We start from the raw sequence: 55,709 nt of genomic DNA on the forward strand, positions 1-55,709 counted from the left end.
ACCGTGCTGCTGCGCGACTTCAAGCCGGTGCTGGCGCGGCTGGACCGGCGCCTGGGCCGCCTGATCGGCGGCGCCGAGCTGGATGCCGACCACAACCCGGTCAGCCCCGAACACCTGGGCGTGGCCATCCACGAGGCCTTTGCCGGCTGCGAGCTGGCGCCGGAAGTGCACCTGGTGCTGATCAAGCTGTGCGAGCGCGACCTGCGCGCGCCGGTGGGCCGCATCTACGAGAAGCTGGACGAGCAGCTGGCCGCCGCTGGCGTGATGTCGCAGGTGGGGGCCCCGCGGCGTCCATTGTCGGCCGCGCCCGACCCGCGCATGGCGGCGGGGGCGGATGATCTGGTCGAGCCGCGCCACGCGGCGGGCTTGGAATCCGAGTTCAGCGATGATGAGCAGGCCGCGCCGGCTTGGGCGCAGCGCTTCGCCGCGCGCTGGTCCGAGCGCCGTGGCCACATGCAGCAGCATCTCGGGGGCGACGATGCCGGCAACGGCGAGGCGTATGCCGGCCAGCAGGGCATGCTGCTGGAGGCCCTGCATGAGCTGCTGCAGCAGACCCGTCACGTTCGCGAGGATGCCACCTCGGCCGCGCAGGTCGCGGTCGGCCAGCATCGCCCGTTGAGCCAGCGCGAGATGATGTCGGTGCTGTCACTGCTGCAGGCCACGCCCAGCGCCACCCTGCGCGCGGCCATCGGCGAGGACGGCGAATCCCTGGCGCAGCGGTTGAAGAGTGAAGTACTGTCCAGCGCGACCCGGCTGGGCGTCGATCCGGGCCAGACCCGGCTGGACCCGCAGGACGAGGATGCGATCGACCTGGTGGGCATGCTGTTCGACGTGATGCTGGACGAGCGCGAACTGGAAGGCCGCTCGCGCGAGCTGATCGGCCGCCTGGTGGTGCCCTTCGTCAAGGTGGCGATGCTCGACCGCCGGATGTTCGTGCAGAAGACCCATCCGGCGCGCAAGCTGCTCAACTCGCTGGCGGAGGCCTGCGAGGGCAACACCGGCGAGAGCCAGGCCGAGCGCATGCTGATGGCCAAAGTCGAGGAGATCATCGAACGGCTGGTGGCCGAGTTCAACGAGAACCTGGCGATCTTCCTGACCCTGGAAGAGGAATTCCGCGAGTTCCTCGTGCAGCACCGCCGCCGCGTGGAAATCGCCGAGCGGCGCGCCGCCGAAACGCAGCGTGGCCAGGAAAAGCTGGAAATGGCCCGCAGCCGGGCAGGTGCCGAACTGGACCGTCGCATCGGCGATGCCTCCCTGCCGCCGGCCATCGCCGAGTTCCTGCGCCAGCCGTGGCAGCACCACCTGACCCTGGCCCTGCTGCGCGAGGGCGAGGAGGGCGCGTCGGTGGCCGAGGCACTGAGCCTGGCCGACGGCCTGCTGGAGGAAGTGGCCGAGGCGCGCCGCCAGATCGTCGGCAAGCCATGGCTGCAGGCCTGGCAGCCGGCGCTGGCCAAGGTGTTCGGCAGCGTTGGCGTGCACGGTGATGCCGCCACCGGCGCCATTGATGCACTGCATGACACCTTGCAGGGCATTGCCGAATCGCGGCCGGAGCTGCAGCGCGCGCTGCCGGAGCTGCCGCAGGTCGCGTTGCCGGTACCGCCGGTGGCTGAATCGCCAGCGGTCGAGCTCGGCGGGCAGATCGACGCCGACGATTTCGACAACGCCGATGCCGACCGCTTCCGCCGCATGGAAATCGGCAACTGGCTGGATTTCGTCGACAAGGACGGCAAGGTCCAGGCCGGCAAGCTGTCCTGGGTCAGCCCGATTTCCTCGCGCCTGTTGTTCGTCAACCGTCGTGGCGTGCGCTTCTGCGTGGCCTCGCCGGAAGAACTGGCGGTGATGGTGCGGCTGGGCCGCCTGCGTGCCCACGTTGACGATGGCGCCTTCGACAGCGCGATGCAGGGTGTGATCGATCGGCTGGACCCGGGCAGCGCAACGCTGCACTGAGCCGTGGCCGCCTGCTAGGATCGGGAAAACTCACCGATCAGCGGGGACCTGCATGGCCGTGGCGTTGCTGGGGATCAAGGAGACCGCGCCGGGCGAAAGGCGCGTGGCGCTGACGCCGGAAACCGCGCGCAAGCTCGGGGCCATGGGCATTGCCGTCTGGTATGAGGCGGGCGCGGGTTTGGCCGCTGGTTTCACCGACGCCGCCTATGACGATGCCGGTGCACGCGTCTTCGACGCGGGCCGCTGGGCCGAGATCGACATTCTGCTGTGCGTGCAGGCCCCCCCTGCGGCGGTGCTGGAACAGCTCAAGCCCGGCGCCAGCGTGGTCGGCCTGCTGGCCCCGTCCAGCGATCCGGCGCTGGCCGCGCTGGCGACCGATGGTCGCCTGCAGCTGTTCCCGCTGCAGCAGCTGCCGCGCACCACCCGTGCGCAGGCGATGGATGTACTCAGTTCGCAGGCCGGCATGGCCGGCTACAAGGCGGCGCTGATCGCTGCAGAACGTGCACCGCGTTTCTTCCCGATGCTGACCACCGCCGCCGGCACTGTGCGCCCGGCCAAGGTGCTGGTGATCGGTGCCGGCGTGGCGGGCCTGCAGGCCATTGCCACCGCGCGCCGCCTCGGTGCACAGGTGGAAGGCTTCGACGTGCGCCCGGAAACCCGCGAGCAGATCCAGTCACTGGGTGCACGCTTCCTCGATCTTGGCGTGAGTGCGGCCGGCGAGGGCGGTTATGCGCGCGCACTGAGTGATGAGGAGCGCGCCGAGCAGCAGCGCCGGCTGGCCGACCACCTGCGCAGCGTGGATGTGGTGATCTGCACCGCAGCGGTGCCGGGGCGACCGGCGCCGACGATCGTGACTGCGGCAATGGTGGAGGGCATGGCTGCTGGCAGCGTGATCGTGGATCTGGCTGCCGAGAGCGGTGGCAACTGCGCTCTGACCCAGCCGGGGCAGTGCATCGAACACCAGGGCGTGACCATTGATGGCCCACTGGGCCTGGCCAGCCGCGGCGCGACCCAGGCCAGCGAGATGTATGCGCGCAACCTGCTCAACTTCGTCGCGCTGTTCGTGCGCGAAGGGCAGCTCGGTTTCGACTGGGAAGACGAGTTGCTGGCCAAGACGCGCTGGCAGGCGTGACCTGACCTGCATGCTGTAGAGCCGAGCCCATGCTCGGCTTGCGCAGACGCGATGAAGCAGCCGGGCGTGGGCTCGGCGCTACAGAGGATTGAATCTGGCCTTACCGGGGCTTCGCCGGCGGCGGGTTGTCGCGCACCCAGTCCTTGCGCTGTTCCGGCGTCATCTGTGACCAGCGCTCGCGCAGGGCATCGCGCTGCGCGGGGGGCAGCCCCCGCATCTGGCCGAACAGGGCGCGGGCCTGCTCGCGCTGTTCCGGGCTCATGTGCTCGAAGCGGCGCAGGCCGCGGCGGGCCTTGTCGCGCTCTTCCGGACTCATCGATTGCCAGCGCTGGCCGTGCGAGAGCATGCGCTGGCGCTGGCCGGCATCGGCGCTGTTCCAGCGGTCGCGTAGCGGCGCCAGCAGGGACTCCCGCTGCGCTTCACTCAACTGTTCCCAGGCCGGCAGCGGTGCGGCCGGCGCAGGGCCTGCGGCAGGGGCGGGCGCGGCGCTCTGCGCCACCGCCGGGACGGCCGGCAGCAGCAACAGGGTCATCAGCAGGGGCAGGGTGTGCAGTCGGGGCATGATTCACTCCATCGCCAGGTCGGTATCGCCCAGCCACAGGTACAGATCGGGATTTTCGTCGTAGAGCGCGCTGTTGTCTTCCACCGCGGCAAGCACAGGTGCCGGCGCAGGGCCCGTCAGCGTGCCATGGCCGGTGAACTGCAGGCCTATCCCCAGCGCCACCACCAGCGAGCATGCACTGGCCAGCCACCAGCGCCAGCGCCCCCGGTGGGCGGCCGTGGCGCCGTGGCGAGCGTGGCGCAGCCGGGCCAACGTTGCAGGCGACAGCGCCTGCAGCGACTGCGCATGCAGGCTGCGCAGGGTGTCGTCGGAAGGCAGGGAGCGTTTCACGGGTGGATCTCCAGATAATCCTGCAGCGCCTGCCGGGCGCGTGCCAGATGGGTTTTTACCGCGCCTTCGCTGCAGCCCATGGCGCGGGCAGTGGTGGCCCCGTCCAGGTCCTGCAGCACGCGCAGGGTGAAGGCCTCGCGCTGGCGGGCGGGCAGGCGGCGCAACGCGTCCACCAGCTGCTGGTACTGCTGGCGCTGTTCATGCGCCTGTGCCGGGTCGGGGCCGGGATCGGCCCAGTCGATCCCGCCGCCTTCCGCGTCCTGGTTGTCGCGCCAGAACGGCAGGCGGAAGCGGCGCCGGCGCTGCACGTCGATCACGCGCCGGCGCAGGATGCTCCAGAACAGCGGCGCCCATTCGGCCGCCGGCTTGTCGGCGTAGTCCAGCATGCGCATCAGCGCGTCCTGCACCGCATCCATGGCGTCTTCGCGCTGGCGCAGGCCGGCCTCGGCGAAGCGGAACGCACGCGGGCCGACGCTGGCCAGGAACGCCTCCAGCGATGCCGGCGGGGCATCGGTCTCGGCGCTCGGGGGGACGGGGCTGCTCACCAGCACAGGGTACGGTTCCTCGCTCGGGGTCACCATCGACAACGCGTGAGCGCCGCTTCGGTTGACGCCGGGTGCACGCGGGGTTCAGCCCATGGTTATGATGGGACGACGAAGACAGAGCAGGAGCGTTGCCAGTGAGTGACGGGTTCGTGGCGCTGTACATCTTCATGCTGGCGGCCATCGCCGGCCACGTGATCATTTCGCGGGTGCCGGTGATCCTGCATACCCCGCTGATGTCGGGCTCCAACTTCATCCACGGCATCGTGCTGATCGGCGCGATGGTGGTGCTGGGGCATGCGCAGACGCCGCTGGAGAAAGCCCTGGGCTTCCTCGCCGTGGTGCTCGGTGCCGGCAACGCCGCCGGTGGCTACGTGGTCACCGCGCGCATGCTGGAAATGTTCAAGCCGAGCGCGCCCAAGGGGGGCCAGGACGAACCGAAGGAGCCGCAGGCTTGAACATCAGCACCGTCGAACTGCTCGATTGGCTGGTCAAGGCCAGTTACCTCGCTGCCGCCACGCTGTTCCTTCTGGGCCTTCAGCGCATGGCCTCGCCGCTGACCGCGCGCAGCGGCATCCGCTGGGCAGGGCTGGGCATGCTGCTGGCCACGGTGGCGACCTTCTTGCTCCCCGAACTGCACAACGTGCCGCTGATCCTGGTGGCGCTGCTGCTCGGCGCCGGCCTTGCCTGGTGGTCGGCCGGCAAGGTCGCCATCACCGACATGCCGCAGATGGTGGCGCTGTACAACGGCATGGGCGGTGGCTCGGCGGCGGCGATCGGTGCGGTGGAACTGCTGCGCTACGCCTTCCTGGCCCATCGCGATACCCGCCACTGGAGCGCGCAGGCGCTGGCCGACCTGGCCGCGCGCCAGCCGTCGGGCACGGTGCTGCTGCTGGCGGTGGTCGGCGCGGCGATCGGTGCCGTGTCGCTGTCCGGTTCGGTGATTGCCTGGGCCAAGCTGGATGGGCGCCTGGACAAGCGCGTGACCTGGCCCGGCCAGCAGGTGATGAACCTGCTGGTGGCGCTGGCCGTGGTGGTGCTGGCGATCATCGCCGCCAGCACGCTCAGCACCTGGGCGATCGTCGCCTTCTTCGTACTGGCGCTGGCGCTGGGCGTGCTGATGACGCTGCCTATCGGTGGCGCCGACATGCCGGTGGTGATCTCGCTGTACAACGCGTTCACCGGCCTGGCGGTGTCGTTCGAAGGCTACGTGCTGGGCAACGAGGCATTGATCATCGCGGGCATGATGGTCGGCGCCGCCGGCATCCTGCTGACCCGGCTGATGGCCAAGGCGATGAACCGGCCGATCCGCAATGTGTTGTTCTCCAACTTCGGTGGTGGCGCCGGCGGGGAAGCGCAGGCGATCAGCGGTGCGCAGAAGCCGATTGAAGCGTCGGATGTCGCGGCGATGATGGCCTACGCAGAACGCGTGGTGATCGTGCCTGGTTACGGCATGGCCGTGGCGCAGGCCCAGCACAAGATCTGGGAGCTGGCGCAGCGGCTGGGCCAGCGCGGGGTGAAGGTGAAGTTCGCCATCCATCCGGTGGCCGGGCGCATGCCCGGGCACATGAACGTGCTGCTGGCCGAAGCGGGTGTGCCCTACGACCTGATCGCCGACATGGACGACATCAACCCGGAGTTCGCCAACACCGACGTGGTGCTGGTGATTGGTGCCAACGACGTGGTCAATCCGGTGGCACGCACCGACCCGGCCAGCCCGATCTACGGCATGCCGGTGCTGGACGTGGTCAATGCGCGCAACGTGGTGGTGATCAAGCGCGGCAAGGGCACCGGTTTTGCGGGCATCGAGAATGCGCTGTTCTACGCCGACAACGCCCGCATGCTGTACGGCGATGGTGCCGAAGCGGCAGCCTCGCTGGTCAGCGAGTTGAAGGCGCTCGACGGCGGGCATTGAGGCCCGGCTGCATCCGTGGGTGCGGACCTTGGTCCGCACGATTCTGCCGGCCAGCGGCCGGCACTACCATCCCATCCACGCATGGCGTGGATCTACCTGCATATCCCCGGCGGACGTGGCAACCGGCGTGCTCAGCGCGCCAGCCAGGCGCCCACGGCCACGCCCAGCGCCAGCCACAGCCATTCCACCGCGCCATTGGCGAGGGCGATCAGGGTCCAGGCCAGGTGCGGGCCCATCCGCAGGGTCGCGTCCCACAGGTCCAGCCCGATCGAGCCGCCCATCCAGGCGCTGGCGATGGTCCAGTTGGCGACGGCGGTCACCAGCAGGGTGCCCAGCACGACCAGTGCAATGCGCAGCCGGCCCGGGCCCAGCGTACCCATGCGCAGCATGAACACCAGTTCCAGGGCGGTCACGACCGCCATCCAGCCGACCTGCCGGCCGGTCATCAGCGCCAGCACCATCCAGGCGAGGGGAGCAACAAGCAGGCCCAGCAACAGCATGATGGGCCAGAGCCAGGTCACGGTCCTGGCACGCGCGGCATTGGAGGACATCGAAGCTCCCTGAAGATCACCCACAGGATACTGTGGTTTGCCGCAGTGCACCGGCGGCGGCAGGGCGGCTGGGCTAGAATGCCGTCTTGCGTGGCCCCGGCCACGGCCCCATATCGGTCCCCATGTATTCCCGTAGCAGCGAACCTGTCCACTTCGAACGCGATTGCGAGGCCGTGATGGTCCCGCAGGGCGACACCGTGACCCTGCCCGCCGGCAGCTATGGGTACATCACCCAGGCGCTGGGCGGCAGTTATTCGGTGTTCGTCGAGGGCAACCTGTTCCGCATCGCCGGCAAGGACGGCGACGCCATCGGCAAGGAAGCGCCGGCACCGCTGGAACTGCCGGCCGACGCCACCGATGAACAGGTGGAACAGCTGGTATGGCAGCAGCTGCGCACCTGCTTCGACCCCGAAATTCCGGTGAACATCGTCGAACTGGGCCTGGTCTACGAGGTCGAGATCAAGCACCTGGACGAAGGCAAGCGCGAGATCGATGTGAAGATGACCCTGACCGCACCGGGTTGCGGCATGGGCGAGATCCTGGTCGACGACGTGCGCAGCAAACTCGAAATGATCCCGACGGTGGCCGAGGCCGACGTCGACCTGGTGTTCGACCCGCCGTGGAACCAGCACATGATGTCCGAGGCGGCCCGGCTCGAGACCGGCATGCTTTGACCCACGGCCCGCAGTGACGCGGGCCCGGCAATACCCGCAACCAGAACAGGAAATCTCCGGTGTCCCAGTCCATTCCCAGCTTCGCCGTCACCCGTTCGGACCACCCGCGCAGCGCTGAAGAGCGCGCCAAGATCCTGGAGAAGCCGGGCTTCGGCCTGCACTTCACCGACCACATGGTGGAAGTACGCTGGGACAAGGACACCGGCTGGCACAACGCCAGCGTGCGTGCCTACGGTCCGCTGCAGCTGGACCCGGCCGCGGCCGTGCTGCACTACGGCCAGGAGATCTTCGAAGGCATCAAGGCCTACCGCCATGCTGACGGCTCGATCTGGACCTTCCGCCCGGATGCCAACGGCCGTCGCCTGCAGCGTTCGGCGCAGCGCCTGGCGCTGCCGGAACTGCCGGTGGAGATCTTTGTCGAATCGCTGAAGCAGCTGATCGCCGTCGACAGCGACTGGGTGCCGTCGGCCGACGAGTCGAGCCTGTACTTCCGCCCGTTCATGATCGGCGATGAAGCCTTCCTCGGCGTGCGCGGTGCGCACAAGGCCGGCTACTACGTCATCGCCAGCCCGGCCGGCCCGTACTTCGCCAAGGGTGTTGCCCCGGTGTCGATCTGGCTGTCCACCGAATACGCGCGTGCGGCCAAGGGCGGCACCGGTGCTGCCAAGTGCGGTGGCAACTACGCCGCCTCGCTGCTGCCTCAGCAGAAGGCGCAGGCGCAGGGTTGCTCGCAGGTGCTGTTCCTCGACCCGGTCGAGGGCAAGTACCTGGAAGAACTGGGCGGCATGAACGTGTTCCTGGTCTACAAGGACGGCACGCTGGTCACTCCGGAACTGTCCGGCAGCATCCTCGAGGGCATCACCCGCGAGAGCATCCTGCAGCTGGCCCGCGACCGCGGCATGAAGGTCGAAGAACGCAAGGTCAGCATCGACGAGTGGAAGGACGGCGTCGCCTCCGGTGCGATCAGCGAAGTGTTTGCCTGTGGCACCGCCGCGGTGGTCACCCCGATCGGCCAGCTGAAGGGCGAGGGCTTCTCGGTGGGCGACATCAACGCCCCGGCCGGCGAGGTGACCATGTCGCTGCGCAAGGAACTGACCGACATCCAGTACGGCCGCCTGCCGGACCGCCACAACTGGCTGGTCAAGCTGGGCTGATCGCCCACATCGAATCGTAGAGCCGGGCCCGCGCCCGGCTGCGCTTCTGGAAAGCCCGTCCCCGCGACGGGCTTTCTGCATTTCAGGCCAAGGGGGTCAGATCCCTTTCCGCGTGAAAAAGGATTTGACTCCGGATCGGCGGACGCCGATGTCGGCAAAGTCATTCCGGGACATGTGATGGCCCAGTCAGGTCTGTGCAGGACGCGAGAAAGTTCCTTCACCTTCACAAACCCTTGACCCGAAAAGTCTCAGAACGAACATTTCATCTAGCTGAAAAGACGCTGAAAATCTTGTGGTGTCCGGTTTCGGCCATTAGCGTCATCTGCACGGCGGATCGTTAGGGGGATCCGCTGGCTCGCCGGACTTCGAACCTCGCCAATGCAAGCCAGCCCAGGGTTCGGGCCGGTGCTTCTGCCGATTCCGGCATTCACACCACAAGAAAGGGAAATACGATGTCCCAGGTAACGCAACCGCGTGTGCGTCGAGTGTGGGTGGTCCTTGGTGCGTCCGTTCTGTCATCGCTGCTGCTGGCCACGCCTGCGCTGGCCGGCGATGTCCAGCTCAGCGGCCTGCAGTCCGCGCCGACCCACCAGCGTTTCATCGTGAAGTACCGCGACGGCAGTGCGCCGGTGGCCAACACCACCGCACTGGCCTCTTCACTGAAGAATGCCGCCGCCGGCCTGGCCAGCAGCCAGGGCCGCGCACTGGGCCTGCAGCAGGTCCGCAAGCTGGCCGTCGGCCCGACCCTGGTCAGGACCGATCGCCCGCTCGACCAGGCTGAATCCGAGCTGCTGATGCGCAAGCTGGCCGCCGATCCGAACGTGGAGTACGTCGAAGTCGACCAGATCATGCGCGCGACGCTGACCCCGAACGACACCCGCTTCAGCGAACAGTGGGGCTTCGGTACCTCCAATGCGTCGATCAACGTGCAGCCGGCCTGGGACAAGTCGACCGGCACCGGCGTGGTCGTGGCGGTGATCGACACCGGCATCACCAACCACCCCGATCTCAACGCCAACATCCTGCCCGGCTACGACTTCATCAGCGACGCCGCGATGGCGCGCGATGGTGGCGGTCGCGACAACAACCCGAACGATGAAGGCGACTGGTACGGCGCCAACGAGTGCGGCTCGGGCATCCCGGCCTCCAACTCCAGCTGGCACGGTACCCACGTCGCCGGCACCGTGGCGGCAGTGACCAACAACAGCACCGGCGTGGCCGGTACCGCGTTCAACGCCAAGGTTGTGCCGGTGCGCGTGCTCGGCAAGTGCGGCGGTTACACCTCCGACATCGCCGACGCGATCGTATGGGCCTCCGGCGGCACCGTCAGTGGCGTGCCGGCCAATGCCAACCCGGCTGAAGTCATCAACCTCTCGCTGGGTGGTGGCGGCAGTTGCTCCACCACCTACCAGAATGCGATCAATGGCGCTGTCGGCCGTGGCACCACCGTGGTGGTCGCCGCCGGCAACAGCAACACCAACGTGTCCTCGTCGGTGCCGGCCAACTGCCCGAACGTGATTGCCGTGGCGGCCACAACCTCGGCCGGTGCGCGTGCCAGCTTCTCCAACTACGGCACCGGCATCGACATCTCGGCACCGGGCCAGAGCATCCTGTCCACGCTCAACACCGGCACCACCACGCCGGGCAGCGCCAGCTACGCGTCGTACAACGGCACCTCGATGGCGGCGCCGCATGTGGCCGGCGTGGTTGCGCTGATGCAATCGGTCGCGCCAAGCCCGCTTAGCCCGGCGCAGGTCGAGAGCATCATCAAGAGCACCGCACGCCCGCTGCCGGGGTCATGCTCGGGTGGCTGCGGTGCCGGCATCATCGACGCCAACGCCGCAGTGTCCGCGGCCATCAACGGGGGCGGCACTCCGAATCCGGGCGGCAACGTCCTGCAGAACAATGTGCCGGTCACCGGCCTGTCGGCCAGCAGTGGTTCATCGCTCAGCTACACCGTCAATGTCCCGGCCGGCAGCAGCCAGCTGCGCGTGGCGATCAGCGGCGGCACCGGTGACGCCGACCTCTACATCCGCCAGGGCAGCGCGCCGACCGACACGGTGTACACCTGCCGTCCGTACCTGAGCGGCAACAGCGAGACCTGCACGGTGAACAGTCCGGCCGCCGGTACCTGGTATGTGCGGGTGAAGGCGTACAGCACTTTCTCGGGCGTGACCCTCAACGCCCAGTACTGAGCCCAAGTCCCTCTCCATGGGCACGCCCCGGCCCAGGCCGGGGCGTTCTTGCATGGGGCCGGCGGTGGTACGTGCCGCCGCGCCATGGTGGGTGCCGACCTTGGTCGGCACGCTGTTCCTCAGACCGATTCGAAGCGGTTCGCGGCCACGTTCTTGCGCACGTGCTGCGGGTCGAAGATCCGCCCGTTCATCGCGATGTACACGCCGCTCGGCAGCGACTGCACCGCACCGATCGCACAGCCGATGTTGAACTCCGCATCCGAGCCGCGGAAGCGTGCCGGGCTCAGTGCACCGGTCATCACGATGGTCTTGTCCGGGATCGTCGCCAGCACCTTGCCGGTCTGCACCATCGAGTCGGTGCCGTGGGTCACCAGCACGTGCCGGGTCGGCTGCGCGGCGATGGTGGCGCGGATCAGCTCGCGGTCCTCATCGTTGATGTGCAGCGAATCCTTGCGCAGGATCGGAATCACGTTGAAGCGGAACGTCACGCCCAGCTCGCGCAGGATCATGCCGATCTGCGGATCGCCGATCTGGTAGTCCGACTTGTCGTCGAAGTAGATCTTGTCGATCGTGCCACCGGTGGTGACGACCAGGAGCTCTTCCATCATGTGCATGCGCGAAACCAGGACAGTTGCAGCGGCGCGGGGCCGGGAGCACAGATGATACGGCCCGGCGGGCGCAGCGTCAGCGTCGCTTGCCGAAGCGGGCGCGCAGCCCTGGCAGGCTGGCGCTGAAGATCACCAGCAGGGCCAGTGTGATTTCGATCAGCGCCAGCCAGCGCGTCTGCGGGTGGCTCCAGGCGCTCATCACGCCGTGGCTGAACCAGCCCAGGGCCAGCACCGAGGCCCAGAAACCCGTCCTGCGCCAGCCCAGGCGCAGCGCAATGGCCAGCGCGAGCGGTGGCGCGGTAAACACCAGCTGGGTGGCCAGCCAGTGCTTGTCATTGATGAACCAGCCGGCGAACAGCGCAGCCAGCCCCATCAGGGCCAGCAGCAGGACCGTGCGCTGCCCGGTGCTCATCGGGCCAACCGCTGCGCGATGTCGGCCACCCGGCGGCCAAGCGCGCGCGCAAGCACGGCTTCATCGTCGGTCGGCTGCGGGTCGTCGGCGGCACCGGCCACGTGGCTGGCGCCATACGGCGTGCCGCCACTGGTGGTGTGGCTCAGCGCCGGCTCGGTGAACGGGATGCCGACGATCACGCAGCCATGGTGCAGCAGTGGTACCTGCATCGACAGCAGGGTCGATTCCTGGCCGCCATGCATCGAAGCAGTCGAGGTGAACACCCCGGCCGGCTTGCCCGACAGGGTGCCGTTGACCCATTCGGCGCCGAGCCCGTCGAGGAAATGCTTCACCGGCGCGGCCATGTTGCCGAAGCGGGTCGGGCTGCCGAGCAGCAGGCCCTGGCATTCGGCCAGGTCCTGCACGCTCACGTAGGGGGCGCCATCGTCGGGCACCGGCGGCTGCGCGGTCTGGGTCACTGCGGCCACCGGCGGCACCGTGCGCAGGCGCGCGCTCATGCCAGGCACTTCGCCGACGCCCCGCGCGATCTGGCGCGCCAGCCGTGCCACCGAACCGCCCCGGCTGTAGTACAGCACCAGAATCTCGCCCATCGTGCCCGCTTCTCCTCGTCGTGTGGCCACCAGTATGGCTATCCTGCCAGCATTCCGCATCGGGTACCCTTTCGCCGATGGAACCTTTGGATACGCTCAACCTGTGGATGGAGCGCGCGCGGGATCGCGCACGGGCCATCAGTTTCGGCCGCTTCCTGTGGCATCGCTTCCTCGACGACCGCCTGTTCCAGGCAGCGGCGGCGCTGGCCTATACCACGGTGTTCGCGCTGGTGCCGCTGGCCATCGTGGTGTTCGGCGTGCTCTCGGCCTTCCCCGTTTTCGACCGCTGGAGCGACCAGCTCAGCGACTACGTCTTCTCCAACTTCGTGCCCAACGCCGCGCGCGCGGCCGAGGGCTACCTGCGGCAGTTCTCGGCCAGCGCCGGCCAGCTCACCGCCGCCGGCTTCATCGCGCTGGTGGTATCGCTGCTGATCACCCTCAACAGCGTGGAAGAGACCTTCAACCAGATCTGGCGGGTTGGCTCCACCCGGCCCAAGCTGACCCGCTTCCTGGTCTACTGGACCGTGCTGACCCTGGGCGCGATGCTCGCCGCTGCGTCGCTGGCGGTGTCGGCGCGGGTGTTCGCGTTGCCGTTGTTCGGTACCCAGGAGGGCCGTTGGCTGGCCGAACTGGCCCTGCGGCTGGCGCCGATCCTGATCGAGTTCGTCTGCATCACGCTGATGTTCCGGGTGGTGCCGCACCACACCGTGAAGTGGCGGCACGCGATACCCGGCGCGATTCTGGCGGCGGTGATCCTGGAGCTGGTGAAGTGGGGCATCGGGGCCTATCTGGGCAGCTTCCAGTCCTACCAGAAGCTGTATGGCACGGTGGCCTTCGTGCCGATCCTGCTGCTGTGGATCTACCTGTGCTGGGTGGCGGTGCTGCTGGGCGCATCATTGTCTTCGTCGATGGCGGCCTTCCGCTACCAGCCGGTGGAACTGCGCCTGCCGCAGGGGTATGAGTTCTATGGACTGCTTCGCCTGCTCGGCCGCTTCCAGCATGCACGGGCGAAGGGCAAGGGCATGGCCGATGACGAGATCCTGCGGCTGGAGCCGATGCTGACCGATTCACTGCTGCAGGACCTGATCTGCAATCTGCAGGACATCGACCTGCTGCGCCGCGATGAGCGCGGCGAGTGGCTGCTGTCGCGCGATCTGGACCAGGTCAGCCTGGCCGATCTTTACGAATGCACCCAGCTGCGCATCCCGGTGGCCGAGCAGCACCTGCCGTATCGTGATGACAGCCTGGGACGTGCCGCATTGGCGGCGCTGGACGATCTGCGACTGCCCTTGCGTGAACGCCTGAAGCGCAAGGTCAGCGATATCTACACCGATTCCGGAGACATGCCATGACCCGCAAGACCCCGTTGCTGCTGCCGCTGGCACTGTTGCTGGCGCTGTCGGCCTGCAAGCCGGCCCAGGAGCCCACCCCCGCCAGCAGCCAGCCACCGGCACAGGCACCGACCCCGGCCACCCCCGCAGCGGTGGAGGAGACCCCGGCCGAACGTACCACCGCCGAGTTCCCGACGCTGAAGATGAAGGCGGTGGACGGCAGCGACTACGACCTGGCCGCGCATCGCGGCAAGTGGGTGGTGGTGAACTTCTGGGCGACCTGGTGTGCCCCGTGCCGCAAGGAGATGCCCGAGCTGTCGGCGCTGCATGCGATGCGCAGCAACATCGAAGTGGTCGGCCTGGCCTATGAGGACATCGAGGTGCCGGAGATGCAGTCGTTCCTGACCAAGCATCCGGTGACCTATCCGATCGTGATCGTGGACCCGTTCGATCCGCCGGCGGACTTCGCCACGCCACGCGGCTTGCCGTTGACGCACCTGCTGGATCCGCAGGGCAAGCTGGCGCACACGTTCCTTGGCCCGGTGACCGCCGCCGACATCGAAAAGCAGATCGCGGCTGCCAGGTAATGGGGTTGGGCGGCAGGGCCTGCGGCCCTGCACCCGCGGTAGTGCCGGCCGCTGGCCGGCAGCAACAGCAACAGCCGAAGCAACAGCAACAGCCCAAGCGGGGTTTCCTGTGGGTAGGCGGGGTGGGTCCGGTGGCGGGGGGCGCTGCAAGTACGTCCATGTAAGCTCGGTCGCCGCATCCATGCGGCTCACGCCCCCGCCACCGGACCCACCCCGCCTTCGACAGTTCTCCGCGAACTGTCGGAATGCATGGCCTGCTCTTGGTGGGTGTCGACCTTGGTCGACACGTAGATCCACGCCATGCGTGGATGCTCTTCGTTCAATTGTCGAAATAATCGATTTCAATGGAGATTCATCCACGCATGGCGTGGATCTACCAGATCGCCGGAATCTGTCAGAGGTGGGGCGGTGTCGGAGTGCGGGGTGTCAGCCGCATGGATGCGGCTGCCAAGCCTACAAGGACGTACTTGCGGCGTCCCCGCACTCCGACACCGCCCCGCCATTCCACGGAAATCCCGCTCTGGCTGTTGCTGTTGCCGTTGCTTGAGCAGGTGCAGGGCCGCAGGCCCTGCCGACCCACCCTATTCCTCGACCGGGAAGTTCTCGATCGGCTTCAGGACATCGTAGTGCTCGCGATGCAGCTTGCCCTTCAGCTTCGGCAGCTCGGGCAACGGTGCATCCACCCGCGTATCGGGCAACCGGTCCAGCAGGTTGCGTACCAGCGTCAGCCGGCCCAGCCGCTGGTCGTTGAAATCCACCAGCGTCCACGGCGCCGCCTCGCGATGCGTCGCGCGCAGCATCGCCTCGCGGGCTTCGGTATAGGCGCTGTACTTGCTGCGCGATTTCAGGTCCACCGGGGAGAGCTTCCAGCCCTTCAGCGGATCGAGGTGGCGCTCGGCGAAGCGCTTCTCCTGCTGCTCCTGGTCCACGCACAGCCAGTACTTGAACAGCAGGATGCCGTCATCCACCAGCAGCTGTTCGAACACCGGCGCCTGGCGCAGGAACTGCTGGTACTCGGTCTCGCTGCAGTAGCCCATCACCCGTTCGACGCCTGCGCGGTTGTACCAGCTGCGGTCCATCAGCACGATCTCGCCGGCGGCGGGCAAGTGCGAGGCGTAGCGCTGGAAGTACCACTGCGTGGCTTCGCGGTCGGTGGGCTTGGGCAGTGCCACCACGCGGCACTGGCGCGGGTTGAGGTGCTGGCTGATGGCCTGGATCGCGCCGCCCTTGCCCGCCGTGTCGCGCCCTTCAAACAGCACCAGCAGGCGTTGCCCGCTGTGCTGCACCCAGCGCGCCATGGCGGTCAGTTCCAGCTGCAAAGGCAGCAGCAGTTCGTCGTAGTCCTTGCGCTTGAGCTTGGCCATCGTCACACCCGCGGGGAGGAAGCACGAGCGTAGCGCAGGGGCTGCCCAGGCGATGTCGACGCTACCTGGTCGCGCTTACCCTGCTGCGCCCGTCCAGCCGTTCTCACGTGCCAGTTGCTGCACCAACGCTGACAGATCGCGGGCAAACCCGCCCATGTCGAACAGCCCGCTGCGCTCGCGCGCCTGTGCCAGTTCAGCGCGCAACGCGGCCAGCGCCGCCGGGTCATTGCCCAGCGCGCTGGCGGTGGTGATGAACGCCGCATCGTCGGGGACATTCATCCGCGCCAGCCCCAGATGGTGGTTGAGGCTGCCGGCCACGCGCGCGGCGAACGTGTCGCCGGGGCAGGTCAGCACCGGGCAGCCGGCCCACAGCGCGTCGGACGCGGTGGTGTGGGCGTTGTACGGATGCGTGTCGAGGAACAGGTCGGCCAGCTGATAGCGGGCCAGATACTGCGGATGCGGCAGTTTGGCCATGAACACCAGCCGCGTTGGGTCCAGGCCAGCGGCCTGTGCGGCGCTGCGCAGGCGGGCGTCGGCGTGGCCGGGGCCGGACAGCAGCCACAGCACGCTGCCGGGCACCGCCTGCAGTACTGCGAAGACGCGGCCCATGCTGCGCGGGTTGAGCTTGTAGCTGTTGTTGAAGCAGCAGAACACGACGCCGTTTCCGGGCAACCCGCACTCGGCGCGGGACGGTGCCGGCTCCAGCATGCGGGTGTTGTCCGAGGGCTGGAAGGCACGCGGCAGGCGCAGCACCCGTTCGCTGTAGTGCGGCTCCAGTGAAACTGGCAAAACGAAGCTGTCGCCGATCACGGCATCCATCCACGGCGCCCCGGACGTGCCGGGGTAAGCCAGCCAGTTCAACTGCAGCGGGGCAGGGCGCATCGCCAGCACTTCCGGCGTGCCGCCGCCGCCCCAGCCGCGCAGGTCGAACAACAGGTCGATGCCCTGTGCGCGGATGCGTGCGGCAGTGTCTGCATGGCGCAGGCCAGCCACATCATGCAGCTGTGTGGCCGTCTGCAGGCGCTGGCGGATGCGGCTGCCGTCGTCGCGGTTCAACGCGAACAGATGCAGCTGCAACGCCGGGTCATGACGCAGCTGCTCGAACAGGGCCACGGTCAGCAGCCCGGTGGGATGGGCGCCAAAACCATTGGACAGGAAACCGACGCGCAGGGGGCCGTGCGCGCGCACCTTCACGGCAGGAAGGGGACGTACCCCCGAAGCAACCACTGCGGCGCGTGCACGCGCGCAGGCCAGCTGTTCGGCTGCGGTGGCATCCTCGCTGAGGAACGCGAACGGTTCGACCACACCTTGGCCGCTGGCCAGTGCGCCACGCACTTGTGTGGCCAGTGCGTCCACGTCCTGCCAGTCGCACAGGCGGCGCTGCCAGGCCAGGCGCTGGGCGGCGATATAGGGTTCGCCCGGCATCAGCGCATGCGCGCGGCGATAGGCCGTCGCCGCCCCTTCGGCATCATCGGCATCTTCCAGCGCATGGCCCAGCCACAACGCGATGCCCGGGTGCTGCGGGGCCAGTGCCGAAGCCTGGCCCAGCAGCTTCGCTGCATCGCCATGTGCGCCGGCCATCCAGGCCACGCGGCCCAGCCGCGCCAGCGCTTCGGGGTGGTTGGGGCGCAGTTGCAGTGCGCGTCGTGCGGCCTGCTCGCCGGCAGCGATGTCGCCGGCTTCCAGTTCCAGGTCGGCCAGCATCACCCAGGCCACGAAGTCGCCGGGCTGGCGCGCGATCGCCTGCTGCAGGTGCTGTCGCTGCTGCCAGGCCGTCATCGTGATCAGTCCGCCGACAACTGCGCCAGGGCGTCGACCTGGTGTTCGTGGCTGAGTCGCTGCAGCAGCGGGTCGAGGTCGCCGGCCAGGATGTTGGGCAGGTCGTACAGGGTCAGGCCTTCCACGCGGTGGTCGGTGATCCGGCCCTGCGGGAAGTTGTACGTGCGGATGCGCTGGCTGCGGTCGCCGCTGCCGACCTGCAGGCGCCGCGATTCGGCCTGCGCCGCGTCCTGGCGCTGGCGTTCGGCATCGAGCAGCTGCGCCTTCAGGCGCTTCATCGCCTTGTCGCGATTGGCGTGCTGGCTGCGTTCGGTCTGACATTCCACCACTACGCCGGTCGGCAGGTGGGTGATGCGGATCGCCGACTCGGTCTTGTTGACGTGCTGGCCACCGGCGCCGGACGAGCGGAACGTATCCACCTTCAGGTCGGCAGGGTTGATGACGATGTCATCGACTTCGTCGGCCTCGGGAATGATCGCTACGGTGGCCGCCGAGGTGTGGATGCGGCCCTGAGATTCGGTGGCTGGCACGCGCTGCACGCGATGCGTACCCGATTCGAACTTCAGGCGCGAGAACGCTCCACGGCCGACCACGCGCGCCACCACTTCCTTGTAGCCGCCGTGCTCGCCCGGACTGTCCGATTCGATCTCGACCTTCCAGCCCTGGCGTTCGGCGTAGCGGGCGTACATGCGGAACAGGTCGCCGGCAAAGATCGCTGCCTCGTCGCCGCCGGTACCCGCGCGCACTTCCAGGAACAGGTTGCCTTCGTCGCGCGGGTCGCGTGGCACCAGCAGCAATGCGAGCTCCTGCTCCAGCGCCTGCAGGCGCGCCTGCGCGGCGGCGATCTCCTCGTCGGCCAGCTCGCGCAGATCGGGATCGGCGCGCATGCCTTCGGCGGCGGCCAGGTCGGCCTTGGCACGGGCTTCATCGGCCAGTGCAGTGGCAACCGGTTCAAGTTGGGCGAATTCGCGCGAAAGGTCGCGGAAACGGGTGTTGTCGGCGACCACATCGGGTTCGGCGAGCAGGCGTTCCAGTTCTTCGCGGCGCTCGGCCAGCGCTTCCAGCTTACGGCGCAGGGTCGGCGTCATCGGGTCTCACGGGTGGGTGGCGGTAACCCGGCGTGGCCGGGAACAGGCGCTCGGCGGCGCGGGTCAGGTCGGCATCGCCACTCAGCGCGGCGGCGCGCAGTGCGGCGGTCGGCGGGTGCAGCAGGCGGTTGGTCAGGCCGTGGGCCAGCAGTTCCAGCACTTCGTCGGCGGGCTTGCCGTTGGCCAGCTGCTGGCGCGCGCGCTCCAGCAGCTCGGCACGGGTGGCTTCGCCGAACGCGCGCAGCTGCCGCAGTGGTGCCTGGTGGGCGCTGGCCTGCTGGGTCTCGATGAAGCGCGATACCTGCAGGTCGATGATTGCCTCGGCCTCGGCAGCGGCCTCGCGGCGGCCACGACGGTTGTCTTCCACCGCGCGTTCCAGGTCATCGACGGTGTAGAGGAAGGCGTCGTTGAGCGTGCCGACCTCGGCTTCGATGTCGCGCGGCACGGCCAGGTCGAACAGCAGCATCGGCTTGTGCCGGCGTGCACGCAGGGCCTTGGCCACCATCTCGCGATGGATCACCGGCTCGCGCGCGGCGGTGGCCGAGAACACCACGTCGGCCTCGCCCAGGTGGCGGTCCAGTTCGGTCAGCGGCAGGGCCACGCCGCCATGGCGGCTGGCCAGTTCCTGCGCGTGGGCCAGGGTGCGATTGGCGATCAGCAGCCGCCGCACCTTGCCTTCACTCAGGTGCCGTGCAGCCAGTTCGATGGTCTCGCCGGCACCGACCAGCAGCACGGTGGAATCGTCCAGACGGGCGAACGCGTTCTGTGCCAGGCGCACGGCCGCCGAGGCCACCGACACCGGGTTGGTGCCGATCTGGGTATCGGTCCGCGCACGCTTGGCCACCGAGAAGGTCTGCTGGAACAGGCGGTCCAGGCGCTGGCCGAGCAGGCCATGGTCGCGCGCGGTCGACCAGGCGTCCTTCACCTGGCCGAGGATCTGCGGTTCGCCCAGCACCATCGAGTCCAGCCCGGTGGCGACCCGGAACAGGTGGCGCACAGCTTCGGCATCGGCATGCTGGTACAGATAGCCCTGCAGGTCACCGGCCTGGCTGCGCAGCCACTGGTCCAGCGCCTGTGCCGACTCGGCCACGGCGTACAGTTCGGTGCGGTTGCAGGTGGACAGCAGCACCGCCTCGGCAATCTGCGGGGTATCGCGCAGCGAACCGAGCGCGCGCGGCAACGCCTCACCGGCGAAGGCCGCGCGCTCGCGCAGCTCCACCGGTGCGGTCTGGTGATTCAGTCCGAGCACCCACAGGGTCATTGTTCAGTTGCTTGCGATAAGCTGCTGGCCATTGGACGACATTTTAAGGCCCCGATGCCGACGATGCCCGCATTGATTCGCATCCCCAGTGTTCTGCTGCTGTCCCTGGCCTGCAGCCAGGCCCTGGCGGCGGTGCCGGCCAAGGCCCCTGTAAGGGCCCCGGCCACTGAGGAACTGGCGCTGGAACCGGTGATGGCCGGTGAGTTCGCGCTGCAGGCCGGCAAGCTGGCCGAGGCGGCGCGCTGGTACCTGCAGGCGGCCCAGCAGACCGACGGCGACGCCGGCCTGGCCGAGCGCGCGACCCGTATCTCCATGCTGGCCAACGATGATGCCAGCGCCGCCAAGGGCCTGGCCCTGTGGCAGCAGCGCGCCCCGCGCTCGTTGACCATGCGCAGCGCCGCCGGTGCGCTGGCCATGCGCCAGGGCGATGTGAAGGCTGCCCGCACCGAGCTGCAGGCGCTGCTGGCCGACCCCGACGAGCGCGGCTGGAAGTTCGCCCTGGCCGCGCTGATCGGCGGTGGCCGCGACCCGGCGGTGCCGGCGCAGGTGCTCGGCGAGCTGGTCGATGCCAATGCGATTCCGCCGAAGATCGAGGCCTGGCAGGAGTTCGGTCGCCTGGCCCTGCGCATGGAAAAGCCCGAGCTGGCGCGGCGGATGATCGATGAGGTGGTCAAGCGCTTCCCGGAAGAGCCACGTGTGGCACTGCTGCGCGCCAGCCAGTTGCAACAAGCGGGCGAGACCGACAAGGCGCTGTCGCTGCTGCACGATGTGGAGCCGAAGACGCGCCAGGACCAGGAACTGCGCAATGCGGTGGCCATCGCCTACGACAGCCTGGGGCAGCCTGCTGCGGCCGAGCGCGTGCTGGCGTTCGGCCCGCAGGACGTGCAGACCTGGGGCATGCGCGCCTCGCTGCTGGCCAAGCAGGGCGACAAGGCAGCGCTGTCCAATCTCTACAACGAACTGTCGCGGCAGGCGGCCAAGCCGGACCCGGCGCAGCGCCTGCTGCTGGGCAAGATCGCCGAGTACCTGAAGCGCTATCCGGAGGCGGTGCAGTGGTACCACAGCGTGCCCGGCGGCGATGAGCTGAGCGAAGCACGCCTGCGCGCGGCCAATGCCCAGGCCCTGGCCGGGCGCCTGCCGCAGGCCCTGGATGAAGTGCACGCGATCCAGTCCGATGCGGTGGTCGATGACGATGTGCGTCGCGACGCCTATCTGCTGGAGGCTGAACTGCGCCAGCGTGGCGATGACAGTGCCGGCGAACTGGATGCATTGGCCCGCGGCCTGGCCGCCTACCCCGATGACAACGGCCTGCTGTACGCCCGTGCACTCGCCTGGGAGCGCCGCGACGATATCCCGCGCGCCGAGGCCGACCTGCGCAAGATCCTGGTGACCGACCCGGAAAACGTGCCGGCCCTGAATGCCTTGGGCTACACCCTGGCCGACCGTACCGGCCGCCTGCAGGAAGCGCTGGAGCTGATCGACCGCGCCCGTGTGGCCGAACCGGACAACGCCGCCATCGTCGACAGCTATGGCTGGGTGTTGTATCGCCTGGGCCGCAAGGAAGAAGCACTGGTGCAGCTGCGCCGGGCCTGGACCCTGGCCAAGGACCCGGAGATCGCTTCCCACGTTGGCGAAGTGCTGTGGGTGCTGGGCAAGCATGACGAGGCCCGCCACTTCTTCGAAGAAGCGGCCAAGCTCGATCCTGAAAACCGCGCGCTGCTGCGCGCCCGCGAGAAATTCAATCCATGAGTGTTTCCCTGATCCGGCCGCTGCTGTTGGCGGCCGTGACCCTGGCGGTGACCGCCTGTACCAGCGTGGGCACGCAGAAGACCCCGGCGCCGGCGGTGGTCGAGGTTGTTTCAGCCGAAGCGGCGCAGGCCGAGGCGGCGCGCGTGGCCGCGCTGCAGGCACAGCCGGACTGGGCTTTCCAGGGCCGGGTCGCGGTCAGCAAGGGCAAGGACGGCGGCAGCGGACGCATCGACTGGAAGCAGGAAGGACGCCGCTATGTGGTCGAGCTGAGCGCGCCGGTGACCCGGCAGAGCTGGAAGCTGGCCGGCGATACCCATTCCGAAGCCGGCCGCCTGGAAGGACTGGCCGGCGGGCCGCGTGACGGCGAGGACGCCCAGCAGCTGCTGCTGGAAGCGACCGGGTGGGACATACCGGTCAACCAGCTGCCGCAGTGGATCCGTGGCCTGGTGGCCGGCGATGCTGCCGGTCCGGAGAAGGTCGAGCGCGACGCTGACGGCCGGCCGCGCCGCATGCAGCAGATGGGCTGGCAGGTGCAGTATCTGGACTGGTCCCCGGCCGAGGCCGGACGCCCGGCGCTGCCGCGCCGGATCGAGGCCAGCAATGGCGACGCCAAGGTGCGCCTGCTGGTGGACCAGTGGGGGCAGGGCGCCCCATGAGTGCCGGGCACGATGACGCGGGCTGGTCCTGGTGGCCGGCCCCGGCCAAGCTGAACCTGTTCCTGCACATCACCGGCCGCCGCGCCGACGGCTACCACGAGCTGCAGACCGTGTTCCGCCTGCTGGACTGGGGCGATCGCATTGGCCTGCGCCTGCGTGAAGACGGCCAGGTGCGCCGTGAGGGCGAGGGCCTGGCCGGCGTGGCCGAGGCTGATGACCTGGCGGTGCGTGCCGCGCGCCTGCTCCAGGAAGCGGCAAAGGTCGAGCAAGGTGCAGACATCATCGTCGAAAAGCACGTTCCCGCCGGGGGTGGGTTTGGCGGGGGGTCGTCCGACGCGGCCACGGCGCTGGTGGTGCTGAACCGGCTGTGGCGGGCGGGTCTGGATGAAGAGGCTTTGGCGGCGCTGGGCCTGCGCCTGGGCGCAGATGTGCCGGTATTCGTGCGCGGGCGCAACGCCTGGGCCGAAGGCGTGGGCGAGCGCCTGCAGCCGATCACCCTGGCCCCGGCCTGGTACGTGCTGGTCGAACCGGGCGTTCATGTTCCTACGCCAGCACTGTTTGCAGACCCGGATTTGACGCGCGACAGCCCAGTGGCGAAAATAGAGGACTTCGCTTCCGGGACCCTGGTCGGGAACGCGTTCGAACCGGTGCTGCGCCGCCGTGAGCCTGCCGTCGAGGCAGCGTTCGCCGCGTTGAGCGACATCGGCACGGCGCGGCTGACCGGTTCGGGAAGTGGTTGTTTCGTCGAGTTCGCATCGCAGTCTGCCGCAGAGCAGGGACGGTCGAAGTTGCCGAAGGAGTTGCGGGCAAGGGTGGCAGCGGGCGTAGCGCGTTCGCCACTGCTGGATGCACTCGAGCAACACTGATTTATCACTGCAGGGGCGTCGCCAAGAGGCCCAAGGCACCAGGTTTTGATCCTGGCATTCGTAGGTTCGAATCCTACCGCCCCTGCCAATAGCGGCTGTGTCCGCGCCTTCCAGCGCATCGCCCGCGCGGGACGTGGAAACAACCGCGGTGTTGTCAGCAGCAAGGGTCCATCGGGGTCCTTGCCGACTCCGGATCCCCGCCACTCGTCCCCGCCCGAGACAATCATGATGCAAGAGTCCCCGAACCTGCTGGTCTTTTCCGGCAACGCCAACAAACGTCTGGCGCAGAACATCTGCAAGGAACTGGGGGTTCGCCCGGGCAAGGCGCTGGTCTCGCACTTCTCCGATGGCGAAGTGCAGGTGGAGATCGAAGAGAACGTCCGCAAGCAGGACGTGTTCGTGATCCAGCCGACCTGCGCGCCGAGCGCGGAAAACCTGATGGAGCTGCTGGTGCTGATCGACGCGCTCAAGCGCGCATCGGTGGCCAGTGTCACCGCCGTGGTGCCGTATTTCGGCTACTCGCGCCAGGATCGCCGCATGCGCTCCTCGCGCGTGCCGATCACCGCCAAGCTTGCGGCCAAGATGTTCAGCACCGCGGGCGCTGATCGCGTGCTGACCGTCGACCTGCACGCCGACCAGATCCAGGGCTTCTTCGATATTCCGGTGGACAACGTGTATGCGTCCCCGCTGCTGCTGGCCGACATCTGGCGCGCCTACGGCACCGAGAACCTGATCGTTGTGTCGCCGGACGTGGGCGGCGTGGTCCGTGCCCGTGCGGTGGCCAAGCGCCTGGATGACGCCGACCTGGCGATCATCGACAAGCGCCGCCCGCGCGCCAACGTCTCCACCGTGATGAACATCATCGGTGACGTCGAAGGCAAGACCTGCGTGATGGTCGATGACATCGTCGACACCGCCGGCACCCTGTGCGCCGCTGCTGCTGCCCTGAAGGCGCGCGGTGCGCTCAAGGTCGCCGCCTACTGCACCCACGCGGTGCTGTCGGGCCCGGCGGTGGACAACATCACCAATTCCCAGCTCGACGAGCTGGTGGTGACCGACACCATCCCGCTGAAGGACGCGGCGCGGGTGTGCAGCAAGATCCGCCAGCTGAGCGTGGCGGAAATGCTGGCTGAAACGATGCGCCGCATCGCCTTCGGTGAGTCGGTCAGCTCGCTGTACGTCGACTGAGTTTTCGCCCCTGCCGGCAACGGCGGGGGCATACCCCGGGTGCTTCTGGTCGCGGAAGCATCTTCAACCGCCACGCCGCAGGGCGCGGCAACAACCTGAGTAGTCGAAAATGTCGAAGACCCATGAAATCAAGGTCACCAAGCGTGAACTGCAGCGTAAGGGTGCGAGCCGCCGCCTGCGTCACGCCGGTGTGATCCCGGCCATCGTGTACGGCGGCAACGCCGAGCCGGTCGCCATCAGCCTGGACCACAACGAAATCTGGCTGGCCCAGCAGAACGAGTGGTTCTATGCCTCGATCCTGGACCTGAACCTGGATGGCCAGGTGCAGAAGGTCCTGCTGCGTGACATGCAGCGCCACCCGTACAAGCAGCTGATCATGCACCTGGACTTCCAGCGCGTGAACGAGAACGAAGCCCTGACCGCTTCGGTCCCGCTGCACTTCGTCAACGAAGACACCTCGCCGGCCGGCAAGGCTGCCGACGTCGTGGTCACCCACGAACTGAAGGAAGTGACCATCACCTGCCTGCCGAAGGACCTGCCGGAGTCGATCGAAGTCGACCTGGGCGAGCTGAAGGCCGGTGACGTGGTGTACCTGTCCGACATCAAGCTGCCGAAGGGCGTGGAAATCCCGGCCCTGGCGCTGGGCAAGGACCACGACGACGCCATCGTCACCGCCAAGGCCGGTAAGGCCGACGCGGCCGACGAAGAAGCGGCTGCCGCCGAGTAATACCGCTACGGTGCCTGCCTGCGGGCAGGCACCGTACTGGAAGGAACCATGGCAGGACTGCGACTGATCGTCGGTCTGGGCAACCCCGGATCGGAACACGCCCGGACCCGGCACAATGCCGGGTTTCATTTCGTTGAGGCCCTGGCGGAGAAAGCCGGTGCGCGATGGAATGTGGACAGCAAGCTGTTCGGTGAGACCGCCAAGGTCGAGATCGCCGGGCAGACGGTGTGGCTCCTCAAGCCCGCCACCTTCATGAACCTCAGCGGCAAGTCGGTCACCGCCGCGCAGCGGTTCTGGAAGATCGAGCCGGAGGAAACCCTGCTGGCCCACGACGAACTGGACCTGCCGCCCGGCGCGGCACGGCTGAAGTTCGACGGTGGCCACGGCGGTCAGAACGGCCTGCGCGACACCATCCGCCTGCTCGGCCATGGCAAGTTCCATCGCCTGCGCGTGGGCATTGGCCACCCCGGCCACAAGGACCGCGTGGTGGGTTGGGTGCTCGGCCGCCCGTCGAAGGACGATGACGTGCTGATCGCGCGCGCCATCGACGATGCGATCGACGTGCTGCCGCTGGCGGTGCAGGGCGATTTCAACGAAGCGATGAAGCGCCTGCACACCCCGAAATAACCGGTAGGTACCGACCGTTGGCCGGTACGGAGTCAACCAGACCGGTAGGTACCGACCGTTGGTCGGTACGGAGTCAACCAGGCCGGTAGGTACCGACCGTTGGTCGGTACGGAGTCAACCAGGCCGGTAGGTACCGACCGTTGGTCGGTACGGAGTCAACCAGGTCGGTAGGTACCGACCGTTGGTCGGTACGGAGAATGATTGGAAAAGCAGCGCCCACGTCGCTGTTTCCCCAATCACTTTCACCCCAGAGAGCTGTCACCCATGGGTATCAAATGCGGCATCGTCGGCCTGCCCAACGTCGGCAAGTCGACCCTGTTCAATGCGCTGACCAAGGCGGGCATCGCCGCAGCGAACTTCCCGTTCTGCACCATCGAGCCGAACGTCGGCATCGTGCCGGTGCCGGACCCGCGCCTGAACGAGCTGGCGGGCATCATCAACCCGCAGAAGGTCATCCCGACCGCGGTCGAGTTCGTCGACATCGCCGGCCTGGTCGCCGGTGCCGCCAGCGGTGAAGGCCTGGGCAACAAGTTCCTGGCGCACATCCGCGAAGTCGATGCCATCACCCACGTGGTGCGCTGCTTCGAGCACGGTGACATCGTGCACGTCGCCGGCAAGGTCGACCCGATCTCGGACATCGAAACCATCGATACAGAGCTGGCGCTGGCCGACCTGGACAGCGTCGAGAAGGCGCTGAACCGTGCCGAGCGTGCAGCCAAGGGCGGCGACAAGGACGCAGCGGCGCGCAAGCCGGTGCTGGCCAAGCTGCAGGCGGCACTGTCCGACGGCAAGGCTGGTCGTTCGGTCGGCCTGGATGATGAAGAAAAGGCGCTGGTACGCGACCTGTTCCTGCTGACCCTGAAGCCGGTGATGTACATCGCCAACGTGCTGGAAGACGGCTTCGAGAACAACCCGCACCTGGAAGCCGTGCGCGCGCACGCCGCCGCCGAGGGCGCGCAGGTGGTGCCGGTGTCGGCCGCGATCGAAGAAGAGCTGTCCCAGCTCGACGATGAAGACCGCGATACCTTCCTGGCCGACCTGGGCCTGAGCGAGCCGGGCCTGAACCGCGTGATCAACGCGGCCTACAGCCTGCTGGGCCTGCAGACCTACTTCACCGCAGGCGTGAAGGAAGTCCGTGCGTGGACGGTGCGCAAGGGTGCCACCGCCCCGCAGGCTGCCGCGGTCATCCACACAGACTTCGAGAAGGGCTTCATCCGCGCCGAAACCATCGCGTATGACGACTTCATCAAGTACAAGGGCGAAGCCGGCGCCAAGGAAGCCGGTCGCCTGCGCCTGGAAGGCAAGGAATACCGCGTGCAGGAAGGCGACATCCTGCACTTCCGCTTCAACGTCTGATCCAGCGGCATCGGATCGACCCCGGACGCCCCGCCTCGTGCGGGGCGTTCGCGTTTCTGAATATGGATAAAAAATCACCACGCTGCGAAACGCTTGCGGCGTGATGTTCGCCGGCACTTGTCCACAGCAAACTCCCATCGCTTTCCACGCCGCATGTGGAAAACCGGCGAAGCCGATGTAGAGCCGAGCCCATGCTCGGCTGATGCCAGCCGGAGCCGAGCGTGGGCTCGGCTCTACAAGGGGCTCGCCCGCGCGACCTGGACAGATTTTCACCACGCTTCGAAACGCCTGCGCTGCAACGCTCGCACCCACTTGTCCACACCAAGTTCCCATCGCTTTCCACGCGTGGTGTGGAAAACAACGGGAGGCGTGGATAAAAAATAACCACGCCCGGAAATGCCTGCATCGCAACGCTCGAACCCACTTGTCCACATCAAGTTCCCATCACTCTCCACGCATTGTGTGGAAAACCCCGGTGGCCCGCTCTGATAGCCGCCCACCTTGGTGGGCGCGCGGCGAGACAGTGCCCGCCAAGGTGGGCATCTACCAGAGCGCAAATGACAAGGCCCGCCAATGGCGGGCCTTGTCGTCCACGTCCTGCAAGGCGGCGCGCCTTACAGCGCGGTGCCGCCAAACTTGTGGGTGTACTGCAGGTTGATGGTGCGGCCGACGCTATCGAACCAGGACACGTCGTAGTACGGGTACGCGGTATACGTGGTGTCCTTCGGCGGCATCTTGTTGAACACATTGACCACCGACAGCGACAGGCGCGAGTGCTCGTCGAAGCGGTACTGCACCGAGGCGTTGTAGCGGTAGGTCGCCTTCACGTACGGGCTGTCGCCGCTGTCCCAGTGGAACGACTGGTCGTAGCTGTCCGAAGTTGGCAGCTTGCCCAGGCGCGAGCCATAGACCGTCGCCGACCACGCGTCCTTCTCCCAGGTCACGCTCAGGCTGGTCTTGGTACGCGGGATGTCGAATCCGCTGTTGACCGCGAACTGGTCCAGTGTCGGGTCACCGGGGTAGCGCTGGAAATCGTGCTTCTTCACCCAGGTGTGGGTGCCGTTGAGGATGAAATCGCCGATGCCGGTCTGCATGCGGTAGCGCAGGCCGACGTCGATACCGGAGGTCGATTCGCGGGCGACGTTGATCGGAGCGACGCGCACGCCGTATAGGCGGCCATCACCGGTGCGGGTGATGCGGTCGAGCGCGTCCACGCAGGTCGGCGAGTTGATGTCGGCAGTACCCAGGCGGCAGTTGGCTTCGTTGGCCAGGAGCGTGCGAACGTCCATGTCCTGCACCTGCTTGCGCATGTCGATGTCAAACCAGTCCACGGACAGGTCCAGGCCGATCGCCGGCGACCAGACGAAGCCTGCACTCCACGAGGTGCTGGTTTCCGGGTCGAGCTGGCGGTTGCCGGTGCGGCTGCGGATCAGGTTGCGCTCGTAGTCGGAACAGTCGCTAGCGCCATCGGCGCGGCAGCTGTACAGGTCTTCGGCGGTGGTCTCGTCGTTGCCCGGTCCGGCGAACACGTAGTGCAGGTCCGGCGCGCGGAACGCGGTGCCATACGAACCGCGCACCAGCAGCGTGTGGATCGGGCGCCATTCCAGACCGCCGCTCCAGGTCGCCTTGCCGATGGTGTGGCCGGAATAGCGGTACTGGTCGTAGCGGCCGGCCACGCTCAGGTTGACCGTCTCGTGCAGCGGCATGCGCAGCTCGGCGGCGGTCGCCCAGCGGTTGCGCGAGCCCTGGCCGTCCGAATCCTTCCAGCTGTAGTAGTAGTACTGGGTGGCCAGCGGATCGGGATTCAGCGCATAGGCCTGCTGGCCCACTTCCACGGTCGCGGCGAACCCGGCATCACCGCCCGGCAGGCCGAACAGCGCGGAATTGGTCAGCGTGAATGCAGCCGTCTCGGTGCGCGACTTCGGCGAATAGGTAGTGCGTGCGGCAATCGAATCGTACTCGGCGCGGGTCAGCGGCCGGTACAGCCGCGACGGGTCCGCGTTGTAGATCGGGAAACCGTCGTCGTCCACGCCCTGCTGCGGGCCCAGGAACAGGTCATTGGCCTTGGCGGCGATGATCTGCGCCCAGCTGATCCGCGACTGGTACTGCGAATGGCTCAGCGCCGCTTCGTAGTCCCAGTTGCCGGCCAGATTGCCCTTGAAGCCGGTGGTCACGCTGAAGGTCTTCTGCGTGCTGCGTACCATCGCATTGCGCAGGCCCCCCATTTCCTCGGGTGAGAACTGGCGCTGCCAGAACTCGATCTCGCCGGTGGCCTGGTTGTTGAAGTAGCCCGACTCATCGCCATTGGCGTCCATGCGGCCCCACTTGGTGACGTCGCGCATCAGCGACATCGTGTGGTAGCCCAGCTGCACATCGGCGAACCATTGCTGGCCGTTGTCGAAGTCATGGCTCAGCGAGGCGTAGCCATTGGCGCCGCGGCGCTTGCTGAGGATGGTGCCGTAGCCGATCGAGCTGTCGCTGCCGCAGTAGTAACCGTAGCGCGGGCGGTAGGCGCGGTAGGTGCTGCCCTGGTTCTGCCCGGCCAGCGCTTCGCAGGTGGCCGCGCCCGGATCCAGGTAATCGTCGTTGTAGTCCGTACGCAGGTAAGCGCGGCGGGCGATGCGCGAGCCCTCGGTGGGGCCGTCCTGGGTCGAATCCTGGATGTCGCGCTCATAGGCCCACAGCGGGGTCTGCGACTGCAGCTCGACGCTGTACACGGCGTTGAAGTTGCCGCGGCTGAAGCCGCTGGCCAGGCTCATGTCGAACGACTCGCCACCGCCTTCGCTGGTGGTGCCCATGCGCATGTCGATCGTGGTGCCGTCGGCCTTTTTCTTCAGGATGAAGTTGACCACGCCGGCGATCGCGTCCGAGCCGTAGATGGCCGAGGCACTGCCGGTCAGCACTTCGATGCGCTCGATCATCCCCAGCGGGATGTTGGAGACGTCGGTGAAGTTGCTGCGGCCCTTGAACGGCATCGGGAAGTCGGCGATGCGGCGGCCGTTGACCAGTACCAGCGTGTGGTTCGGGCCGAGGCCACGCAGGTCCACCTGCTGGGCGCCGGGCGAGAAGTCGGCGCCGCTGGAGGACTGCTGGCTCTGCGTCTCACCGCCGTTCTGGGTCATTGCACGCAGCACGTCCGGCACGCTGGTGAAGCCGCTGGAGCGGATCTGTTCGGCGTTGATCACCGTGATCGGGGCGGGGCCTTCCACCTGGGCGCGCGGAATGCGCGAGCCGGTGACCTGCACCGCGTCCAGTTGTTGCACCGAAGAGGAAGCCGGTGCCTGGGCCGCCGCGGAAGCAGCCACGCCCATCAACGCCAGCTGGATCGACCACGCCATCGCCTGTCTACGCATGAGGAATTCTCGGAAATGAAGCCGGCCCGCAGAGGAGGGGCCCTGTCCCCCATTCAGATTTCCGGAACGGGCGCGCGCATTTAACGCCTTTTTCATGTCCTTGACTACTGGGTCCCTATCTGGCAAAGAGTGGAAACGCTTGCAAGTCGATTTTGTTCAGGGAGATCAAGATGCGACGCCTCCATCGGACCGTGCGTGCCCCCTTCGCCTGGCTGGCGCTGCTGGTCTTGGCCGTGCCGTTGGTCGCCCTTGCGCAGGACCTGCAGGGCCCGGGCTTCGCCTACTACGAAGCCGGCGATCTCGACGCGCCCCGGCCCGGTCCGCGCGCACCGGCCATGATGCTGATGGGCGGTGGCGAATGGGTGCCGGAGGCCTTCCACTGGTGGCTGAAGCAGGCTGGCAATGGCCGCGTGCTGATCCTGCGCGCTTCTGGCAGTGATGAGCTGCAGGACCGCCTGTACCGCGAGATCGGCGGTACCACCGCAGTGCAGACGCTGGTCTTCGACAGCCGCCGCGGCGCCGACGATCCGGCCGTGCTGCGCGTGGTTGCCGCCGCCGATGCCATCTTCATTGCCGGTGGTGACCAGTCGCGCTACATCCGCTTCTGGAAGGGCACTGCGCTCAACCGCGCGCTGAATGCCCATGTGCGCGCTGGCAAGCCGATTGCCGGTACCAGTGCGGGGCTCGCCATCCTCGGTGGCTATGCCTACGGCGCGATGGACGGCGGCAGCATCACCTCCGCCGGTGCGCTGGCCGACCCGATGGGCAGTGCGGTGACCATGGACAGTGGCTTCCTGCAGATGCCCTACCTGCAGCGCGTGGTCACCGACACCCACTTCGACAAGCGCGACCGGCTCGGTCGCCTGATCGTGTTCGTGGCGCGCGCCGCCCAGGACAGTGGCGACCCCGGCATCGTCGGCATCGGCGTCGACGAGGACACCGCTCTGTGCGTGGAGCCTGATGGCCAGGCGCAGGTCTACAGTGCTGACGGCGAGGGCAAGGTCTGGGTGGTCAGCCCCGGCCGCGATGCCGACCGCCTGGTCGAAGGTGAGCCGCTGCGCTTCCACGCGGTGCCGGTAACGGTGGTCGCCAGCGGCAGCCGCATGCGCCTGGATGACTTCCAGGCCGAAGCCGACTATCAGGCCGTGGCCGACGTCAGCGATGGCGAGATCGAAGTCATCCGCCAGTGACCCGGCGATCCTATGGCCACGCATGGGATGCTGTAGAGCCGAGCCCGCGCTCGGCTGCTCTTCAATCGAGGCGTCAGCCGAGCATGGGCTCGGCTCTACGATGATGCCTCCCTTGCCCACCTGCTGGAGACGTATCCGATGAAACTGCGCCTGGCGCTGTCTATGCTGCTGTCCCTGCCCATGCTTGCCCAGGCCGCACCGGCCGCTTCACCGCTGCTGGTCATCCACGGCGGCGCCGGCGTCGAGCGCAAGGACCTGTCGCCGGCCGAGGAAAAGGCCGCACGTGACGCGCTGCGGGCAGCACTGCTGAAGGGGCATGCGGAACTGGTGGCCGGTCGCCCTGCGCTCGCAGCGGTCACTGCGGCGATCACCGTGCTGGAGGACGATCCCACCTTCAACGCCGGCAAGGGCGCAGTGTTCACCCACGACGGCCGCAACGAGCTGGATGCGGCGGTCATGGATGGCGCGAACCAGGCGGCGGGCGCGGTGGCGGGCGTGCAACGGGTGCGCAACCCGATCCTGCTGGCGCAGACCGTGATGCAGAAATCCCGCCACGTGATGATGGTCGGGCAGGGCGCCGAAGCCTTCGCGGCCGAGCAGGGCATTCCTCTGGTCGATCCCTCCTACTTCCGTACAGAGAAGCGTTGGCAACAGCTGCAGCGCGCCCTCAAGGAAGAGGCCAGTGGCCAGGCACATGCCGACCTGGAGACTGCAAAGCACTTCGGTACCGTTGGTGCGGTCGCATTGGACGCGCAGGGGCATCTGGCCTCCGGCACCTCCACCGGGGGCATGACCAACAAGCGCTACGGCCGGGTCGGTGACTCGCCGATCATCGGTGCCGGCACCTGGGCCGACGCACGCTGCGCGGTGTCCGGCACCGGGTGGGGCGAGTACTACATCCGCACTGCGGCCGCGCACGAGATCTGTGCGCGCATGCGCTACCAGGGGCAGAGCCCGGAGCAGGCCGGCAAGGGCGTGATCAACGAGACGATTCCGCAGATGGGCGGCGACGGCGGTGCGATCGTGCTCGGCGCAGACGGAAAAATGGCCACGCCGTTCAACACCCAGGGCATGTATCGGGGCTGGATCGGCGGCGACGGCGTCCCTCATGTCGCAATTTTCGCCAACGAGACCCTGCCGGTTCCCGGGCAATAACCTTGCGTATCAATGGGTTTGCGACAGCGTGTGAAAAAAATGGAAAAAAGCGTTGACAGCCCCCCGTCCCATCAGCAGAATAAGCGGCTCACCACCACACACCGCAACGCTTCGGCGGCAACGGGTTGGGGTGGTAAGGAGGGATACCCAAGCGGCCAACGGGGGCAGACTGTAAATCTGCTGGCTTACGCCTTCGGTGGTTCGAATCCACCTCCCTCCACCAGTTTCACGTTGTGACATTCCCGGCGCGGGAGTAGTTCAATGGTAGAACCTCAGCCTTCCAAGCTGATGGTGCGGGTTCGATTCCCGTCTCCCGCTCCATTGAATGAACTTTGAATATTATCGAGTTCATGTCATAATGCAAAACTCGGCTCACGTAGCTCAGTCGGTAGAGCACTTCCTTGGTAAGGAAGAGGTCGAAGGTTCGATTCCTTTCGTGAGCACCATCTCAAGCATCACCTCTCAGACGAATTCGAGATAAGCAGCCATGGCCAAGGGTAAGTTCGAGCGCACCAAGCCGCACGTCAATGTCGGCACCATCGGTCACGTCGACCACGGCAAGACCACGCTGACCGCCGCACTGACCAAGATCGGTGCCGAGCGCTTCGGTGGCGAGTTCAAGGACTACTCCTCGATCGACGCCGCTCCGGAAGAAAAGGCGCGTGGCATCACGATCTCGACCGCGCACGTCGAATACGAATCCCCGATCCGTCACTACGCCCACGTTGACTGCCCGGGCCACGCTGACTACGTCAAGAACATGATCACCGGTGCCGCCCAGATGGACGGCGCGATCCTGGTGTGCTCGGCCGCTGACGGCCCGATGCCGCAGACCCGCGAGCACATCCTGCTGTCGCGTCAGGTCGGCGTGCCGTACATCGTCGTGTTCCTGAACAAGGCCGACATGGTTGACGACGCCGAGCTGCTCGAGCTGGTCGAGATGGAAGTGCGTGAGCTGCTGAGCAAGTACGACTTCCCGGGCGATGACACCCCGATCATCGCCGGTTCGGCCCGCCTGGCGCTGGAAGGCGACCAGAGCGACATCGGCGTGCCGGCCATCCTGAAGCTGGTCGATGCCCTGGACAGCTGGATTCCGGAGCCGGAGCGTGCGATCGACAAGCCGTTCCTGATGCCGGTGGAAGACGTGTTCTCGATCTCGGGCCGCGGCACCGTGGTGACCGGCCGTATCGAGCGCGGCGTGATCAAGGTCGGCGACGAAATCGAAATCGTCGGCATCCGTCCGGTGCAGAAGACCACCGTGACCGGCGTTGAGATGTTCCGCAAGCTGCTGGACCAGGGTCAGGCAGGCGACAATGCTGGCCTGCTGCTGCGCGGCACCAAGCGTGACGACGTCGAGCGTGGCCAGGTGCTGGCCAAGCCGGGCACGATCAAGCCGCACACCAAGTTCGAGGGTGAAGTCTACGTCCTGTCGAAGGACGAAGGCGGCCGTCACACCCCGTTCTTCAACGGCTACCGTCCGCAGTTCTACTTCCGCACCACCGACATCACCGGCGCAGCTGCACTGCCGGAAGGCGTCGAAATGGTGATGCCGGGTGACAACGTCAAGATGGTCGTCACCCTGATCAACCCGGTGGCGATGGACGAAGGCCTGCGCTTCGCCATCCGCGAAGGCGGCCGCACCGTCGGCGCCGGCGTGGTCTCGAAGATCATCGAGTAAGCCTGCAGTACCGGTGGTTGCATAGCGCCGCCGGTTACGCGAATGGCGGGCCGGGAACCTCGGTCCGCCTTCGCCGTCTAAGGGAAGGCAAGTTTCAACACGTACGCCAGTAGCTCAATTGGCAGAGCAGCGGTCTCCAAAACCGCAGGTTGGGGGTTCGAGTCCCTCCTGGCGTGCCATCTGCCCACCTTATCCAGCGGCCTGGGCCGCTAAAGCAGACACAGCCGGATGAATAGCAAGATCGAACACTCCAAGGACAACTCCGCCAATGGCGGGGATATCGTCAAGTACGTCGCCGCATCGCTGCTGGTGCTGGCCGGTCTGTTCGTCTGGTTCTGGTTCTCCGCCGATTCCGGTCGCGCCACCCAGCTGGGTGCGTGGGCGGGTCAGCTGCGTGCGTTGGCGGTTGTGGTCGGTCTGGTTGGCGGTATCGGCGTGTTCATGCTGACCGGCAAGGGGCGCGACACCCGCGAATTCCTCTCCGAGTCGCGCTTCGAACTGCGCAAGGTGGTCTGGCCGACGCGCCAGGAAGCCATCCGCATGACCTGGGTCGTGATGGTGGTGGTGACCATTCTCAGTCTGTTGCTGGGTGGGTTCGATTACGTCATTCAGTGGCTGGTTCAGTTGTTCCTGAGCCGCTAAGGAGAATTGCATGAAGCGTTGGTACGTCGTTCACGCCTATTCGGGCTTCGAGAAGTCGGTGGCGCAGGCCCTGCGCGATCGCATCGTCCGTGACGGCATGGAAGAGCGCTTCGGCGATGTCCTGGTCCCGACCGAAGAAGTGGTCGAGATGCGCGCTGGCCAGAAGCGCCGCTCCGAGCGCAAGTTCTTCCCGGGTTATGTGCTGGTCCAGATCGAGACCCACGAAGAAGCCGGCATTCCGCGCATCGACAACGAAAGCTGGCATCTGGTCAAGGAAACCCCGCGCGTCATGGGCTTCATCGGCGGCACCGCCGACCGTCCGCTGCCGATCGCCGATTCCGAGGCCGAGGCCATCCTGAACCGCGTTCAGGAAGGTGTCGAGAAGCCGCGTCCGAAGGTGCTGTTCGAGCCGGGCCAGATGGTCCGCGTCACCGATGGCCCGTTCAACGATTTCAATGGCGTCGTCGAAGAAGTCAACTACGAGAAGAGTCGTCTGCGCGTTTCCGTGCTGATCTTCGGTCGCGCTACTCCGGTCGAACTCGAGTTCGGCCAGGTCGAAAAAGCCGTCTGATCCAACTGCAGAGTCGAGCCATGCTCGGCTCCTGAACAGAAACCGGGCTTGGCCCGGTTTCTCTCGTTTATGTGCCACTTCAGGCATGTGAAGAAAAAACCTGATATAGTGCGCGGCTCCCCGCTGGGAAGCCAGCAGGATGAGGCCGCCGCAAGGCGGCCTTCAGCATGATTTCAAAACGCGATGCCGGGACGCGTGATTCCCGGTCCGATGGGGAGCCTGTTGTCGAAAGGCGCTAGCACCCGGAGAGTACTCACATGGCAAAGAAAGTTGTCGGTTACATCAAGCTGCAGGTGAAGGCCGGTCAGGCCAACCCCTCGCCGCCGGTCGGCCCTGCGCTGGGTCAGCGCGGTCTGAACATCATGGAATTCTGCAAGGCGTTCAACGCTGCCACGCAGAAGCTCGAGCCGGGCCTGCCGGTTCCGGTGATCATCACGGCCTACTCGGACCGTACGTTCACCTTCATCACCAAGAGCACCCCGGCCACCACCCTGCTGAAGAAGGCTGCTGGCATCTCGTCGGGCTCCAAGCGCCCGAACACCGAGAAGGTCGGCAAGGTCACCCGTAAGCAGCTGGAAGAGATCGCCAAGGCGAAGGAGCCGGATCTGACTGCCGCCGATCTGGACGCCGCCGTGCGTACCATCGCTGGCTCTGCCCGTTCCATGGGCCTCGTGGTGGAGGGTTAATAAGATGGCACAGACCAAGCGTGAGAAGGCCATCAAGGCCGCCGTCGTTCCGGGCAAGGCATACGCCTTCGAGGACGCGATCAACATCCTGAAGACCGCCACCAAGGCCAAGTTCGTCGAGTCGATCGACGTCGCTGTGCGCCTGGGCGTCGATGCGAAGAAGTCCGACCAGCAGGTCCGTGGCTCCACCGTGCTGCCGGCCGGTACCGGCAAGTCGGTCCGCGTCGCCGTGTTCGCTCCGGCCGGTGCCAAGGCTGACGAAGCCCTGGCCGCTGGCGCCGAAGCCGTCGGTATGGATGACCTGGCCGAGAAGATGCAGGCCGGCGATCTGAACTACGACGTCGTCATCGCGACCCCGGACGCCATGCGCGTCGTCGGCAAGCTGGGCACCGTGCTGGGCCCGCGTGGCCTGATGCCGAACCCGAAGGTCGGCACCGTTTCCCCGAACCCGGGTGAAGCCGTGAAGAACGCCAAGTCGGGCCAGGTCCGTTACCGTACCGACAAGGCCGGCATCATCCACTGCACCATCGGCAAGGCCGACTTCGCCGAAGACGCGCTGAAGTCGAACCTGACCGCGCTGCTGCTGGACCTGATCAAGGCCAAGCCGGCCACCTCCAAGGGCACCTACCTGCAGAAGGTTTCGGTCAGCTCGACGATGGGCCCGGGCGTCACCGTCGACCAGTCGTCGCTGACCCTGAAGTAATTGTTTCAAGCGGTCACGGTACCTTCGGTGCCGTGACCGTGACATTTGAAGGCATCGCTGGCAGTGCATCGCCCGCGGTAGCCGTCAAAGACCGCAGGCGCGGTCGTGGCAATACCGGCGACGGGCACGGAAGCTCGATCTGGCAAGGAGTCGCCGCCGGAGCAGTCATGAGCGCTTAATCGATTCCCCGGAATCACCCTGCGTAGATGGTGCCCTTCTGGAGTTTTTCTGGTTCACGCACGTCTGGGTTTCCCAGGTTGGCCCACTCCAGGTCTAGAACGGCCCACCCCCGGAACATCATCCCGATGTTCCCGGCGTCCAGGACGGATGCCGCACAGGACCGCACACGGCAGGAGCCGTAAGCGGAGTTCAATAGGAGGAGTGCAATGGCTCTCAATCTGTCCCAGAAGCAAGAAGTAGTCGCCGAGCTGGCAGACGTCGCCGCCAAGGCCCACTCCTTGATCGCAGCCGAATACGCTGGCACCACGGTCGCCCAGATGACCGCGATGCGCAAGCAGGCTCGTGAAACCGGTGTTTTCTTGAAGGTTGTCAAGAACACCCTGGCTTCGCGCGCCGTTGAAGGCACCGAGTTCGCAGTCGCCCAGGACCAGATGGTTGGTCCGCTGCTGTACGCGTTCTCGCTCGAGGAGCCCGGCGCTGCCGGTCGCCTGATCAAGGAAGCCGCCAAGGGCAACGACAAGCTGAAGGCTAAGGTCGTCGCCATCGGTGGCGAAGTGTTCCCGGCAAGCCACGTCGAAGTGCTGGCCTCGCTGCCGACCCGCGACCAGGCCCTGGCCATGCTGGCCCGCGTCCTGACCGAGCCGGTCACGATGTTTGCCCGCGCCATCAAGGCCGTTGGCGAGAAGCAGGGTGGTGGCGACGTCGCTGCCGACGCTGCCGAGCCGGCCGCCGAGACTGCCTGAGTTTCGACTTATCGTGGTTCCTGACGGAACCTCAACCCAGAAAATCATCCAAAGGTATTAATCATGTCCCTTACCAACGAACAGATCGTCGACGCCATCGCCGAGAAGTCCCTGATGGAAGTGATGGAGCTGGTCAAGGCCATCGAAGAGAAGTTCGGCGTCTCCGCCGCTGCTCCGGTTGCCGTGGCTGCCGCCGCTGGCCCGGCCGCTGCTGTTGAAGAGCAGACCGAGTTCACCGTCACCCTGAAGTCGGCCGGCGACAAGAAGGTCGAAGTCATCAAGGCCGTCCGCGCCATCACCGGCCTGGGCCTGAAGGAAGCGAAGGACCTGGCCGAAGCCGGTGGCGTCCTGAAGGAAGGCGCTTCGAAGGAAGACGCCGAGAAGATGAAGAAGGACCTGGAAGCTGCTGGCGCGACTGTCGAAGTCAAGTAAGCAGTTACCTTGCATCGTCATCGATTCGCGGCGATGCAGCCAAGGCTGGGGGCGTAAGCCCCCGGCCTTTGGTCGTTGTTGCGGTGGTGTAGAGTCGACTGTTAGTCGACTGCTGTGAAGGAAGTCGACTAACAGTCGACTCTACCTTTTCAAATGCAGGAAAAAAGCCCAACACGGGCTGCAGTCAAACCCCGGCAGGCCAGCGCATGGCGCGGCAGCGGGGGAGTGGAAGCAGACGAGTTGGCAGTTGGAAGTAGCGGGAGAAGGCGTGCTGGTGCCGGCAATACCAGCGACTTCCAACTGACAATTTCAAGTTCCCTTCGGATCGTGGGCGCACGATCCGCACAACAAGGTGGAAGACCTCATGACGTCCTATTCGTTCACCGAAAAAAAGCGTATCCGCAAGGATTTCGGCAAGCAGCGCTCGATTCTCGAAGTGCCGTTCCTGCTCGCCATCCAGGTGGATTCCTATCGTGAATTCCTGCAGGAGAACGTCGATCCGGCCAAGCGCACGGACCACGGCCTGCACGCTGCGCTGAAGTCGGTCTTCCCGATCGCCAGCTACAGCGGCAACGCTGCCCTGGAATACGTCGGCTACAAGCTGGGCGAACCGGTCTTCGACGAGCGTGAGTGCCGCCAGCGTGGCATGAGCTACGGCGCCCCGCTGCGCGTGACCGTGCGCCTGGTGATCTACGACCGTGAGTCGTCGACCAAGGCCATCAAGTACGTGAAGGAGCAGGAGGTCTATCTGGGCGAAATCCCGCTGATGACCGAGAACGGCACCTTCATCGTCAACGGTACCGAGCGCGTCATCGTCTCGCAGCTGCACCGCTCGCCGGGCGTGTTCTTCGACCACGACCGCGGCAAGACCCACAGCTCGGGCAAGCTGCTGTACAGCGCCCGCATCATTCCTTACCGCGGTTCCTGGCTGGACTTCGAGTTCGACCCGAAGGATGCGCTGTTCACCCGTATCGACCGCCGCCGCAAGCTGCCGGTGTCGATCCTGCTGCGCGCGCTTGGTTACAGCAACGAAGAGATGCTGGCCGAGTTCTTCGAGATCAACACCTTCCACATCAACCCGGATGAAGGCGTCCAGCTGGAGCTGGTGCCCGAGCGCCTGCGTGGCGAAACCCTGGGCTTCGACCTCGCCGACGGCGACAAGGTCATCGTGGAAGCCGGCAAGCGCATCACCGCGCGCCACATCAAGCAGCTGGAAGCCTCGGGCATCGCCGCCCTGGCCGTGCCGGACGACTACATCGTCGGCCGCATCCTGTCGCACGACGTGGTCGATGCCTCGACCGGCGAACTGCTGGCCCAGGCCAACGACGAGATCACCGACGAACAGCTGCAGGCCTTCCGCAAGGCCGGCGTGGACGCGGTCGGCACCCTGTGGGTGAACGACCTGGATCGTGGTCCGTACCTGTCCAACACCCTGCGCATCGACCCGACCAAGACCCAGCTGGAAGCGCTGGTCGAGATCTACCGCATGATGCGTCCGGGCGAGCCGCCGACCAAGGATGCCGCGCAGAACCTGTTCCACAACCTGTTCTTCACCTTCGAGCGCTACGACCTGTCCGCGGTCGGCCGCATGAAGTTCAACCGTCGCGTGGGCCGCAAGGAAACCACCGGCGAAGCCGTGCTGTACGACAGCAAGTACTTCGGTGAGCGCAACGACGAAGAGTCCAAGCGCCTGGTCGCCGCCCACGGCGACAGCTCCGACATCCTCGACGTGATCAAGGTCCTGACCGAGATCCGCAACGGTCGCGGCGTGGTCGACGACATCGATCACCTGGGCAACCGTCGCGTGCGCTCGGTCGGTGAAATGGCCGAGAACGTGTTCCGCGTGGGCCTGGTCCGCGTCGAGCGCGCGGTCAAGGAGCGCCTGTCGATGGCCGAGTCGGAAGGCCTGACCCCTCAGGAGCTGATCAACGCCAAGCCGGTCGCCGCTGCCATCAAGGAGTTCTTCGGCTCCTCGCAGCTGTCGCAGTTCATGGATCAGAACAACCCGCTGTCGGAAGTGACGCACAAGCGTCGCGTCTCGGCACTGGGCCCGGGCGGCCTGACCCGTGAGCGCGCCGGCTTCGAAGTGCGCGACGTGCACCCGACCCATTACGGTCGCGTCTGCACCATCGAAACCCCGGAAGGCCCGAACATCGGCCTGATCAACTCGCTGGCCGTGTACGCCCGCACCAACCAGTACGGTTTCCTCGAGACCCCGTACCGAAAGGTCGTGGACGGCAAGGTCTATGACGAAGTCGAGTTCCTGTCGGCGATCGAAGAAAACGAGTACGTCATTGCGCAGGCCAACGCGCTGACCGACGCCAAGGGCACCCTGACCGAGCAGTTCGTGCCGTGCCGCTTCCAGGGCGAATCGCTGCTGAAGCCGCCGGCGGAAGTGCACTTCATGGACGTCTCGCCGATGCAGACCGTGTCGATCGCGGCCGCGCTGGTTCCGTTCCTGGAGCACGATGACGCCAACCGCGCACTGATGGGCGCCAACATGCAGCGTCAGGCCGTGCCGACCCTGCGTGCGCAGAAGCCGCTGGTGGGTACCGGCATCGAGCGCGCCGTGGCGCGTGACTCCGGCGTGACCGTGAACGCCCGCCGTGGTGGCGAGATCGTGCAGATCGACGCAGCCCGCATCGTGGTCAAGGTCAACGAGGAAGAGATCGTTGGCGCCACCGACGCGGGCGTGGACATCTACAACCTGGTCAAGTACACCCGTTCGAACCAGAACACCTGCATCAACCAGCGTCCGCTGGTCCAGGTGGGTGACGTCATCGCCCGCGGTGACGTGCTGGCCGACGGTCCGTCCACCGACATCGGCGAACTGGCCCTGGGCCAGAACATGCTGATCGCGTTCATGCCGTGGAACGGCTACAACTTCGAAGACTCCATCCTGCTCTCCGAGCGCGTGGTGGAAGAAGATCGTTACACCACGATCCACATCGAAGAGCTGACCTGCGTCGCGCGTGACACCAAGCTGGGGCCGGAGGAAATCTCCGCCGACATTCCGAACGTCTCCGAGCAGGCGCTGAACCGCCTGGACGAGAGCGGCGTGGTGTACATCGGTGCGGAAGTCCGTGCCGGCGACATCCTGGTCGGCAAGGTCACCCCGAAGGGCGAAAGCCAGCTGACTCCGGAAGAGAAGCTGCTGCGCGCCATCTTCGGCGAGAAGGCTTCGGACGTGAAGGACAGCTCGCTGCGCGTTCCGCCGGGCATGGACGGCACCGTCATCGACGTGCAGGTCTTCACCCGCGACGGCATCGAGAAGGACAAGCGCGCCCGCCAGATCGAAGAGTCTGAAATCAAGCGCGTCAAGAAGGACTTCGACGACCAGTTCCGCATCCTGGAGGCCGCCATCTACATGCGTCTGCGTTCGCAGATCGTGGGCAAGGTGGTCAACGGTGGCGCTGGCCTGAAGAAGGGTGACGTGATCACCGACGCGTTCCTGGATGGCCTGAAGAAGGCTGACTGGTTCGCCCTGCGCATGAAGGACGAAGACGCTTCGGAAGCCATCGAGCGCGCACAGAAGCAGATCCAGGCGCACGAGAAGGAGTTCGAGCGTCGCTTCGCCGACAAGCGCGGCAAGATCACCGCCGGTGACGACCTCGCCCCGGGCGTGCTGAAGATGGTCAAGGTGTTCCTGGCCGTGAAGCGCCGCATCCAGCCGGGCGACAAGATGGCCGGCCGCCACGGCAACAAGGGTGTGGTCTCCAACGTGGTGCCGGTCGAGGACATGCCGTACATGGCCTCGGGCGAAACCGTGGATATCGTGCTGAACCCGCTGGGCGTGCCGTCGCGCATGAACATCGGCCAGATCCTGGAAGTGCACCTGGGCTGGGCCGCCAAGGGCCTGGGTCGCAAGATCCAGGCGATGCTGGAAGCCCAGGCGGCGGTGGCCGACCTGCGCAAGTTCCTGGACGACATCTACAACCACGACGATACCAACGTGGCCAACCGTGTCGACCTGTCGCAGTTCAGCGACGAGGAACTGCTGCGCCTGGCCCGCAACCTGACCGACGGCGTGCCGATGGCCACCCCGGTGTTCGACGGCGCCACCGAAGCGGAAATCAAGCGCATGCTGGAACTGGCCGACCTGCCGAGCAGTGGCCAGACCCAGCTGTACGACGGCCGCACCGGTGAAGCATTCGATCGCCACACCACGGTTGGTTACATGCACTACCTGAAGCTGAACCACCTGGTCGACGACAAGATGCACGCCCGTTCGACCGGCCCGTACTCGCTCGTCACCCAGCAGCCGCTGGGCGGCAAGGCGCAGTTCGGCGGCCAGCGCTTCGGTGAAATGGAAGTCTGGGCGCTGGAAGCCTACGGCGCGGCCTACACCCTGCAGGAAATGCTGACGGTGAAGTCCGACGACGTGCAGGGCCGCAACCAGATGTACAAGAACATCGTCGACGGTGAGCACGAGATGGTCGCGGGCATGCCGGAATCCTTCAACGTGCTCGTGAAGGAAATCCGCTCGCTGGCCATCAACATGGAACTGGAAGACAACTGATCCATGCCGGCGCGGCGGCCCCCCCCGCCGCGCCGCTGGCAGTGAACTGAAAGCCCATCGACACAGCATTCCTCCTTCTGGAGAACACCATGAAAGACCTGCTCAACCTCTTCAACCAGCAGCGCCAGACGCTGGACTTCGACGCGATCAAGATCGCGCTGGCCTCGCCGGACCTGATCCGTTCGTGGTCCTTCGGCGAAGTGAAGAAGCCGGAAACCATCAACTACCGTACCTTCAAGCCGGAACGCGACGGCCTGTTCTGCGCCGCCATCTTCGGACCGGTGAAGGACTACGAGTGCCTGTGCGGCAAGTACAAGCGCATGAAGCACCGCGGCGTGGTCTGCGAAAAGTGCGGCACCGAAGTGACCCTGGCCAAGGTGCGCCGCGAGCGCATGGGCCATATCGACCTGGCTTCGCCGGTCGCCCACATCTGGTTCCTCAAGTCGCTGCCGTCGCGTATCGGCCTGATGCTGGACATGACCCTGCGCGACATCGAGCGCGTGCTGTATTTCGAAGCCTACGTGGTGACCGAGCCGGGCCTGACCGCCCTGGAGCGCCGCCAGCTGCTGACCGAGGAACAGTACCTGCAGGCCCGCCAGGAGCACGGTGACGACTTCGACGCCGCGATGGGCGCCGAGGCCGTGTACGAACTGCTGCGCACGATCGACCTGCAGTCGGAAATGACCCGCCTGCGCGAGGAAATCGCCGCTACCGGTTCGGAAACCAAGCTCAAGCGCCTCACCAAGCGCATCAAGCTGATCGAAGCCTTCCTGGAATCGGGCAACCGTCCGGAATGGATGGTCATGACCGTGCTGCCGGTGCTGCCGCCGGACCTGCGTCCGCTGGTCCCGCTGGATGGCGGCCGCTTCGCGACCTCCGACCTGAACGACCTGTACCGCCGCGTCATCAACCGCAACAACCGCCTGCGCCGCCTGCTCGAACTGAGCGCGCCGGACATCATCGTGCGCAATGAAAAGCGCATGCTGCAGGAGTCGGTCGATGCGCTGCTGGACAACGGCCGTCGTGGCCGTGCCATCACCGGCACCAACAAGCGCCCGCTGAAGTCGCTGGCCGACATGATCAAGGGCAAGCAGGGTCGCTTCCGCCAGAACCTGCTCGGCAAGCGCGTCGACTACTCGGGCCGTTCGGTCATCGTGGTCGGCCCGTACCTGCGCCTGCACCAGTGCGGCCTGCCGAAGAAGATGGCGCTCGAGCTGTTCAAGCCGTTCGTCTTCGCCAAGCTGCAGCGTCGTGGCCTGGCCACCACCATCAAGGCCGCCAAGAAGCTGGTCGAGCGCGAAGAAGCCGAAGTCTGGGACATCCTGGAAGAGGTCATCCGCGAGCATCCGGTGATGCTGAACCGTGCGCCGACCCTGCACCGTCTGGGTATCCAGGCGTTCGAGCCGGTGCTGATCGAAGGCAAGGCCATCCAGCTGCACCCGCTGGTCTGCACCGCGTTCAACGCCGACTTCGACGGTGACCAGATGGCCGTCCACGTGCCGCTCTCGCTGGAAGCCCAGCTGGAAGCGCGTGCGCTGATGATGTCGACCAACAACATCCTGTCGCCGGCCAACGGCGAGCCGATCATCGTGCCGTCGCAGGACGTCGTGCTGGGTCTGTACTACATGACCCGCTCGCTGGAGAACAAGAAGGGCGAGGGCATGGCCTTCGCCAACATCGCCGAAGTCAAGCGCGCCTACGACAACCGCGTGGTGGAACTGCACGCCAAGGTCAAGGTCCGCATCACCGAGGTGGTGACCGACGAAGATGGCAACAAGCAGAACAAGACCTCGATCGTGGACACCACGATCGGTCGCGCCCTGCTGGCTGAAATCCTGCCGGAAGGCCTGCCGTTCGCACTGGCCAATGTCGAACTGACCAAGAAGAACATCAGCCGCCTGATCAACTCCAGCTACCGCCAGCTGGGCCTGAAGGACACGGTCGTGTTCGCTGACAAGCTGATGTACACCGGCTTCGCCTACGCGACCCGTGCCGGCGTCTCGATCGGCATCGACGACATGCTGATCCCGGACGAGAAGAAGGGCATCCTCACCGAGGCCGAAGCCGAAGTGCTGGAAATCCAGGAGCAGTACCAGTCGGGCCTGGTCACCGCCGGCGAGCGCTACAACAAGGTGGTCGACATCTGGTCGCGCACCAACGAGCGCATCGCCAAGGCGATGATGGACACCATCGGTACCGAGAAGGTGGTCAATGCCAAGGGTGAGACCATCGACCAGAAGTCGATGAACTCGCTGTACATCATGGCCGACTCCGGTGCGCGTGGTTCGCAGGCGCAGATCCGTCAGCTGGCCGGCATGCGCGGCCTGATGGCCCGCCCGGACGGCTCGATCATCGAGACGCCCATCAAGGCGAACTTCCGCGAAGGCCTGAACGTGCAGGAGTACTTCAACTCCACCCACGGTGCCCGTAAGGGTCTGGCCGATACCGCGCTGAAGACCGCGAACTCGGGTTACCTGACCCGTCGTCTGGTCGACGTCGCGCAGGACGTGGTGATCACCGAGGTGGATTGCGGTACCACCGAAGGCCTGATCATGACCCCGATCGTGGAAGGCGGCGACGTGGTCGAGCCGCTGAAGGACCGCGTGCTGGGTCGCGTGGTGGCCGAGGACGTGTTCCTGCCGGGCAACGATGAAGATCCGATCGTCACCCGCAACACCCTGCTGGACGAAGCCTGGGTGGCCAAGCTGGAAGATGCCGGCGTGCAGACCATCAAGGTCCGCTCGACCATCTCCTGCGAATCGGCCTTCGGTGTCTGCTCGCGCTGCTACGGCCGCGATCTGGCCCGCGGCCACCTGGTCAACATCGGTGAAGCGGTCGGCGTCATCGCCGCCCAGTCCATCGGTGAGCCGGGTACCCAGCTGACCATGCGTACGTTCCACATCGGTGGTGCGGCGTCGCGAGCTGCTGCGGTCGACAACATCACCGTCAAGACCACCGGCTCGGTCAAGTTCAGCAACCTCAAGTCGGTCGAGCACGCCAACGGCTCGCTGGTGGCGGTGTCGCGCTCGGGCGAAATCTCGGTGCTCGATGCCCACGGTCGTGAGCGTGAGCGTTACAAGCTGCCGTACGGTGCGACCATCACGTCCAAGGACGGTGATGCGATCAAGGCTGGCCAGACCGTGGCCAACTGGGATCCGCATAACCACCCGATCGTGTCGGAAGTGGCCGGCTTCATCCGCTTCATCGACTTCGTCGACGGCATCACCGTCATCGAGAAGACCGACGAGCTGACCGGCCTTGCCTCGCGCGAAATCACCGATCCGAAGCGTCGTGGTACCCAGGCCAAGGACCTGCGCCCGATCGTGCGCATCGTCGACGCCAAGGGCAATGACCTGTCGATCCCGGGCACCGATCTGCCGGCGCAGTACCTGCTGCCGCCGCGCTCGATCGTCAACCTGCAGGACGGCGCTGCCGTCGGCGTGGGTGACGTGGTCGCCAAGATTCCGCAGGAAGCGTCGAAGACCCGCGACATCACCGGTGGTCTGCCGCGCGTGGCCGATCTGTTCGAAGCCCGCAAGCCGAAGGATCCGGCGGTGCTGGCCGAGCGTTCGGGCATCATCAGCTTCGGCAAGGACACCAAGGGCAAGCAGCGCCTGATCATCAAGGACACCGATGGTTCGGAGCACGAAGAGCTGATCCCGAAGTACCGCCAGGTCATCGTGTTCGAAGGCGAGCATGTCACCAAGGGTGAAACCATCGTGGACGGCGAGCCGAGCCCGCAGGACATCCTGCGCCTGCTGGGTGTCGAACCGCTGGCTGCCTACCTGGTGAAGGAAATCCAGGACGTGTATCGCCTGCAGGGCGTGAAGATCAACGACAAGCACATCGAGGTGATCACCCGCCAGATGCTGCGCAAGGTCGAGATCACCGACCAGGGCAGCAGCAAGTTCCTGAACGGCGAACAGGTGGAGCGCCAGCGCGTTATCGAGGAGAATGCGCGCCTCGCGGCCCGCAACGAGCTGCCGGCCCGTTTCGATCCGGTGCTGCTGGGTATCACCAAGGCCTCGCTGGCGACTGAATCGTTCATCTCGGCCGCGTCGTTCCAGGAAACCACCCGTGTGTTGACCGAAGCGGCCGTCCGCGGCACCTCGGACAACCTGCGCGGCCTGAAGGAAAACGTCATCGTGGGTCGCCTGATTCCGGCCGGTACCGGCCTGGCGTACCACAGCAACCGCCGCCGCGGCGCCTCCGGCCTTACCGAGTCGGAAATGCAGACCCTGGCCGGCACTCCGGCTGCGGTCGAGGCAGCGGTGGTTGAAGCCGAAGCTGAACAGGCCTCGGGCGAAGAATGATGCATCCGGTCCGGCCGCAAGGCCGGACCACCCGGGCTACCGGCGCAGGGCAGGGTGGACCTCGTGGTTCACCCCGCCAACCTGAACGGGGTACATGGAGGCCCCCCAGTAACGTTCCGGGATCAGGAGCGGGCTTGACAGGAGGCGTTTGACTGCTTTCCTGGCAGGTTGCTACAATCGTCTGTCTCAGCAGGCCAGAATTTTGGCCTGCTTTAACATTTCCGCATCTCTGGCCGGATTTTCCGGCCACCAATCAGAAGAACCTACTGATGGCGACGATCAACCAGCTGGTCCGCAAGCCGCGGCAAGCGACCACCTACAAGAGTGCCTCGCCGGCGCTCGACAAGTGCCCGCAGCGCCGTGGCGTCTGCACCCGTGTCTACACCACCACTCCGAAGAAGCCGAACTCGGCTCTGCGCAAGGTTGCCAAGGTCCGCCTGACCAACCAGGAAGAAGTGATTTCCTACATCGGTGGTGAAGGCCACAACCTGCAGGAGCACTCCGTGGTCCTGATCCGCGGCGGTCGCGTCAAGGACCTGCCGGGTGTGCGTTACCACACCGTTCGTGGCTCGCTCGACGCCGCCGGCGTTGCCAAGCGTCGCCAGGCCCGTTCCAAGTACGGCGCCAAGCGTCCGAAGGCATAAGGAGAGAGCACAATGTCGCGTAAGGGTAATACTCCGCAGCGTTCCGTCCTGCCCGATCCGAAGCACGGAAGCGAAACCATCGCCCGTTTCATCAACATGGTCATGCAGAGCGGCAAGAAGTCCGTCGCCGAGAAGATCGTGTACGGCGCCATGGACGTGATCACCGAGAAGAACAGCAGCGCCAACGCCATTGAACTGGTGCAGAAGGCTCTGGACAACGTCGCTCCGGCGGTCGAAGTCAAGTCGCGCCGCGTCGGTGGTGCCACCTACCAGGTGCCGGTCGAAGTGCGTTCGTCGCGCAAGATGGCCCTGGCCATGCGCTGGCTGATCGACTCCGCGCGCAAGCGCGGCGAGAACACCATGCCGAAGAAGCTGGCTGCTGAACTGATCGACGCCTCGGAAAACCGTGGCGGCGCCATCAAGAAGCGCGAAGAAACCCACCGCATGGCCGAAGCCAACAAGGCATTCGCCCACTACCGCTGGTGAGTTTGACGGCCTTGTAAAACAGGCAGGGCAGCACCACTTCGGTGCGTGCTGCCTCGCGGTCCCAGAAAGACTGCGCCAATCCGAAGGCCGCCGAAAGGCGGCGTTCGGCCATCCGAAATCCAAGAAATCTGAGAGGCTCCCGTGGCCCGTTCCACTCCCATCGAGCGTTACCGTAACTTCGGCATCATGGCTCACATCGATGCCGGCAAGACCACCACGTCCGAGCGCATCCTGTTCTACACCGGCAAGAGCCACAAGATCGGTGAAGTGCACGACGGCGCCGCCACCATGGACTGGATGGAGCAGGAGCAGGAGCGTGGCATCACGATCCAGTCCGCTGCCACCACCGCGTTCTGGAAGGGCATGGACAAGTCCCTGCCGGAGCACCGCTTCAACATCATCGACACCCCGGGGCACGTCGACTTCACCATCGAAGTTGAGCGCTCGCTGCGCGTGCTCGACGGTGCCGTCTTCGTCCTGTGCGCCGTCGGTGGCGTGCAGCCGCAGTCGGAAACCGTGTGGCGCCAGGCCAACAAGTACCACGTGCCGCGCATCGCGTTCGTCAACAAGATGGACCGCACCGGTGCCAACTTCCAGAAGGTCGTCGGCCAGCTGAAGGCCAAGCTGGGCGCGGTTGCCGTGCCGATGCAGCTGCCGATCGGCGCTGAAGACAACTTCAAGGGCGTTGTCGACCTGCTGAAGATGAAGGCCATCCACTGGGATGAAGCCTCGCAGGGCATGAAGTTCGAGTACAGCGACATCCCGGCCGATCTGCAGGCGGCTGCGGAAGAAGCTCGCCAGTTCATGGTCGAGACCGCTGCCGAAGCCAGCGAAGAGCTGATGGAAAAGTACCTGGGCGGCGAAGAGCTGGCCGAGGCCGAAATCATCAACGCGCTGCGTACCCGTACCCTGGCCACCGAGATCGTGCCGATGTACTGCGGCTCGGCCTTCAAGAACAAGGGCGTGCAGGCCATGCTGGACGGCGTGATCCAGCTGCTGCCGTCGCCGGTCGACGTGCCGGACGTGAAGGGCGTGGACGTTGACGACGACACCGTCGAAATGACCCGCAAGTCGGACGACAAGGCGCCGTTCTCGTCGCTGGCCTTCAAGATCATCACCGACCCGTTCGTCGGCGCGCTGACCTTCTTCCGTGTCTACTCGGGCACCCTGAACGGTGGCGACACCGTGCTGAACTCGGTGAAGGGCAAGAAGGAGCGCATCGGCCGCATCCTGCAGATGCACTCGAACAACCGCGAGGAAATCAAGGAAGTTCTGGCTGGTGACATCGCTGCTGCCGTGGGCCTGAAGGACACCACCACCGGTGACACCCTGTGCGCCGTGGATGCGCCGATCATCCTGGAGCGCATGACGTTCCCGGAGCCGGTGATCTCGATGGCCGTCGAGCCGAAGACCAAGTCGGACCAGGAAAAGATGGGTCTGGCGCTGGGTCGCCTGGCGCAGGAAGATCCGTCGTTCCGCGTCAAGACCGACGAAGAATCCGGCCAGACCATCATCTCGGGCATGGGCGAGCTGCACCTGGACATCATCGTCGACCGCCTGAAGCGCGAGTTCAACGTTGAAGCCAACGTCGGCGCGCCGCAGGTGGCCTACCGCGAAACCATCACCCTGGCTGACGTCAAGTCGGACTACAAGCACGCCAAGCAGTCCGGTGGTAAGGGTCAGTACGGTCACGTCGTGATCGAGCTGTCGCCGATCACCGCTGAAGATCGTGCCGATCCGAAGATCGCTCCGATGATCAAGGACGATTTCCTGTTCATCAACGACATCACCGGCGGCGTGATCCCGAAGGAATTCATTCCGTCGGTTGAAAAGGGCCTGCGCGAAACCATCACCAGCGGCCCGCTGGCTGGCTTCCCGGTCGTGGACGTCAAGGTGAAGCTGGTGTTCGGTTCGTACCACGACGTCGACTCCTCGGAAATGGCGTTCAAGCTGGCTTCGTCGATGGCCTTCAAGCAGGGCTTCGCCAAGGCCAAGCCGGTGCTGCTGGAGCCGATCATGAAGGTCGAGATCGTGACCCCGGAGGATTACCAGGGTGACGTGATGGGCGACGTCAGCCGTCGTCGCGGCGTGCTGCAGGGTTCCGACACCACCGGTGACGGTTCGGCCAGCATCATCAACGCGATGATCCCGCTGGGTGAAATGTTCGGCTACGCCACTGCGCTGCGTTCGCAGACCCAGGGCCGCGCCACCTTCACCATGGAATTCGATCACTACGAGCCGGCTCCGACCAACATCGCCGAAGCCGTCATGAAGAAGGGCTGAGCCTCGCTCAGCCTCTCTTGAAACCATTTACGAACAATCAAGGTATAGAACAATGGCAAAGGGTAAGTTCGAGCGCACCAAGCCGCACGTCAACGTCGGCACCATCGGTCACGTCGACCACGGCAAGACCACGCTGACCGCTGCACTGACCAAGATCGGTGCCGAGCGCTTCGGTGGCGAGTTCAAGGATTACTCCTCGATCGACGCCGCTCCGGAAGAAAAGGCACGTGGCATCACGATCTCGACCGCGCACGTCGAATACGAATCCCCGATCCGTCACTACGCCCACGTTGACTGCCCGGGCCACGCTGACTACGTCAAGAACATGATCACCGGTGCCGCCCAGATGGACGGCGCGATCCTGGTGTGCTCGGCCGCTGACGGCCCGATGCCGCAGACCCGCGAGCACATCCTGCTGTCGCGTCAGGTCGGCGTGCCGTACATCGTCGTGTTCCTGAACAAGGCCGACATGGTGGACGACGCCGAGCTGCTCGAGCTGGTCGAGATGGAAGTGCGTGAGCTGCTGAGCAAGTACGACTTCCCGGGCGACGACACCCCGATCATCGCTGGTTCGGCCCGCCTGGCGCTGGAAGGTGACCAGAGCGACATCGGCGTGCCGGCCATCCTGAAGCTGGTCGATGCCCTGGACAGCTGGATTCCGGAGCCGGAGCGTGCGATCGACAAGCCGTTCCTGATGCCGGTGGAAGACGTGTTCTCGATCTCGGGCCGCGGCACCGTGGTGACCGGCCGTATCGAGCGCGGCGTGATCAAGGTCGGCGACGAAATCGAAATCGTCGGCATCCGTCCGGTGCAGAAGACCACCGTGACCGGCGTTGAAATGTTCCGCAAGCTGCTGGACCAGGGTCAGGCAGGCGACAATGCTGGCCTGCTGCTGCGCGGCACCAAGCGTGACGACGTTGAGCGTGGCCAGGTGCTGGCCAAGCCGGGCACGATCAAGCCGCACACCAAGTTCGAGGGTGAAGTCTACGTCCTGTCGAAGGATGAAGGCGGCCGTCACACCCCGTTCTTCAACGGCTACCGTCCGCAGTTCTACTTCCGCACCACCGACATCACCGGCGCAGCTGCACTGCCGGAAGGCGTCGAAATGGTGATGCCGGGTGACAACGTCAAGATGGTCGTCACCCTGATCAACCCGGTGGCGATGGACGAAGGCCTGCGCTTCGCCATCCGCGAAGGCGGCCGCACCGTCGGCGCCGGCGTGGTCTCGAAGATCATCGAGTAATCTGGTAGTATCTGCGCCCCGATGTTGCCTGGGTAGGGCATCGGGGCGTATCAAATGGGAAAGCAGGCACAGGATGTGCCTTGTGTTCCCCGGACCAGGAAGGGTCAATGCCATTCAGGCGGCGTCAACAGGCGACTGTTGACAGCTGCCTTGTGTGCCATTATGCTTCTACGTCTGGGCAGGCCGGGGAACTGGTCTGCCTACGTTTTTGAGGTCTATGGAGTGACCTTGTCGGCCTGCAGGAGTGTGGGTCGTCCGTATTCAGGAATTTCATGGGGCAAAGCAACCCAGAGGCTTTGTCTGTCGCTCTTTTAACGAAGGAACCTACCGCCATGGCGGACCAAAAGATCCGGATCCGGCTGAAAGCGTTCGATCATCGTCTGATCGACCGTTCGGCCAGCGAGATCGTTGAAACGGCAAAGCGGACCGGCGCGCAAGTGCGTGGCCCGATCCCGCTGCCGACCAAGATCGAGCGCTACACCGTTCTCGTTTCCCCGCACGTCGACAAGGACGCGCGTGACCAGTACGAGACCCGCACGCACAAGCGCGTGCTCGATATCGTTGACCCGAATGACAAGACCGTGGACGCGCTGATGAAGCTCGAACTGGCTGCCGGCGTCGACGTTCAGATCAAGCTGACCTGAGGACTACGACCATGACGAAGAAGTATTCGTTGGGCTTCGTGGGCCGCAAGGCCGGCATGAGCCGCGTGTTCACTGAAGATGGCCGCTCCATCCCGGTGACCCTGATCGAAGCAACCCCGAACCGCATCGCGCAGATCAAGACCGTCGAAACCGACGGCTACAGCGCCGTGCAGGTGACCGTCGGCGCGCGTCGCGCTGCCCTGGTCAACAAGCCGGAAGCCGGCCACTTCGCCAAGGCGAAGGTGGAAGCGGGTCGTGGCCTGTGGGAATTCCGCGTTGAAGACGCGCAGCTCGGCGATTTCGCCGTTGGCGGCGAAGTCAAGGCGGACATCTTCGAAGTCGGCCAGATCGTCGACGTCCAGGGTGTCACCAAGGGTAAGGGCTTCCAGGGCACCATCAAGCGCCACAACTTCCGTATGGGCGATGCAACCCACGGTAACTCGCTGTCGCATCGCGCGCCGGGTTCGCTGGGTCAGCGCCAGACCCCGGGTCGCGTTTTCCCGGGCAAGAAGATGTCGGGCCACATGGGCGCGGTGCAGCAGAGCACCCAGAACCTGGAAGTGGTCAAGGTCGACGTCGAGCGCGGTCTGATCGCCGTTCGCGGCGCCGTTCCGGGCGCGGCCGGTGGCGATGTGATCGTCCGTCCGGCGAGCAAGGCATAAGGAGAGATGACGATGGAACTCGTTATCACGGGTAGCAACAACAAGGTCTCGGTCTCCGAAGCCGTGTTCGGTCGCGATTTCAGCGAAGATCTGGTCCACCAGGTCGTCGTTGCTTACCGCAACGCCGGTCGCGCCGGCACCAAGGCACAGAAGACTCGCTCCGAAGTGGCTGGTACCACCAAGAAGTCGAAGAAGCAGAAGGGCGGCGGCGCGCGTCATGGCGCACTGACGGCTCCGATCTTCGTCGGCGGCGGTGTCACCTTCGCGGCCAAGCCGCGCAGCTTCGAGCAGAAGGTCAATCGTAAGCAGTACCGTGCCGCCATGTGCGCGATCCTGTCCGAGCTGAACCGTCAGGGCCGTCTGACCATCGTGGAGTCCTTCGACGTCGAAGTGACCAACACGAAGGGTCTGGTCGCCAAGCTGGCCGGCCTGGAAGTGGGCAAGCGCCCGCTGATCGTCACCGAAGAAGCGTCCGAGCACCTGTACCTGTCCGCCCGCAATCTGCCGTACGTGCAGGTGCGTGACGTCCAGGGCCTGGATCCGGTCTCGCTGGTGGGTGCCGACACGGTCGTCATCACCGCTGACGCGGTCAAGAAGGTCGAGGAGTGGCTGGCATGAACAGCAACGAAAAAATCTTCAGCGTGCTGCGTGCCCCGCGTGTCTCCGAAAAGACCGCGCGCCTGCAGGAACTCTCCAACCAGTATGTCTTCGAAGTTTCGAACGAAGCCACCAAGGCCGATGTAAAGGCCGCGGTTGAGCAGCTGTTCGACGTCAAGGTCGAAGCTGTCAACGTGGTCAACGTCAAGGGCAAGAACAAGTCCTTCCGTAACCGTGCTGGCCGCCGCGGCGATTGGCGCAAGGCGTACGTTCGCCTGGCCGATGGCCAGTCGATCGATGTAACGGCCAAGGCCTGAGGTACATCCCATGCCATTGATGAAATTCAAGCCCACTTCCCCCGGCCGCCGTTCGGCCGTGCGCGTGGTCACTCCCGACCTGCACAAGGGTGCTCCGCACGCTGCCCTGGTCGAGTCGCAGAGCCGCTCGGGTGGTCGTAACCACCATGGCCGCATCACCGTGCGTCACGTCGGTGGTGGTGCCAAGCAGCACTACCGCATCATCGACTTCAAGCGCAACAAGCTGGGCATCCCGGCGCGCGTGGAACGCATCGAATACGATCCGAACCGCACCGCCCACATCGCCCTGCTGTGCTACGTCGACGGTGAGCGCCGCTACATCATCGCCCCGAAGGGCCTGAAGGCCGGTGATCAGGTGATCGCTGGTTCGGATGCCCCGATCAAGGCTGGCAACACCCTGCCGCTGCGCAACATCCCGGTCGGTACCACCATCCACTGCATCGAACTGAAGCCCGGCAAGGGCGCTCAGATCGCCCGCGCAGCCGGTGCGGCCGTGCAGCTGGTGGCCCGCGAAGGCATCTACGCCACCCTGCGCCTGCGCTCGGGTGAAATGCGCAAGGTGCCGGTCGAGTGCTGCGCCACCATCGGCGAAGTCGGCAACGACGAGCACAGCCTGGAAAAGCTGGGCAAGGCCGGTGCCAAGCGTTGGCGCGGCGTCCGCCCGACCGTTCGTGGTGCTGCCATGAACCCGGTTGACCACCCGCACGGTGGTGGTGAGGCCAAGGCCGGCCAGGGTAACCCGCATCCGGTCACCCCGTGGGGTGTCCCGACCAAGGGTTACAAGACGCGCCATAACAAGCGCACTCAGCAGTTCATCGTCCGCGATCGTAGGGGCTAATCGACCATGGCACGTTCACTCAAGAAGGGCCCGTTCGTCGATCACCACCTCGTCAAGAAGGTGGAGGCCGCTGCGGGCAGCAAGAAGCCGATCAAGACCTGGTCGCGCCGTTCGATGATCCTGCCTGACATGGTAGGCATCACCATTGCCGTGCATAACGGCAAGAACCACATCCCGGTTCTCGTCAACGAGAACATGGTCGGCCACAAGCTCGGCGAATTTGCCATCACCCGGACCTTCAAGGGTCACGGTGGTGACAAGAAGTCGGGCAAGTAAGGAGAGATGACAATGGAAGCGAAAGCCATCCTGCGCACTGCGCGCATCTCCCCGCAGAAGGCTCGTCTGGTCGCTGACCAGGTGCGCGGTCTGCCGGCCGAACGTGCGGTCAACCTGCTGAAGTTCTCGGACAAGAAGGCTGCCCACCTGATCAAGAAGGTGGTGGAGTCGGCTATTGCCAATGCCGAGAACAACCAGGGCGCCGACGTCGACGAGCTGAAGGTTCAGACCATCATGGTTGATGAAGGTCCGACCCTGAAGCGTTTCATGGCGCGGGCGAAAGGCCGCGGTACCCGCATCCTCAAGCGCACCAGCCACATCACTGTGGTTGTGGGCGCCGCCAAGTAAGCGGATAAGGAAAAG

Annotated in this window: 50 protein-coding genes and 5 tRNA genes (1 of these 55 cut by a window edge); 43 read left to right on the forward strand and 12 right to left on the reverse strand. The window is 65.7% G+C overall.

The window, feature by feature from the left end; all coding sequences use genetic code 11:
• Both ROV95_RS06715 and ROV95_RS06720 read left to right on the forward strand, forming a co-directional pair.
• Window positions 1-1,947 carry the 3' portion of a DUF1631 domain-containing protein gene (locus tag ROV95_RS06715; protein ID WP_021203205.1) on the forward strand. The gene continues 375 nt to the left of window position 1, outside the view, so 1,947 of the gene's 2,322 nt are visible here — the last part of the coding sequence; the start codon falls outside the window, past its left edge; its stop codon occupies window positions 1,945-1,947.
• A 52-nt stretch (window positions 1,948-1,999) separates the two neighbouring features.
• Window positions 2,000-3,079: an NAD(P) transhydrogenase subunit alpha gene (locus ROV95_RS06720; protein WP_021203206.1), complete on the forward strand. Its 1,080-nt coding sequence runs from the start codon at window positions 2,000-2,002 to the stop codon at window positions 3,077-3,079.
• Between the two features lie 100 nt (window positions 3,080-3,179).
• Here the strand turns inward: ROV95_RS06720 and ROV95_RS06725 are convergent, their stop codons facing one another.
• Genes ROV95_RS06725 through ROV95_RS06735 form a run of 3 tightly spaced genes read right to left on the reverse strand, consistent with a single transcriptional unit; the run spans window position 3,180 to window position 4,552 of the window.
• Entirely contained in the window at window positions 3,180-3,641 is a 462-nt protein-coding gene (locus ROV95_RS06725; protein WP_312543629.1) for a DUF3106 domain-containing protein, read from the reverse strand.
• A 3-nt stretch (window positions 3,642-3,644) separates the two neighbouring features.
• Entirely contained in the window at window positions 3,645-3,971 is a 327-nt protein-coding gene (locus tag ROV95_RS06730) for a hypothetical protein (protein WP_019661148.1), read from the reverse strand.
• Entirely contained in the window at window positions 3,968-4,552 is a 585-nt protein-coding gene (locus ROV95_RS06735; RefSeq protein WP_019661149.1) for an RNA polymerase sigma factor, read from the reverse strand. Before ROV95_RS06735 ends, ROV95_RS06730 begins: the two co-directional genes overlap by 4 nt.
• A gap of 98 nt (window positions 4,553-4,650) precedes the next feature.
• Between ROV95_RS06735 and ROV95_RS06740 the strand changes: the two genes are divergently transcribed.
• Both ROV95_RS06740 and ROV95_RS06745 read left to right on the forward strand, forming a co-directional pair.
• The gene (locus ROV95_RS06740; RefSeq protein WP_019661150.1) at window positions 4,651-4,971 is read left to right on the forward strand and encodes an NAD(P) transhydrogenase subunit alpha; all 321 of its coding nucleotides are present in this window, start codon (window positions 4,651-4,653) and stop codon (window positions 4,969-4,971) included.
• Window positions 4,968-6,428 carry an NAD(P)(+) transhydrogenase (Re/Si-specific) subunit beta gene (locus ROV95_RS06745; RefSeq protein ID WP_134735891.1) on the forward strand — a complete coding sequence of 487 codons (1,461 nt, stop codon included), beginning with the start codon at window positions 4,968-4,970 and terminating at the stop codon, window positions 6,426-6,428. The genes ROV95_RS06740 and ROV95_RS06745 overlap by 4 nt, the downstream gene beginning before the upstream one ends.
• A gap of 131 nt (window positions 6,429-6,559) precedes the next feature.
• Here the strand turns inward: ROV95_RS06745 and ROV95_RS06750 are convergent, their stop codons facing one another.
• Window positions 6,560-6,979, reverse strand: coding sequence for a hypothetical protein (locus ROV95_RS06750; RefSeq protein WP_019661152.1), 420 nt, complete (start codon window positions 6,977-6,979; stop codon window positions 6,560-6,562).
• A gap of 122 nt (window positions 6,980-7,101) precedes the next feature.
• Between ROV95_RS06750 and sufT the strand changes: the two genes are divergently transcribed.
• The 3 genes from sufT (at window position 7,102) to ROV95_RS06765 (ending at window position 11,002) form a co-directional block, all read left to right on the forward strand.
• The gene (gene sufT / locus ROV95_RS06755) at window positions 7,102-7,653 is read left to right on the forward strand and encodes a putative Fe-S cluster assembly protein SufT (RefSeq protein WP_005415385.1); all 552 of its coding nucleotides are present in this window, start codon (window positions 7,102-7,104) and stop codon (window positions 7,651-7,653) included.
• Between the two features lie 59 nt (window positions 7,654-7,712).
• A complete protein-coding gene (locus tag ROV95_RS06760) occupies window positions 7,713-8,807 on the forward strand; it encodes a branched-chain amino acid aminotransferase (RefSeq protein ID WP_134735892.1) in 1,095 nt (364 codons plus the stop codon).
• 452 nt (window positions 8,808-9,259) lie between these two features.
• Window positions 9,260-11,002 (forward strand): S8 family peptidase, encoded by a 1,743-nt coding sequence (locus ROV95_RS06765; RefSeq protein ID WP_019661154.1) that lies wholly within the window; start codon window positions 9,260-9,262, stop codon window positions 11,000-11,002.
• A gap of 119 nt (window positions 11,003-11,121) precedes the next feature.
• Here the strand turns inward: ROV95_RS06765 and ROV95_RS06770 are convergent, their stop codons facing one another.
• The 3 genes from ROV95_RS06770 to wrbA form a co-directional block, all read right to left on the reverse strand.
• Entirely contained in the window at window positions 11,122-11,607 is a 486-nt protein-coding gene (locus ROV95_RS06770) for an asparaginase domain-containing protein (RefSeq protein WP_010481766.1), read from the reverse strand.
• Between the two features lie 79 nt (window positions 11,608-11,686).
• Window positions 11,687-12,022, reverse strand: a complete 336-nt coding sequence (locus tag ROV95_RS06775) for a DUF2069 domain-containing protein (RefSeq protein WP_019661155.1) — start codon at window positions 12,020-12,022, stop codon at window positions 11,687-11,689.
• Entirely contained in the window at window positions 12,019-12,612 is a 594-nt protein-coding gene (wrbA, locus tag ROV95_RS06780; protein WP_021203211.1) for an NAD(P)H:quinone oxidoreductase, read from the reverse strand. Before wrbA ends, ROV95_RS06775 begins: the two co-directional genes overlap by 4 nt.
• Window positions 12,613-12,689: 77 nt before the next feature.
• On the opposite strand from wrbA, the gene ROV95_RS06785 reads away from it, so the two are divergent.
• Together ROV95_RS06785 and ROV95_RS06790 are read left to right on the forward strand one after the other, a co-directional pair.
• A complete protein-coding gene (locus tag ROV95_RS06785) occupies window positions 12,690-13,964 on the forward strand; it encodes a YihY family inner membrane protein (RefSeq protein WP_312543638.1) in 1,275 nt (424 codons plus the stop codon).
• A complete protein-coding gene (locus ROV95_RS06790; RefSeq protein WP_019661158.1) occupies window positions 13,961-14,530 on the forward strand; it encodes a TlpA disulfide reductase family protein in 570 nt (189 codons plus the stop codon). The genes ROV95_RS06785 and ROV95_RS06790 overlap by 4 nt, the downstream gene beginning before the upstream one ends.
• A gap of 581 nt (window positions 14,531-15,111) precedes the next feature.
• Here ROV95_RS06790 and ppk2 read toward each other — a convergent pair.
• From ppk2 to hemA, 4 genes are all read right to left on the reverse strand, one after another.
• Entirely contained in the window at window positions 15,112-15,894 is a 783-nt protein-coding gene (gene ppk2 / locus ROV95_RS06795) for a polyphosphate kinase 2 (RefSeq protein ID WP_155028994.1), read from the reverse strand.
• A gap of 75 nt (window positions 15,895-15,969) precedes the next feature.
• A complete protein-coding gene (locus tag ROV95_RS06800) occupies window positions 15,970-17,673 on the reverse strand; it encodes a tetratricopeptide repeat protein (RefSeq protein ID WP_312543647.1) in 1,704 nt (567 codons plus the stop codon).
• A 5-nt stretch (window positions 17,674-17,678) separates the two neighbouring features.
• A complete protein-coding gene (gene prfA, locus ROV95_RS06805) occupies window positions 17,679-18,761 on the reverse strand; it encodes a peptide chain release factor 1 (RefSeq protein WP_019661162.1) in 1,083 nt (360 codons plus the stop codon).
• Window positions 18,739-20,022 carry a glutamyl-tRNA reductase gene (hemA, locus tag ROV95_RS06810; RefSeq protein ID WP_021202249.1) on the reverse strand — a complete coding sequence of 428 codons (1,284 nt, stop codon included), beginning with the start codon at window positions 20,020-20,022 and terminating at the stop codon, window positions 18,739-18,741. The genes prfA and hemA overlap by 23 nt, the downstream gene beginning before the upstream one ends.
• A 63-nt stretch (window positions 20,023-20,085) precedes the next feature.
• On the opposite strand from hemA, the gene ROV95_RS06815 reads away from it, so the two are divergent.
• The 8 genes from ROV95_RS06815 to ychF all read left to right on the forward strand — a co-directional run bounded on the left by ROV95_RS06815 (window position 20,086) and on the right by ychF (window position 27,191).
• Window positions 20,086-21,771: a tetratricopeptide repeat protein gene (locus tag ROV95_RS06815; RefSeq protein WP_204323374.1), complete on the forward strand. Its 1,686-nt coding sequence runs from the start codon at window positions 20,086-20,088 to the stop codon at window positions 21,769-21,771.
• The gene (gene lolB / locus ROV95_RS06820; RefSeq protein ID WP_312543659.1) at window positions 21,768-22,427 is read left to right on the forward strand and encodes a lipoprotein insertase outer membrane protein LolB; all 660 of its coding nucleotides are present in this window, start codon (window positions 21,768-21,770) and stop codon (window positions 22,425-22,427) included. Before ROV95_RS06815 ends, lolB begins: the two co-directional genes overlap by 4 nt.
• Complete coding sequence (gene ispE / locus ROV95_RS06825) at window positions 22,424-23,293, forward strand: 4-(cytidine 5'-diphospho)-2-C-methyl-D-erythritol kinase (protein ID WP_021202247.1); 870 nt, start codon at window positions 22,424-22,426, stop codon at window positions 23,291-23,293. Before lolB ends, ispE begins: the two co-directional genes overlap by 4 nt.
• 11 nt (window positions 23,294-23,304) lie before the next feature.
• Window positions 23,305-23,381: transfer RNA gene (locus ROV95_RS06830), tRNA-Gln, on the forward strand.
• Window positions 23,382-23,521: 140 nt separating this feature from the next.
• Window positions 23,522-24,481, forward strand: coding sequence for a ribose-phosphate diphosphokinase (locus ROV95_RS06835; RefSeq protein WP_005415400.1), 960 nt, complete (start codon window positions 23,522-23,524; stop codon window positions 24,479-24,481).
• A gap of 109 nt (window positions 24,482-24,590) precedes the next feature.
• Window positions 24,591-25,208 carry a 50S ribosomal protein L25/general stress protein Ctc gene (locus ROV95_RS06840; RefSeq protein ID WP_005415401.1) on the forward strand — a complete coding sequence of 206 codons (618 nt, stop codon included), beginning with the start codon at window positions 24,591-24,593 and terminating at the stop codon, window positions 25,206-25,208.
• A 48-nt stretch (window positions 25,209-25,256) separates the two neighbouring features.
• Window positions 25,257-25,835 (forward strand): aminoacyl-tRNA hydrolase, encoded by a 579-nt coding sequence (gene pth / locus ROV95_RS06845; protein ID WP_019661167.1) that lies wholly within the window; start codon window positions 25,257-25,259, stop codon window positions 25,833-25,835.
• Window positions 25,836-26,099: 264 nt separating this feature from the next.
• Window positions 26,100-27,191 carry a redox-regulated ATPase YchF gene (gene ychF / locus ROV95_RS06850; protein WP_057502606.1) on the forward strand — a complete coding sequence of 364 codons (1,092 nt, stop codon included), beginning with the start codon at window positions 26,100-26,102 and terminating at the stop codon, window positions 27,189-27,191.
• Between the two features lie 614 nt (window positions 27,192-27,805).
• Here the strand turns inward: ychF and ROV95_RS06855 are convergent.
• Complete coding sequence (locus ROV95_RS06855) at window positions 27,806-30,544, reverse strand: TonB-dependent receptor (RefSeq protein WP_312543660.1); 2,739 nt, start codon at window positions 30,542-30,544, stop codon at window positions 27,806-27,808.
• Window positions 30,545-30,714: 170 nt separating this feature from the next.
• Between ROV95_RS06855 and ROV95_RS06860 the strand changes: the two genes are divergently transcribed.
• The 26 genes from ROV95_RS06860 (at window position 30,715) to rplV (ending at window position 55,694) form a co-directional block, all read left to right on the forward strand.
• Window positions 30,715-31,734, forward strand: a complete 1,020-nt coding sequence (locus ROV95_RS06860) for a cyanophycinase (protein ID WP_164143860.1) — start codon at window positions 30,715-30,717, stop codon at window positions 31,732-31,734.
• Between the two features lie 138 nt (window positions 31,735-31,872).
• Complete coding sequence (locus ROV95_RS06865; protein ID WP_312543667.1) at window positions 31,873-32,889, forward strand: isoaspartyl peptidase/L-asparaginase; 1,017 nt, start codon at window positions 31,873-31,875, stop codon at window positions 32,887-32,889.
• A gap of 137 nt (window positions 32,890-33,026) precedes the next feature.
• Window positions 33,027-33,112, forward strand: a tRNA-Tyr gene (locus ROV95_RS06870).
• A 24-nt stretch (window positions 33,113-33,136) separates the two neighbouring features.
• Window positions 33,137-33,210 (forward strand) — tRNA-Gly (locus ROV95_RS06875).
• Between the two features lie 49 nt (window positions 33,211-33,259).
• Window positions 33,260-33,335: transfer RNA gene (locus ROV95_RS06880), tRNA-Thr, on the forward strand.
• Window positions 33,336-33,376: 41 nt separating this feature from the next.
• Window positions 33,377-34,567, forward strand: coding sequence for an elongation factor Tu (gene tuf / locus ROV95_RS06885; protein WP_033835886.1), 1,191 nt, complete (start codon window positions 33,377-33,379; stop codon window positions 34,565-34,567).
• A gap of 103 nt (window positions 34,568-34,670) precedes the next feature.
• Window positions 34,671-34,746: transfer RNA gene (locus ROV95_RS06890), tRNA-Trp, on the forward strand.
• Between the two features lie 49 nt (window positions 34,747-34,795).
• A complete protein-coding gene (gene secE, locus ROV95_RS06895) occupies window positions 34,796-35,209 on the forward strand; it encodes a preprotein translocase subunit SecE (protein WP_005408202.1) in 414 nt (137 codons plus the stop codon).
• 10 nt (window positions 35,210-35,219) lie between these two features.
• Window positions 35,220-35,780, forward strand: coding sequence for a transcription termination/antitermination protein NusG (gene nusG / locus ROV95_RS06900; RefSeq protein ID WP_004154362.1), 561 nt, complete (start codon window positions 35,220-35,222; stop codon window positions 35,778-35,780).
• Between the two features lie 257 nt (window positions 35,781-36,037).
• Window positions 36,038-36,466, forward strand: coding sequence for a 50S ribosomal protein L11 (gene rplK, locus ROV95_RS06905; RefSeq protein ID WP_004145248.1), 429 nt, complete (start codon window positions 36,038-36,040; stop codon window positions 36,464-36,466).
• Between the two features lie 4 nt (window positions 36,467-36,470).
• Window positions 36,471-37,169, forward strand: coding sequence for a 50S ribosomal protein L1 (gene rplA, locus ROV95_RS06910; protein ID WP_014646045.1), 699 nt, complete (start codon window positions 36,471-36,473; stop codon window positions 37,167-37,169).
• Between the two features lie 386 nt (window positions 37,170-37,555).
• Window positions 37,556-38,092, forward strand: a complete 537-nt coding sequence (rplJ, locus tag ROV95_RS06915; RefSeq protein ID WP_010480377.1) for a 50S ribosomal protein L10 — start codon at window positions 37,556-37,558, stop codon at window positions 38,090-38,092.
• Window positions 38,093-38,155: 63 nt separating this feature from the next.
• A complete protein-coding gene (gene rplL, locus ROV95_RS06920; RefSeq protein ID WP_005408204.1) occupies window positions 38,156-38,524 on the forward strand; it encodes a 50S ribosomal protein L7/L12 in 369 nt (122 codons plus the stop codon).
• 364 nt (window positions 38,525-38,888) lie between these two features.
• Window positions 38,889-43,043 carry a DNA-directed RNA polymerase subunit beta gene (rpoB, locus tag ROV95_RS06925; protein WP_019662235.1) on the forward strand — a complete coding sequence of 1,385 codons (4,155 nt, stop codon included), beginning with the start codon at window positions 38,889-38,891 and terminating at the stop codon, window positions 43,041-43,043.
• 89 nt (window positions 43,044-43,132) lie between these two features.
• Window positions 43,133-47,356 carry a DNA-directed RNA polymerase subunit beta' gene (gene rpoC / locus ROV95_RS06930; RefSeq protein ID WP_019662236.1) on the forward strand — a complete coding sequence of 1,408 codons (4,224 nt, stop codon included), beginning with the start codon at window positions 43,133-43,135 and terminating at the stop codon, window positions 47,354-47,356.
• A gap of 269 nt (window positions 47,357-47,625) precedes the next feature.
• Complete coding sequence (gene rpsL / locus ROV95_RS06935) at window positions 47,626-48,000, forward strand: 30S ribosomal protein S12 (protein WP_004145320.1); 375 nt, start codon at window positions 47,626-47,628, stop codon at window positions 47,998-48,000.
• Between the two features lie 12 nt (window positions 48,001-48,012).
• The gene (gene rpsG, locus ROV95_RS06940; RefSeq protein ID WP_004145321.1) at window positions 48,013-48,486 is read left to right on the forward strand and encodes a 30S ribosomal protein S7; all 474 of its coding nucleotides are present in this window, start codon (window positions 48,013-48,015) and stop codon (window positions 48,484-48,486) included.
• A gap of 141 nt (window positions 48,487-48,627) precedes the next feature.
• Window positions 48,628-50,769: an elongation factor G gene (gene fusA / locus ROV95_RS06945; RefSeq protein WP_019662237.1), complete on the forward strand. Its 2,142-nt coding sequence runs from the start codon at window positions 48,628-48,630 to the stop codon at window positions 50,767-50,769.
• Between the two features lie 52 nt (window positions 50,770-50,821).
• Window positions 50,822-52,012 (forward strand): elongation factor Tu, encoded by a 1,191-nt coding sequence (gene tuf / locus ROV95_RS06950; RefSeq protein WP_033835886.1) that lies wholly within the window; start codon window positions 50,822-50,824, stop codon window positions 52,010-52,012.
• Between the two features lie 332 nt (window positions 52,013-52,344).
• A complete protein-coding gene (rpsJ, locus tag ROV95_RS06955) occupies window positions 52,345-52,656 on the forward strand; it encodes a 30S ribosomal protein S10 (RefSeq protein WP_005408208.1) in 312 nt (103 codons plus the stop codon).
• 11 nt (window positions 52,657-52,667) lie between these two features.
• A complete protein-coding gene (rplC, locus tag ROV95_RS06960; protein ID WP_004145336.1) occupies window positions 52,668-53,318 on the forward strand; it encodes a 50S ribosomal protein L3 in 651 nt (216 codons plus the stop codon).
• A gap of 12 nt (window positions 53,319-53,330) precedes the next feature.
• On the forward strand, window positions 53,331-53,936 hold the full coding sequence (gene rplD, locus ROV95_RS06965) for a 50S ribosomal protein L4 (RefSeq protein ID WP_019659578.1): 606 nt from the start codon (window positions 53,331-53,333) through the stop codon (window positions 53,934-53,936).
• Window positions 53,933-54,232, forward strand: a complete 300-nt coding sequence (gene rplW, locus ROV95_RS06970) for a 50S ribosomal protein L23 (RefSeq protein ID WP_004145338.1) — start codon at window positions 53,933-53,935, stop codon at window positions 54,230-54,232. The genes rplD and rplW overlap by 4 nt, the downstream gene beginning before the upstream one ends.
• A gap of 10 nt (window positions 54,233-54,242) precedes the next feature.
• Window positions 54,243-55,070 carry a 50S ribosomal protein L2 gene (gene rplB / locus ROV95_RS06975; RefSeq protein WP_004145339.1) on the forward strand — a complete coding sequence of 276 codons (828 nt, stop codon included), beginning with the start codon at window positions 54,243-54,245 and terminating at the stop codon, window positions 55,068-55,070.
• 6 nt (window positions 55,071-55,076) lie between these two features.
• Window positions 55,077-55,346: a 30S ribosomal protein S19 gene (rpsS, locus tag ROV95_RS06980; protein ID WP_005415413.1), complete on the forward strand. Its 270-nt coding sequence runs from the start codon at window positions 55,077-55,079 to the stop codon at window positions 55,344-55,346.
• 12 nt (window positions 55,347-55,358) lie between these two features.
• Window positions 55,359-55,694, forward strand: coding sequence for a 50S ribosomal protein L22 (gene rplV, locus ROV95_RS06985; protein ID WP_004145348.1), 336 nt, complete (start codon window positions 55,359-55,361; stop codon window positions 55,692-55,694).
• The last annotated feature ends 15 nt before the right edge of the window (window positions 55,695-55,709 follow it).

The organism is Stenotrophomonas maltophilia group sp. msm1 (assembly GCF_032025805.1).
GTDB classification, from domain to species: domain Bacteria; phylum Pseudomonadota; class Gammaproteobacteria; order Xanthomonadales; family Xanthomonadaceae; genus Stenotrophomonas; species Stenotrophomonas hibiscicola.

What these genes read in the sequence shown, in the direction of transcription:
- ROV95_RS06720 (WP_021203206.1), top strand. Translation starts at nt 2,000, where the DNA reads ATGGCCGTGGCGTTGCTGGGGATCAAGGAGACCGCGCCGGGCGAAAGG.
- ROV95_RS06725 (WP_312543629.1), bottom strand. Translation starts at nt 3,641, where the DNA reads ATGCCCCGACTGCACACCCTGCCCCTGCTGATGACCCTGTTGCTGCTG.
- ROV95_RS06735 (WP_019661149.1), bottom strand. Translation starts at nt 4,552, where the DNA reads ATGGTGACCCCGAGCGAGGAACCGTACCCTGTGCTGGTGAGCAGCCCC.
- ROV95_RS06750 (WP_019661152.1), bottom strand. Translation starts at nt 6,979, where the DNA reads ATGTCCTCCAATGCCGCGCGTGCCAGGACCGTGACCTGGCTCTGGCCC.
- sufT (WP_005415385.1), top strand. Translation starts at nt 7,102, where the DNA reads ATGTATTCCCGTAGCAGCGAACCTGTCCACTTCGAACGCGATTGCGAG.
- ROV95_RS06765 (WP_019661154.1), top strand. Translation starts at nt 9,260, where the DNA reads ATGTCCCAGGTAACGCAACCGCGTGTGCGTCGAGTGTGGGTGGTCCTT.
- ROV95_RS06770 (WP_010481766.1), bottom strand. Translation starts at nt 11,607, where the DNA reads ATGGAAGAGCTCCTGGTCGTCACCACCGGTGGCACGATCGACAAGATC.
- ROV95_RS06775 (WP_019661155.1), bottom strand. Translation starts at nt 12,022, where the DNA reads ATGAGCACCGGGCAGCGCACGGTCCTGCTGCTGGCCCTGATGGGGCTG.
- wrbA (WP_021203211.1), bottom strand. Translation starts at nt 12,612, where the DNA reads ATGGGCGAGATTCTGGTGCTGTACTACAGCCGGGGCGGTTCGGTGGCA.
- ROV95_RS06785 (WP_312543638.1), top strand. Translation starts at nt 12,690, where the DNA reads ATGGAACCTTTGGATACGCTCAACCTGTGGATGGAGCGCGCGCGGGAT.
- ROV95_RS06790 (WP_019661158.1), top strand. Translation starts at nt 13,961, where the DNA reads ATGACCCGCAAGACCCCGTTGCTGCTGCCGCTGGCACTGTTGCTGGCG.
- ppk2 (WP_155028994.1), bottom strand. Translation starts at nt 15,894, where the DNA reads ATGGCCAAGCTCAAGCGCAAGGACTACGACGAACTGCTGCTGCCTTTG.
- ROV95_RS06800 (WP_312543647.1), bottom strand. Translation starts at nt 17,673, where the DNA reads ATGACGGCCTGGCAGCAGCGACAGCACCTGCAGCAGGCGATCGCGCGC.
- prfA (WP_019661162.1), bottom strand. Translation starts at nt 18,761, where the DNA reads ATGACGCCGACCCTGCGCCGTAAGCTGGAAGCGCTGGCCGAGCGCCGC.
- hemA (WP_021202249.1), bottom strand. Translation starts at nt 20,022, where the DNA reads ATGACCCTGTGGGTGCTCGGACTGAATCACCAGACCGCACCGGTGGAG.
- ROV95_RS06815 (WP_204323374.1), top strand. Translation starts at nt 20,086, where the DNA reads ATGCCCGCATTGATTCGCATCCCCAGTGTTCTGCTGCTGTCCCTGGCC.
- lolB (WP_312543659.1), top strand. Translation starts at nt 21,768, where the DNA reads ATGAGTGTTTCCCTGATCCGGCCGCTGCTGTTGGCGGCCGTGACCCTG.
- ispE (WP_021202247.1), top strand. Translation starts at nt 22,424, where the DNA reads ATGAGTGCCGGGCACGATGACGCGGGCTGGTCCTGGTGGCCGGCCCCG.
- ROV95_RS06835 (WP_005415400.1), top strand. Translation starts at nt 23,522, where the DNA reads ATGCAAGAGTCCCCGAACCTGCTGGTCTTTTCCGGCAACGCCAACAAA.
- ROV95_RS06840 (WP_005415401.1), top strand. Translation starts at nt 24,591, where the DNA reads ATGTCGAAGACCCATGAAATCAAGGTCACCAAGCGTGAACTGCAGCGT.
- pth (WP_019661167.1), top strand. Translation starts at nt 25,257, where the DNA reads ATGGCAGGACTGCGACTGATCGTCGGTCTGGGCAACCCCGGATCGGAA.
- ychF (WP_057502606.1), top strand. Translation starts at nt 26,100, where the DNA reads ATGGGTATCAAATGCGGCATCGTCGGCCTGCCCAACGTCGGCAAGTCG.
- ROV95_RS06855 (WP_312543660.1), bottom strand. Translation starts at nt 30,544, where the DNA reads ATGCGTAGACAGGCGATGGCGTGGTCGATCCAGCTGGCGTTGATGGGC.
- ROV95_RS06860 (WP_164143860.1), top strand. Translation starts at nt 30,715, where the DNA reads ATGCGACGCCTCCATCGGACCGTGCGTGCCCCCTTCGCCTGGCTGGCG.
- ROV95_RS06865 (WP_312543667.1), top strand. Translation starts at nt 31,873, where the DNA reads ATGAAACTGCGCCTGGCGCTGTCTATGCTGCTGTCCCTGCCCATGCTT.
- tuf (WP_033835886.1), top strand. Translation starts at nt 33,377, where the DNA reads ATGGCCAAGGGTAAGTTCGAGCGCACCAAGCCGCACGTCAATGTCGGC.
- secE (WP_005408202.1), top strand. Translation starts at nt 34,796, where the DNA reads ATGAATAGCAAGATCGAACACTCCAAGGACAACTCCGCCAATGGCGGG.
- nusG (WP_004154362.1), top strand. Translation starts at nt 35,220, where the DNA reads ATGAAGCGTTGGTACGTCGTTCACGCCTATTCGGGCTTCGAGAAGTCG.
- rplK (WP_004145248.1), top strand. Translation starts at nt 36,038, where the DNA reads ATGGCAAAGAAAGTTGTCGGTTACATCAAGCTGCAGGTGAAGGCCGGT.
- rplA (WP_014646045.1), top strand. Translation starts at nt 36,471, where the DNA reads ATGGCACAGACCAAGCGTGAGAAGGCCATCAAGGCCGCCGTCGTTCCG.
- rplJ (WP_010480377.1), top strand. Translation starts at nt 37,556, where the DNA reads ATGGCTCTCAATCTGTCCCAGAAGCAAGAAGTAGTCGCCGAGCTGGCA.
- rplL (WP_005408204.1), top strand. Translation starts at nt 38,156, where the DNA reads ATGTCCCTTACCAACGAACAGATCGTCGACGCCATCGCCGAGAAGTCC.
- rpoB (WP_019662235.1), top strand. Translation starts at nt 38,889, where the DNA reads ATGACGTCCTATTCGTTCACCGAAAAAAAGCGTATCCGCAAGGATTTC.
- rpoC (WP_019662236.1), top strand. Translation starts at nt 43,133, where the DNA reads ATGAAAGACCTGCTCAACCTCTTCAACCAGCAGCGCCAGACGCTGGAC.
- rpsL (WP_004145320.1), top strand. Translation starts at nt 47,626, where the DNA reads ATGGCGACGATCAACCAGCTGGTCCGCAAGCCGCGGCAAGCGACCACC.
- rpsG (WP_004145321.1), top strand. Translation starts at nt 48,013, where the DNA reads ATGTCGCGTAAGGGTAATACTCCGCAGCGTTCCGTCCTGCCCGATCCG.
- tuf (WP_033835886.1), top strand. Translation starts at nt 50,822, where the DNA reads ATGGCAAAGGGTAAGTTCGAGCGCACCAAGCCGCACGTCAACGTCGGC.
- rpsJ (WP_005408208.1), top strand. Translation starts at nt 52,345, where the DNA reads ATGGCGGACCAAAAGATCCGGATCCGGCTGAAAGCGTTCGATCATCGT.
- rplC (WP_004145336.1), top strand. Translation starts at nt 52,668, where the DNA reads ATGACGAAGAAGTATTCGTTGGGCTTCGTGGGCCGCAAGGCCGGCATG.
- rplD (WP_019659578.1), top strand. Translation starts at nt 53,331, where the DNA reads ATGGAACTCGTTATCACGGGTAGCAACAACAAGGTCTCGGTCTCCGAA.
- rplW (WP_004145338.1), top strand. Translation starts at nt 53,933, where the DNA reads ATGAACAGCAACGAAAAAATCTTCAGCGTGCTGCGTGCCCCGCGTGTC.
- rplB (WP_004145339.1), top strand. Translation starts at nt 54,243, where the DNA reads ATGCCATTGATGAAATTCAAGCCCACTTCCCCCGGCCGCCGTTCGGCC.
- rpsS (WP_005415413.1), top strand. Translation starts at nt 55,077, where the DNA reads ATGGCACGTTCACTCAAGAAGGGCCCGTTCGTCGATCACCACCTCGTC.
- rplV (WP_004145348.1), top strand. Translation starts at nt 55,359, where the DNA reads ATGGAAGCGAAAGCCATCCTGCGCACTGCGCGCATCTCCCCGCAGAAG.